The sequence below is a fragment of the Duganella sp. CF458 genome, from assembly GCF_900113115.1.
Classification (GTDB): domain Bacteria; phylum Pseudomonadota; class Gammaproteobacteria; order Burkholderiales; family Burkholderiaceae_D; genus Rugamonas.
Window position 1 is genome coordinate 114,175 of sequence record NZ_FOOF01000014.1, and the last position, 54,503, is coordinate 168,677.

Consider the following 54,503-nt stretch of genomic DNA (forward strand, 5'->3'; position numbering starts at 1 on the left):
CTCAATGGGAATGGAGGGCCTGCCATTGGGCGGCCGTCCAGGCTTGGGGAGAAAAGTAATAGCCGCGCGGCGCCAGGCGGCGCAGCCGCGGTTCGTCCGTTGCATAGCCAACCGCCTGGCGGCAATAGGGCTGGGTGAAACCCTGCCAGCGCAGGCGCTGGCGAAGCGCGTGCTGTTGCCGGCCCATGCGAAACGCCATCGGCACCACCTCGTCCGCCACGCCTTCGGCCAGCCAGGCGTCGTCCAGGCACCAGGAGGCCAGCGCCGTCACCGACAGCGCCACTTCGGGCGGCAAGACGCGACGGATGGCGGCGACAGTGCGCGCCAGGAAGGGACGTTGCGAGCGGCGCACTTCGAAATCGAGTTGCACCACCTGCCGGTTGGCGCCCGCGGCAATGCGCAGCAGCTCCTTCACGATGGCTTGCATTTGTACCTGGTTCAGTGCCGGCGGCTCGCGCCATGACAGGTCGACGTGCAGCACCGGCACGCGTGCGGTAGCCGGTTCGAGCAGGAGGCGGGCCGTGCGCGGACGCACCAGCGCTTGCTCGCCTTGCAGCATGATGCTGGACGCCACGAACGCCACCCCGGCATCGCCCGGCAGCCAGCGCAAATCTTCCGGCCGCTCCCAGGCCCAGGCCATTTTCAGCGGCAGCAGGGCCAGCGCCGTATGCGCATGCGGCAGGCGGCTGCTGTCGGCGCGGGCCAGCAGCAAAAGGGCGGCAAATACGAGCAGGCGTTGCATGTCCACCATCATAAGGGATGGATCGCTTACCATCACGTTTTTGCACGCGGCGCTTGACCCTCACCTTACGTCAGGCTCCAGCATGGTGCCAACGTAACGAAAAGAAGGAGCTCGGCATGATGTTGAAAGTAGGTGAACTGGCGCGCCGTTCGGGCCTGACCGTGCGCACCCTGCACCATTACGACAGCATCGGCTTGCTCAAGCCTTCGGGACGTTCCGATGCCGGCTACCGCCTGTATAACCGCGATGACGTGGCCCGCCTGCACCAGGTGCAGGCGCTGCGCCGTTTCGGCATGGCGCTGGCCGATATCGGTCAATTCCTGGCCAAGCCCGGCACTTCCCTGCCCGACCTGATTGCCCGCCAGATCGACTCGCTCGACCGGCAAATCGCCGAAGCGGCCAAGCTGCGCGAGCAGCTCGCCGCACTGCGCGGGCAGCTGCTGGCAGGCGAGGAACCGGAATTGGCTACCTGGCTAACCACATTGGAGCAAATGACCGTGTACGACAAATACTTTAGCAAGGAAGAACTGGCACAACTGCCGATCTACAACGATCCCGCTGCCCCCGAAGAATGGACAGCACTGATCGAAGCGGTGGGGCAGAACATGGCGGCAGGCGTGCCTCCGTCGGACCCATCCGTACAAGCGCTGGCCGAGAAATGGATGGCAACCTTCAGCCGCCAGGCCGGCCACAGTTTCGACATCATGCAACGGCTCGACAACATGTGGTCGCGCGAAGAGGAGTACCGCAAGCAAAGCGGCGTGACGTTCGAGATGCGGAACTACATTGCGGCTGCCAGCGGCCAGGGCAAGCTGGCGCTCTATGCCAAATATATGCGGCCGGAAGAAATGGAGACCATGCACAAGCACTTCCGCACCCGCGCCCACGAATGGCCGGGATTGATCACGGAAATCCGCCAGCAAATGGCCGCCAATCCCTCGCCCTTGGCGCCGGAAGCACGCGTCCTGGCCCAACGCTGGTATGCACTGTTCACCGATATGGTCGGCAACGCGCCGGACGTGCGGGAGCGCTTCCGCAAAGCGCTGGAGAATGAGCCGGCCCTGAATGCCGGCCGCATGATGAGCGATGATGTGCTGAACTTCCTGCGCCAGGCACACGCGGCAGCGTAACAAGGCGAAAAAAAACCGTCATCGCAAGCTGCTGATGACGGTTTTTTTGGAATTCTGGTTGCGGGGACAGGATTTGAACCTGTGACCTTCGGGTTATGAGCCCGACGAGCTGCCAGACTGCTCCACCCCGCGTCTGATGCGAGTATTATAGGGCAGCGCGCCGATTTAGGCAATATTTATCCCACTCCTTCTGACGATAGCTCGAATATATTTCACCGCAGCCCGGCAATGGGCGGTTCGGTGTAAAGTAAACCCCATGAAATTTTGCTCAGAATGCGCCCACCCTGTGGAGTTGATGGTGCCGGCCGGTGACAACCGGCCGCGTTATGTTTGCGTCAACTGTTCCGCAATCCATTATCAAAACCCCAAGATGGTGATCGGTACGGTCCCAGTCTGGGAGCGCGACGGCGAATTGCAGGTTTTGCTCTGCAAGCGCGCGATCGAGCCGCGCCGCGGGTTCTGGACCCTGCCGGCCGGTTTCATGGAAAACAATGAAACCACGGCCGAAGCGGCCCAGCGAGAAACCGAGGAGGAAGCCGGCGCCAATATCGACCTTGGCAAGCTGTATACCCTGCTCAACGTGCCGCGCGTGCACCAGGTGCATATGTTTTATCTGGCCACCCTGCGCGACCTCGACTTTGCACCGGGCGAAGAAAGCCTGGACGTCCAAATGTTCACGGAAGCGGACATCCCTTGGGATGACCTGGCCTTTCCGACTATCCGCACCACGCTGGAGTACTTCTTCGCCGACCGCGCCAAACTGCGCGAAGGCGGCAGCTATGGCTTCCACACGCAGGACATTACCCAGCCAATGCGCCAACCGTCCGACACATGATTCCCTGGCTTGACGTCAACACGCCCTTTCCCGACGTCTCCGAAGCCCTGACCACGGACGCGCCGGGCTTGCTGGCTGCCGGCGCTGACTTATCGCCGCAGCGCCTGCTGGCCGCTTACCAGCGCGGCATCTTCCCCTGGTTTTCGGAGGGCCAGCCGATCCTGTGGTGGAGCACCGATCCGCGCATGGTGTTGCGCACCGCCGACTTCAAGATTTCCGACAGCCTGCGCAAAACGCTGAAGAAGATTGCGCGCGACGGCCAGCGTTGGGAAGTGCGCTTCGACAGTGCCTTTGAACAGGTGATGCGCGCCTGCGCCGCACCACGGCGCGACGGTCCCGGCACCTGGATTTCGGAAGACATCATCGCCGGCTACAGCGGGCTGCATGAGCAGGGCTTCGCCCATTCCGCCGAGCTATGGCTGGACGGCGAGCTGGTGGGCGGCGCCTACGGTGTTTCGATCGGCACCATGTTCTACGGCGAATCGATGTTTGCGCGCGTCACCGATGGTTCCAAGGTGGCGCTGGCTTATCTCGTGCATTTTTTACGACAGCATGGCGTGCAGCTGATCGATTGCCAGCAGGAGACCGGCCATCTGGCGTCGCTCGGTGCGCGCCCGATACCACGCAAGGACTTCATAGCACACTTGCAAAAGTCGATTGTGATGCCACAGATACGCGATTGGTGCCCTATCGCACCGTTCTAAGCCGCGGACGCGTTATGATATGACTCATGACGCAGCTTAACGACCTTCCCTTCGCAACGTTGCAGTTTTATACAACGGCGCCTTATCCGTGCAGCTATCTTGATGCACGACAGGCCCGTTCGCAGGTGGCGACGCCGTCGCACCTGATCAACGCCGATGTGTATTCGGAGCTGGTGAAGAACGGCTTCCGCCGCAGCGGCATCTTTACTTACCGTCCATATTGCGACGGATGCCAAGCCTGCATCCCGGTGCGCGTCGTGGCCGCCGGGTTCGCGCCGACACGCGGCCAACGCCGGGCGTGGGCGCGTCACGGCAACCTGGAAGCAGGCGTGGCCAGCCTGTCGTTCTCGGACGAACATTACGACCTTTACCTGCGCTACCAGAGTACCCGCCACGCGGGCGGCGGCATGGACCAGGATTCACGCGACCAGTATGCGCAGTTCCTGCTGCAAAGCCGGGTCAATACGCGCCTGGTGGAGTTCCGCGAGCCCGATGGCACGCTGCGCATGGTGTCCATCATCGACGTGCTGTCCGATGGCCTGTCCTCGGTCTACACCTTCTTCGACCCGGACGTGCCGGGCGCCTCCTTCGGCACCTATAACGTGATGTGGCAAATCGCGCAGGCGCACGAACTGGGCCTGGAATTCGTCTACCTTGGCTACTGGATCGAAGACAGCCCGAAGATGAATTACAAGATCAAGTTCCAGCCCCTGCAGGCACGCATCAAGGGCGTATGGGGGCCTCTCACTTCTTCATCAGGTCCAGCAGCGCAACCGTAGTCGCCAGCACGCCGGTCTGGATCGACTTCTCCGCATCGGCGCGGAACAGCGGGCTGTGGTTGTAGGCGATCGCGGCTTTGCCGGCGCGCGCTGCCTCGACCTGCGCGGCAGGCGTGCCGCCCACCATGAAATACAGGCTCGGGATGCCCTGGCCGTAGATGAAATGGGCATAGTCTTCGCCCACCATGCTGCCGCGCTGGTAGCCCTTGTCGAAAATGCCCTCACCCAGTTTGCTTGACCATACGGTGCGCAGGCGCTGCAGCATGGCTTTGTCGTTCAGGGTCGGCGGCACCGGACGGTCGGTGTGGCGGATCTGCGGCAGCTTGTCTTCGGACACGCCGGCAGCGCGCGCGGTGTTCTCGGCCACGCGCTTGATCCCATCCAGCAGCCTGGCGCGCGTCTCGTCGCTTTCCGAGCGCACCGTCAGCTCAAGGCGCGCCGTATCGCTGATCACATTGCCCTTGGTGCCGGCGTGGAAGGAGCCCACCGTAATCAAGGCCGCTTCGCGTGGGGCGATATCGCGGGTGACAACGGTTTGCAGTGCCAGCACGATCTGCGACGCGATGACAACCGGGTCCTTGCCGGTGTGCGGGCTGGCGCCGTGGGTGCCAACGCCGTGCACGACGATTTCCATCAGGTCGGCACCGGAGAACGGCGCTTCGCTGGCCTCGATCTTGCCTGCTTCGATGTCGGCGCCCACGTGCAGCGCCAGCGCGAAATCAGGCTTACCGAAGCGCTTGTAGATGCCGTCGGCCATCATGTCGAGCGCACCGCCGGTGCGCTCTTCGGCCGGCTGGCCAACCAGCATCAGGGTGCCATTCCAATCGCTCTTGTGCGCTGCCATCTGGTGGGCGGTGCCGACCAGGCTGGTCATGTGGACGTCGTGGCCGCAGGCGTGCATCACCGGCACCAGGCTGCCGCTCGCATCCTTCATCTTCACCTTGGAGGCGTTCGGCGCATCCGACTTTTCCTCCACCGGCAGCGCATCCATGTCGGCGCGCACCATCACCATCGGGCCTTTGCCGTTGCGCAGTACGGCCACCAGGCCGGTCTTGCCGACGCCTTCCGTAACTTCAAAGCCCGCCGCACGCAGTTCCTTGGCCATGCGCGCCGCCGTCTGCACTTCCATATAAGACAGCTCTGGATTGGCGTGCAGGTGGTTGAACAGCGATTCCAGGCTGGCTTTGTAGTCGCGCGCAATGGCGGCGGAAAGCTGGTTTTCGGCGGCGACGGCGGAGAAGGAAAGGCAGGCCAGCAAGGCAAGTCCAGGCTTGATCACGGAAGGTCCTCCAGGGGGCGCAGTGTAAAATGCTACAAAAATACACCAAAGCTGCCCACCATGTCCGATAAATTCCTGTACTCCCTCGCCCGCCCTATCCTGTTCTCGATGGACGCGGAATCCGCCCACCATTTCACCCTTCCGGCACTGAAGCGCCTGTCCGCACTGGGCCTGACGCGCGCCATGGTGCGCCGCCCGAAAGACGACCCGCGCACCGTCATGGGCTTGACCTTCCGCAATCCGGTCGGCCTGGCCGCTGGACTGGACAAGGATGGCGCCTTCATCGATGCGCTGGCCGACCTGGGCTTCGGCTCCATCGAAGTGGGCACCGTGACCCCGCGCGCCCAGCCGGGCAACCCGAAGCCGCGCATGTTCCGCCTTCCTGCGGCGCACGGCATCATCAACCGCATGGGCTTCAACAACGGCGGCGTCGACGCCTTCGTGGCCAACGTGCAATCCTCGCGTTTCTACCAGAACCGCGAAGGCGTGCTGGGCCTGAACATCGGCAAGAACGCCGACACCCCGATCGAGCGCGCGGTCGACGATTACCTGCACTGCCTGGGCAAGGTTTACCCATACGCCAGCTACGTGACCGTCAACATCTCCTCGCCGAACACCAAGAACCTGCGCCAGCTCCAGGGCGCTTCGGAGCTCGATGGCCTGCTGTCGCAATTGAAGGAAGCGCAGCTGCGCCTGGCCGACCAGCATAAGCGCTACGTGCCGATGACGCTGAAGATCGCGCCGGACATGGATGGCGACCAGGTGAAGAACATCGCCGACGCCCTGCTGCGCCACAAGATCGACGGCGTGATCGCCACCAACACCACCCTGAGCCGCACCGCGGTGGAAGGCATGCAGCACGGCGCGGAAGCCGGGGGCCTGTCCGGCGCGCCGGTGTTTGAACTGTCCAACAATGTGATCCGCCTGCTGAAAGCGGAACTGGGCGATGCGCTGCCAATCATCGGCGTTGGCGGCATCATGCAGGGCAAGGGTGCCAAAGCCAAGCTGGAAGCAGGCGCACAACTGGTGCAGCTCTACTCCGGCCTGATTTACGCCGGCCCGGCGCTGGTGCGCGATTGCGCCGACGCGCTGCGGGGCTGAGCATGCAGAAAATCACCCTCGGCCGCAGCGACCTGAAGGTCAGCAAGATCTGCCTCGGCACGATGACCTTCGGCCAGCAGAATACCGAAGCGGATGCACACACCCAGCTCGATTACGCACTGGAACGCGGCATCAATTTCATCGACACCGCCGAGCTGTATCCGGTGATGCCGTCCGCTGCGACCCAGGGTGATACCGAGCGCTTTATCGGCAGCTGGCTGAAAAAATCCGGCCGCCGCGCCGACGTGGTGCTGGCGACCAAGGTCGCGGGACCCAACCCGTACATGCACTGGATCCGCAAAGGCAAAAGCAACCACAATGCGGCCAATATCCGTGCCGCGGTGGAAGCCAGCCTGCAGCGCCTGCAAACGGACTACATCGACCTGTACCAATTGCATTGGCCAAGCCGCAACGTGCCGATCTTCGGCGCCAGCCAGTTCGATCCGGAAAAGGAACGTCATGCCATCGCCGTCGAAGAAACGCTGGCCGTGCTGGGCCGGTTGATCGAGGAAGGCAAGATCCGCCACATCGGCGTATCGAACGAAAGCAGCTGGGGCGTATCCGAATTCGTCAAGCAGGCCGAGATGAAAGGCTTGCCGCGCATTGCCACCATCCAGAATCTGTACAACCTGGCGGCGCGCCATTTCGAAACCAGCTTCCTGGACGAGACCTGCTTCCGCGAGCAAGTAAGCCTGATGGCGTATAGCCCGCTGGCATTCGGCCAGCTTACGGCGAAGTATCACGACGATCCTAAGGCACATGGCCGCCTGACGATCTTCCCGCCGACCTGGAGCCCGCGCTACCTGCGCCCTGGCGTGCTCGAAGCGGTGGCGCAGTACGCCAAACTGGCGCGCGAGAACGGCATGACGCCGGCCCAGCTTGCGCTGGCCTGGTGCTATTCGCGCTGGTTCGTCGCCTCCACCATCATCGGCGCCACCACGCTGGCGCAGTTGCGCGAAAACATCGATGCCTTCGATGTTCGTTTGTCATCGGACGTCGCGGCTGCCGTCGACGCGATCCATGCGTGCCTGCCCAATCCCGGCCAGTAAGGCGCCAAATCGGGGCCAATTCGGGGCCAATCAGGGACCAATAAGCGACATTCTCACGAAATCCCACTTGCTTCGCTGGAGCCTTGTTGCTAGCATCGAGGTTCCAGGGCGTCCGCCTCGCCGGTCCCAGCCTGCCCTGATCCGCCGCCCCACCCTCGCGGCATGAAAACTCCCCCCTATCAAACTTCCTGCGCTCGCGCGCGGGCCGGAGCCGTACATGCTGAATAACGTAACAATCAAAACCCGCCTGGTGGCAGTCCTGGCGATCCTTTCACTGACGATGATGGTGATCGGTGTAGCGGGCATTGCCAGCCTGTCCAATTCCAACGCCTCGCTGAAGACCGTGTACGAGGATCGCCTCGTGGCACTGGGCCAGCTGCAGGACGTCATCCGCACCATCAACCGCAACCAGCTGAACATCGCCAAGGCCGTCAGCGACGATCCGGCCAAGCTGCCCGACATGGTGAAGACGGTGGAAGAAGGCCGCGCCAAGGCCACCAAGGTCTGGAAAGAATATGCCGCGACTTACCTGACCGATGAAGAAAAAGTACTGGTGGAACGGTTCGCCGCCGCACGCACCGCATTCCTGGATGACGGCTTGAATCCCGCGCTCGATGCAGCGCGCGCAGGCGATGTCCAGAGAGTCAGCACCCTGCTGCACGGCCGCCTGAACGAGCGCTACGTGGCCATGCGTGAAATCATGAATCAGTTGATCCAGCTTCAGATGGATGTCGGAAAGAACGAATATGAGAGTTCGCAGGCGAGCTATGCAAAATTCCGCCTGGCCGTCATCGGCCTGCTGCTTGGCGGCCTGGCGCTGGCGGTTGTTGCCGGCTGGTGGCTGGTACGCAGCATCACGCAACCGCTGAACCGTGCGGTGCGTATCGCCGAGGGCGTCGCGGCGGGCGACCTGACGCAACAGATCGAAGTTCAATCGCAGGACGAAACCGGCAAGCTGCTGGCAGCGCTGCGTGAAATGAACAACAGCCTGGTCGGCATCGTCGGCGATGTACGCCACGCCACCGATTCAATCGCCACGGCTTCGTCGGAAATCGCCAGCGGCAACCTGGACCTGTCGTCGCGCACCGAGGAACAAGCGAGCTCGCTGGAGGAAACCGCTTCGTCGATGGAGGAGCTGACGTCCACCGTCCGACAGAATGCCGACAATGCCAAGCAGGCCAACCAGCTGGCGGGCAATGCGTCGGAAGTTGCGCGGCGCGGCGGCGCCGTCGTGTCGCAGGTAGTCGACAAGATGAGCGCGATCAACGAGTCGGCTTACAAAATCGTGGAAATCATCGCCGTCATCGACGGCATCGCTTTCCAGACCAATATCCTGGCTTTGAATGCCGCGGTGGAAGCCGCACGCGCCGGTGAACAAGGGCGCGGCTTCGCCGTGGTGGCATCCGAAGTGCGCAACCTGGCGCAGCGCTCGGCCAGCGCTGCCAAGGAAATCAAGCAGTTGATCGACAACTCGGTGGCGCAAGTGGAAGAAGGCAGCCGCCTGGTCGACCAGGCCGGCGCAACCATGCAGGAAGTCGTCGACAGCGTGCAGCAGGTGACCGACATCATTGGCGAAATCTCGGCGGCCAGCGGCGAACAAAGCGCCGGCATCGAGCAAATCAATGAAGCCGTGGTGCAAATGGATAACGTCACGCAGCAGAACGCCGCCCTGGTGGAACAAGCTGCAGCGGCGGCAGGCTCGCTGCAAGAGCAGGCCGCATCGCTGTCACAGGCTGTCAGTGTGTTCCGCCTGGCCGCATCGGCGCACGCTCCTGCGCCCGGGCCGGGCAAGCCGCGTGCGCAAGTTGCTGCGCCGCTGCGTAGCCCGGCTTCCGTCACCCGTCTTCAGCCACGCAGCGCTGCCAAGCCGGCCGCCCCGGTAACGAAACGGCCGGCCGCTGCCGCCGGCAACGACGGCTGGGAAGAGTTCTAGGCGGCCTCGCCGCCTTGCAGGGCAAGGTCGATGTCGCTGCGCTTCAGGTCCGGGGCGAACTGCGCGATGAATTCATACGCATACGAACGCAGGTAAGCGCCCCTGCGCAGCGCCAGGCGGGTTGTGTTCGCGGCAAACAGGTGGGACGCTTCGATGGCGCGCAGGCCCTTGTCGCGGCCGTGGTCGAAGGCCATCGACGCCACCAGGCCAACGCCCAGGCCCAGCGTCACGTACTGCTTGATCACGTCCGAATCCATGGCGGTGAGCACGATGTCGGGGCGCACGCCGGCCTTGTCGAAGGCGGCATCGATATGGCCGCGGCCGGTAAAGCCGACGTCGTAGGTGATCAACGGGTATTCGGCCAGGTCTTCCAGGCGGATCGGGGAACGCGTCAGCAGCGGATGGCCATCCGGCACCACCACCAGGTGGCTCCAGCGGTAGCAAGGGAAAGACACCAGGTCCGGGAATTGCGACAGGCCTTCGGTGGCGATGCCGATATCGGCCTTGCCCGACAGCACCCATTCAGCGATATGGTCGGGCGCGCTTTGCTGCAGGGCGATGCGCACGTCCGGGAACTCATTGCGGAAATGCGACACCGCTTTGGGCAGCGCATAGCGCGCCTGGGTGTGGGTGGCGGCGATGGTCAGCGTGCCGCTTTTCTGGCCGGTGAACTCCAGGCTGGCCTGCTGCAGGTTTTCCGCTTCCACCAGCAAGCGGTCGACGATCTTCAGGATGCCCTTGCCAGGCTCGGTCAGGCCGGTCAGGCGCTTGCCGTTGCGTTCGAAGATGATGACGCCCAGTTCGTCTTCCAGTTCGCGGATCTGGCGGCTTACCCCCGGCTGCGAGGTGAACAGCGCATTCGCCACTTCGGTCAGGTTGTAGTTGCGGCGCGCCGCTTCGCGCACGGAGCGCAATTGCTGGAAGTTCATGCGTGTGCCCCTTCATCGACGAAGACGCGCAGGCGCTTGGGACGCACCACCAGGGTTTCGCCGTCTTGCAGGTTAAGTTGGATGTAGCGATCGTTGGACATGGTGGCCTCGATAATCTGGGCGTTGTCGGTGCGTTCCAGGTCGAGCTGGGCCAGCGGGCCGATCGCATGCGCGCGGCGCAGCTTGACCACGATGCCTTCCGCTCCCGGTACGTAACGCTCGACTTCCAGGTCGTGCGGGCGGATGTAGGCCGTGCCCTTGCCGCTGCCATGCCCTGCCACATCGAACTCCACGCCGTCGCTGGCCAGCACGCCTTCATGCACGCGGCCATGGAACACGTTGACGTTGCCGAGGAAGCCATACACGAACGGCGAGGCAGGATGGTTGTACACCTCGTCCGGAGAACCCAGCTGCTCGACATGGCCTTTGTTCATCAGCACCACGCGGTCGGCCACTTCCAGCGCCTCTTCCTGGTCATGGGTCACGAAAATCGAGGTGACGTGCAGCTCGTCGTGCAGCCGGCGCAGCCAGCGGCGCAGTTCCTTGCGCACCTTGGCGTCCAGCGCACCGAACGGTTCGTCCAGCAGCAGCACGCGTGGTTCAACGGCCAAGGCGCGCGCCAGGGCGATACGCTGGCGCTGGCCGCCGGAGAGCTGGGGCGGATAGCGGTCGGCCAGCCAGTCCAATTGCACCAGCTCCAGCAGTTCCTTCACCTTGCGGCGGATCTGGTCTTCCGACGGACGCTCCTTGCGCGGCTTGACGCGCAGGCCGAAGGCTACGTTCTCGAACACGGTCATGTGCTTGAACAGCGCATAGTGCTGGAATACGAAACCCACCTGGCGCTCGCGCACGTGGCGGTCCGAAGCATCCTGCCCGTCCAGCAGCACCTGGCCCGAATCGGGATGTTCCAGGCCGGCGATGCAGCGCAGCAGCGTGGTCTTGCCGCAGCCCGATGGGCCCAGCAGCGCGGTCAGCTCGCCTTGCGGGAAATCGAGCGATACATTGTCCAGGGCGACGAAGTCGCCGAAACGCTTGTTGATGTTCTTGACTGCGATCGTCATATCAATGCTCCTTGGCGTCGTCGCCGTAGTTTTCGTGCAGGCGCCATTCGATGAAGGTTTTCACTGCCAGGGTCACCAGCGCCAGCAGGGCCAGCAGCGAGGCCACGGCAAAGGCGGCGGCAAAGTTGTATTCGTTGTAGAGGATCTCGACCTGCAGCGGCATGGTGTTGGTCTCGCCACGGATATGGCCGGACACCACCGACACCGCGCCGAACTCGCCCATGGCGCGGGCGTTGCACAGGATCACGCCGTACAGCAGGCCCCACTTGATGTTCGGCAGGGTCACGCGGAAGAAGGTCTGCCAGCCGTTCGCGCCCAGCACCACGGCCGCTTCCTCTTCCTCACTGCCCTGCGCCTGCATCAGCGGGATCAGCTCACGCGCCACGAACGGGAAAGTAATGAACACGGTGGCCAGCACGATGCCCGGCACGGCAAACAGGATCCTGATGTCGTGCTCCGCCAGCCATGGGCCGAACCAGCCCTGGGCACCGAACAGCAGCACGTAGATCAGGCCCGAGATCACCGGCGAGACCGAGAACGGCAGGTCGATCAGCGTCAGCAACAGGCTCTTGCCGCGGAACTCGAACTTGGTGATGGCCCAGGAAGCGGCGACGCCGAACACCAGGTTGAACGGCACTGCGATGGCGGCGGTCAGCAGCGTGAGCTTGATGGCGGCAATCGAGTCGTCTTCCAGGATGGCGTTGGCATACACCTCCCAGCCCTTCTTCAGCGCTTCGACGAACACGGCGACCAGCGGCACGAACAGGAACAGGGTCAGGAAAGTCAGCGCCACCGCGATCAGGGTGTAGCGCACCCAGCGCGGTTCCAGCGCGTCATGGCGTTGCGGCAGTTCGCCGCGGCGGCTTGGATTGGTGGTTGCGCTCATTTGGCGTTCCTCCCGCGCGACCATGCCTGCAGCAGGTTAATCGCCAGCAGCATCAGGAAGGACGCCACCAGCATGACCACCGCGATGGCGGTAGCGCCGGCGTAGTCGTACTGTTCCAGCTTGGTGATGATGAACAGCGGCGTGATCTCGGAAACCAGCGGCATATTGCCGGCGATGAAAATCACCGAGCCGAATTCGCCGGTGGCGCGGGCAAAGGCCAGCGCAAAGCCGGTCAGCAGCGATGGCAAGATGGTCGGGAATACCACGCGGCGGAAGGTCTGGAAGGCCGAAGCGCCCAGGCTGGCAGCGGCTTCTTCCAGTTCGCGCTCGGCGTCTTCCAGCACCGGCTGCACGGTACGCACCACAAAAGGCAGGCCGATGAAGGTCAGCGCCACCACCACGCCCAGCGGGGTGAAAGCGACCTTGATGCCAAGCACGCCTTCAATAAAGCGGCCGAACCAGCCATTGGACGAATACAAGGCGGTCAGGGTGATGCCGGCAACGGCGGTCGGCAGTGCGAACGGCAGGTCGACCAGTGCGTCGACAATGCGCTTGCCGGGGAATTTGTAACGCACCAGCACCCAGGCCACGATGCCGCCGAAGAAGACGTTCAATGCGGCGCCAATGAATGAGGCGCCGAAGGTCAATTTGTAAGAGGCGACCACGCGCTCCGAGGTGACGGCGCTCCAGAAGCCTTCCCAGGTCATGGTGAAAGTCTTGAGGAAGATCGCCGACAGCGGAATCAGGACGATCAGGGTCAGGTACAGGATGGTGAATCCAAGCGACAGGTTAAAGCCGGGCATCACGCGGTATGGCGCTTTGCGGGCCTTCACCTCGCCTCCCGGCGCCGCCGCCGGGGTGGTCACTGATGCAGCAACTGCAGACATGCTTGCTCCCTTATTACATTTTCGACTAATAGGAGCGCATGTTCGCATTCATGCGTTATAAACCAAACTACGCTTTTTTCATTTGCTTAGATGCCAGAACGGCAGTCATGCCACCAGTTTGGCCGCTACCGAGACCAGCACCGTGGCCAATACGCCGCGCAGGAGCCGCTCCGGCATGGAGCGCGCAAACCAGGAGCCGAGGGTAATGCCGGGCACCGACCCCACCAGCAAGGTCAACAGGAGCGACCAGTCGATCGAGCCCAGCCACCAATGTCCGGCAGCGGCAATCGCGGTCAGCGGCACGGCATAGGCGATATCGGTACCGGCCACCTCCGCCGCCGTCAGGCGCGGGTACATCAGCACCAGCAGCGTAGCGCCTACCGCGCCGGCCCCGATCGAGGAAATGGTCACCAGCGTGCCGAGCACGACGCCGGCCACCACGGTCGTGGTGGCCAACGCCCTGCCCTGCAATTGTCGTTCAGGGTGGGCCAGCATCCATGCCAGCATTTTGCCGCGGAACAGGATGGCCACCACGGTAAGCATGACGGAACCGGCGATGCAGATGCGGATCAGGTGGCCAATTTGCTTGTCCAGCGCACCGAAATACTTCAGGCCCAAGGTCGCGACCAAGGCCGCCGGCAAGGCGCCATAGCACAGCAGGCGCACGATGTCCCAGCGCACCGTGCCGCGCAGGCGGTGGGTGAACGTGCCGGCAGTCTTGGTCACCGAGGCAAACGCCAGGTCGGTGCCCACGGCCACCGAGGGCGAAACGCCGAACACCAAGGTCAGGATGGGCGTCATGAGCGAACCGCCGCCCACGCCGGTCAGACCGACCAGCGCGCCTACGACAAAACCAGAAACGATGAACGACCAATCCATGCGAAATCCTTCCAAGATCCGCTAGGGTATCCAGATGAGCATGAATTCCAAACAATGAATTCCTTATTTGCTTATAAAAAAAGCGCCCCGCAGGGCGCTTTCAAAACGGGAGTAACTCGTTAGAACGCGGTATCGAACTTCAGGTACATGGAACGGCCATTCACGCCAAATGGGCAGGTTTCCCAGCAATACTTGAAGCCCAGTTTCGGGAAATCGCCGCCATTGGTCCATTCGGACGGGTAGGTGTCGAACAGGTTGTTGACGCCGAATGCCAGGGTGGTCTTCTTGCTAAAGCTATAACGAATGCTCGAATCCACGATCCATTTCGCGTCCCAGGTCTGCAGCGGGCTGAAGCCTTCGCCCTGTACTTCACCGTAGTAGTTGGCGCGCGCATTCACGTTCCACTGGCCGATGGTGTAGTCAGCTGCAACAACGTGGTGCTTGCGTGGCTGGCCGCGTTCGATCAGGGTGACCTGGGCCTGGTTGAACAGCTGTTCGCCGGTCAGCAGGCTGGATGGCGAGTGGCGCTTGGTGACCTCGGTCTTGTTGAAGCCCAACTGGCCGGACAGCACCAGGGTCGACGAGGTGAACTTGGTGGTATGGTCGGCAACGATGTCCAGGCCACGGGTCTTGGTGTCGACCGCGTTGGTGAAGAACTGCGCCTGGCCCACCTTCAGCGGGTTCAGCACGTCGGCGATCGGGCCACCGCCGGCTTCCGGCGAGATTTCGCTGGAGAACACGATGCGGTCCTTGATCTTGATCTGGTACAGGTCGGCGGTCAGCGACATATTCTTCGCTGGACGCAGCACCATGCCCACCGATGCATTGCGCGAGGTTTCTTCCTTCAGCGGCTTGATGCCCAGCGCGGTGGTGACAGCGCTGCCTTCACGAGCCGTCAACGTTTCGGTCAGCTCGCCGGCCTGGTTCAGGTTGGTGGAAACCGAGCTGTAGAACTTCTGCTGCACGCCCGGTGCGCGGAAGCCGGACGACACGCTGCCGCGCAGGCCGAATTGCTTGGTCGGGTCCCAGCGCGCGCTCAGCTTGCCGGTGGTGGTGTTGCCGAAGTCGGAGTACTTTTCATAGCGAACCGCGGCAGCCAGCAGCAAGTCTTTGACAGGATGGTATTCCGTGTCCAGGAACAGGGCGATATTGTGGCGGCCTTCATCCACCGCCGTGGCCGGGGTATAGCCCGGGAAGCCCTGGGTGCCGGATGCCGCCACGCCGCCGGTCTGGTTGGTAATCGGAATGGCCGGGTTGTTGGTGCGGCCATATTGGTAGGACACCGGGTCTCCAGCGACGATCTGGTAGTTGTCGCGGCGGTACTCGAAACCGGTGGCCACGAACACTTCCTCGCTGCCGAACTTGACCGGGCCTTTCACGTCGGCGTTGAAGGTGGTCTGGTCGAATTTCAGCTTGCCGGTATCGGCTTCGAACGGCGACTCGGCGTAGATCCCGCCGCCCGGTTTCGGCTCGTACCAGTAGGAGACGTTGATGGTCTGCTTCTCGTGGAAATCGAGCTCGCTGCGGCCGTGATTGATGCTGATGTCGGCCTTCCAGTCGTTCGGCAGGTCGCGCCGGTAGCCGAAGGCAAACGAAGCGTCTTTCACGGTGGTGCGGATATTCGGCAGGAAGCCTTCCGGATACACGGCCGGCACATTGCGGCCGTCGCCTTTGGAACGGAAGAAGCCGGACGAATCGCCCCTGCGCTTGGACACGCCGCCGAAGCTGTAGAACTCACCCGCTTTGTCGACCGGCAAGGCCGCGTTCCACCACAAGTAGGCGTCTTTGGCGTCGCTGTCGCCGATGCGTTGGGTCACGCGTGGCGGATCGACGCGCAGCGAGTCCGGACCGGCACGGTTGGTTTCGTCGCGCTTACGCCCTTCCAGCGACAAGTTGATATAGCCGCCGTCCTCGCCCAGCGACCAGCCGCGGTTCACGCTGCCGGAAACCATGTCGCCGTCGCCTTCCTTGGTGGTGCCGACCTGGCCGCTCAGGGCGGTCTCGTTCACGCTCGACTTCAGCACGATGTTGATCACGCCGGCAATCGCGTCCGAGCCGTATTGGGCGGCCGCGCCATCGCGCAGCACTTCGATGTGGTGGATGGCCGACAGCGGAATCGCATTGATATCGGTACCGGCCGAACCGCGGCCAATGGTTTGCTGCACATTGACCAGCGCCTGCTGGTGGCGGCGCTTGCCGTTGACCAGCACCAGCAATTGGTCAGGGCCGAGCGAACGCAGGGTCGCAGGGCGGATGATGTCGGTACCGTCGCTGATGAAGGTAGTGGAGAAGTTGAACGAGGGGTCCAGGGTTTGCAGCAGCTTGCCCAGTTCCAGCGGGCCGGCCGTCTGCAAATCCTTGGAGTTGATCAGGCCAACCGGCGCGGCCGTATCCAGTGCGGTCTTGGCAGTGGCGCGCGAGCCCAGCACGACCACGGTCTGCTGTTCTTCGGCGGCGGGTTGCGCGGCGGTTTGTGCGTAAGCTTGCGATGTGGCCAGTAAAACAGCACTGGCAATAAGGGTGCGTTTCATAGGAATTCCGATCTCTCTAACGATTTTTATTTGGTGCCGCGAAAAAATACTAACCTGCACAATTGAACTCACAAAGGAATAATTCATTTATGACAAGTGAATCAGCTGTCAACGTTGCATGAATGGAACAGACCCAAAGCTATTGGCTTGTCTCCAGCCAAGTGCTACATTGGTTGCAAGCGATTCATGGGAGGAAGTGTGATGACTGATGCTCTGTTGCTGACCGACCGTTTGTGCGACCTGACCGAAATGGCCTTGCAGGCCTATACCAAGTTCGAAAAGGCCACTGTCTACTGCACCGCCAAGCACCTGATGGCCGACTTCGAAGACGCGGGGCTGCCGCTGGCGGCCCTCGACAAGTTGTCGACGATCCAGGCAGCCATCCTGGCGGCTGTCGAATTCGCCCCGCCCGGCGGCAAGAACAATCCCCAGTGCATCGTCGCCGCGCGCAACGAGATCGCCGCGCTGCGCGACATGCTGAAAGAAAAAAAGCGCCCCGAAGGGCGCCTGCAAGAACATCTGCACTAGTCGTTCCGGGGACCTGGTGATCGTCTCCCCTTCCTGACCGGCGACCTTCCAAAACCGTTACTTGTCCGGTTGCGGTGTGATGCGCAGGTAAGGACGCGGGGCCATGAAGCCTGCCGGGTACTTCTGCTTGATCACTTCCGGGTCCTGCACGGTGAGCGGGATGATCACGTCATCGCCATCTTTCCAGTTGCCTGGGGTGGCGACGGTGTGCTTGTCCGTCAGCTGCAGGGCGTCGATCACGCGCAGCACTTCGTCGAAGTTGCGGCCAGTGCTCAGCGGGTAAGTAATCTGCAGGCGCAGCTTCCTGGCCGGATCGATCACGAACAGCGAACGCACGGTCGCCGTGGCCGACTGGTTGGGATGGATCATGTCGTACAGCTCAGCGACCTTGCGGTCGGCGTCGGCGATGATCGGGAAGCCCACTACGGTCTGCTGGGTTTCTTCGATGTCCTTGATCCATTCCCTGTGCTGGTCGGCGGGGTCGACCGACAGGGCGATTGCCTTGACGTTGCGCCTGTCGAATTCAGGTTTCAGCTTGGCGGTCAGGCCCAGTTCCGTGGTGCAGACCGGCGTGAAGTCCGCCGGGTGCGAGAACAGCACGACCCAGGAATCGCCCGCCCACTCATGAAACCTGATGCTGCCAATGCTGGAATCCTGTTCGAAGTCCGGTGCGGTATCGCCAAGGCGTAAACTCATTCTTTCTCTCCAATGTTAAATGTGATGCGCGCTGCGCCAGGACCTGCAGCAGGCGCTGGCCAAAACGCCAGTCGCCCAGTCCCGATTCAGCGTTGATATGTCCCAGCGCTCCCGCATTGACGAAGTCGCTGCCCCAGCGCTGGGCCCAGGTTTCGGCGCTTTGCGCCGTCATCCATGGGTCGTTGGTGCTGGCCACCATGATCGATGGGCAAGGCAGTTCCCCGTGCGGCAGCAAGGTGCTGACCTGGAACTTATCGGGATCGGCAGGCCCCACCAGCAATACCCCCGCCACGTGGGGGGAGGTTGAACGTGACAGGCTTAATGCTGTGGTGAGGCAGCCGAAACTGTGTGCAACGATGAGGGTCGGACGGCGGTCTTCATCCAGTACTTCATCCAGGCGATCGGCCCAGCGCAGCAGGACCGGATCGCTCCAGCGCTTCTGCTCTACCCGTTCGAAGCGCGGGTACAGGCGCTGCCAGCGGGACTGCCAATGATCGGGCCCGCTGTTATGCAGGCCTGGCGCGACCAGGACGCGAAATTGGTTCAGTTGTTGGATCGCCATGCGGCCCTCCGTTGCGTGTATTTCTCGAATTATTGACCGGCGACTTTCGCACCCGGCTGGTAGATCTGGTCGAACACGCCGCCGTCGGCAAAGTGCGTTTTTTGCGCGGTGCTCCAGTCGCCGGCGACGTCGGTGATCTTGAACAGCTTCACGTTGGGGAATTGGGCGGCGTACTTCTTCGCTTCCTTCTCGATGCCCGGGCGGTAGTAGTTCTTGGCAATGATGGCCTGCGCCTGGTCGGTGTACAGGAAGTTCAGGTAAGCCTCGGCCACTTTGCGGGTGCCGCGCTTGTCGACCACTTTGTCGACCACGGCCACCGGAGGCTCGGCCAGGATCGAGACGGAAGGCGCCACGATTTCAACCTTGTCCGGGCCCAGTTCCTTGATCGCCAGCAGGGCTTCGTTTTCCCAGGCGATCAGCACGTCGCCGATGCCGCGTTCCACGAAGGTCGTGGTGGCGCCACGTGCGCCGGAGTCCAGCACCGGCACGTTCTTGTACAGCTTCTTCAGGAATTCGCGCGCGGCGGCATCGCTGCCGCCTGGCTGGCGCAGGGCGTAGCCGTACGCGGCCAGATGGTTCCAGCGTGCGCCGCCGGAAGTTTTCGGGTTAGGGGTAATCACCGCCACGCCTGGCTTGGCCAGGTCGTTCCAGTCCTTGATGCCTTTCGGATTGCCCTTGCGCACCAGGAACACGATGGTGGAGCTGTACGGCGTGGCGTTATGCGCCAGGCGCTTTTGCCAATCCTTGTTCACCAGGCCGCGCTCGGCGATCGCGTCGATATCGTAAGCCAGGCCCAGGGTCACCACGTCGGCTTCCAGGCCGTCGATCACGGCGCGCGCCTGCTTGCCCGAGCCGCCATGCGATTGCTTGATCTTCACATTGTCGCCGGTCTTGGCCTTCCATTCCTTGGCGAAGGCGGCGTTGACATCCTGGTACAGCTCGCGGGTTGGATCGTAAGAGACGTTGAGCAAGCTCACGTCGGCTGCTTGCGCCACGGCGGCGGTGGCGAGCAAGGCCGCGGCAATCAGTTTCTTGGACAACATCTGGCTTCCCCTTAATGTTTGGAGATGCCAGATTAACGTCCTCTTATATAAATACGAACGAATACTTTCGACGTTCGTTATACCGGAAAGTAATTTAAAGGAAGCGATTGACCAGCACGACCACCCAGCTTGCGCCCGACAGCAGGCAAGCCAGCAGCACGGCCGCGCTGCCGAAATCCTTGGCGTTCTTGGACAGCGGGTGGCGCTCCAGGGAGACGCGGTCCACCACGGCTTCAATCGCAGAATTGACCAGCTCGACGATCAGCACGATGACCATGCTGCCGATTAACACAAGTTTCTGGAAGGCAGAGACAGGCAGCAACAGCGCGGCAATGGTGCCCACCACGAAAACCGCCAACTCCTGGCGGAAGGCGTGCTCGGAACGGATGGCGGTCTGCAGGCCTTCAAGGGAGTAGAAAAAGGCTGAAAAAATACGCTTCAGGCCGCTCTTGCTTTTAAATTCACTAGTAGGTTCCATGGACACGGATTATAGCGACAGAATTCCCATTTTTTTCACATCATGGTATAAATAAGTCTGCCTATACTGCACTGCACCAACCACATCATGAAAAGCGAAACCCTGCCCCCGCAGGAGCCGAAAACGACGATCCAGGTTATCGACCGCATGACGGCCCTGCTTGACGCCCTGGCGAAATATCCGGATCCGGTCAGCCTGAAGGAGCTTTCGAAAGTTTCAGGCCTGCATCCTTCCACCGCCCACCGCATCCTGAACGACCTGGTGGTGACCCGCTTTGTCGACCGCGTCGAGCCTGGCACTTACCGGCTCGGCATGCGCCTGCTGGAACTGGGAAACGTGGTGAAGAGCCGCCTGTCCGTACGCGAAGCAGCGCTCGATTCGATGCGCGCCTTGCACAAGAAGACGCAGCAGACCATCAACCTGTCGGTGCGCCAAGGCGATGAGATCGTCTACATTGATCGTGCCTACTCCGAGCGTTCGGGCATGCAGGTGGTGCGTGCCATCGGCGCCCGCGGCCCGCTGCACCTGACGTCGACCGGCAAGCTGTTCCTGTCCGTCGACGAACCGAAGGCGATCCGCGCCTATGCCACCCGTACCGGGCTGGCCGGCCACAACAAGAATTCGATTACCGACCTGGCGCGCCTGGAGCGCGAGCTGAGCTTGGTGCGCGCGCGCGGTTATGCGCGTGACAACGAGGAACTGGAACTTGGTGTGCGCTGCATGGCGGCCGGCATTCGTGACGATTCCGGCAAACTGGTGGCAGGCTTGTCGATTTCCGCGCCGGCGGACCGGCTGCAGGATGATTGGCTGGAAGACCTGGTCAATACTGCCAACCAGATCTCCGCCACCCTGGGTTACATCCCCGAGTAAGACTGGGCGCTGGTGCTGGCGCCGCTGACGTTGTCGCCGAAGGTTGGCTTGAGCGCAGCCAACCACTTCTTCATGCGGGTCGCGTCGGCCACGCGTGCCGCGGTGCCCTTGGCATCGAGCAGCACCATGATGACGGCGCGGCCTTCCACCATGGCCTGCATGATCATGCAACGGCCGGCTTCGTTGATGAAGCCGGTTTTCTGCAGGCCGATTTCCCAGCCGGAGTTCGGCGCCACCAGGCGGTTGGTCGTGCCAAAGGTGACGGAGCGGCCGCTGTTTTCCACCACGGCTTTCGGGTCGGTGGAGAATTCGCGCAGGATCGGGTGCTCATAAGCAGCCTGCACCAGCTTGGCCAGGTCGCGTGCGCTGGCCACATTCATCTTGGACAGGCCGCTGGAATCGACATAGTTGGTGTCGTTCATGCCCAGCGACTGGGCCTTTTCGTTCATCGCCTGCACGAAGGCCGGCAAGCCGCCCGGGTAGTTGCGGCCAAGCGCCGATGCGGCACGGTTTTCCGAGCTCATGAGGGCGATGTGCAGCATATTGCGGCGGCTCAGGCGGTCGCCTACTTTCAGGCGCGAAGAACTGAATTTCTCGCGGTCGACGTCTTCGTCGGTCACGGTCAGCACTTCATCCAGGTCCTGGTTGGCTTCCACCACCACCAGGCCGGTCATCATCTTGGTGATCGAGGCGATCGGCAAAGCCACGCCGGCGTTCTTTTCGAACAGGACTTCGGAGTTGGCCTGGTCCAGCACCAGGGCCACATTGGATTTCAGGTCCAGCGGATCGCGCACCAGGTTCAGGCCCGCCAGGTCGCCCATGGTCGGACGATTGAAGTCCGCCACCTTGGTCACGCGCTGGTAAACGATCTTGTGACGGCCACGCACACTGATCGTGCGCTTGACCATCTGGGATTTCGCAGCCGGGGCGGCATAGCGGGTACCAGCTTTCTTGACGGCCGCTTGTGCAGATCCCATTGAAGCCGATGCGCAAAGCAAGGACACAAGCACGCTGATAGCAAGTTTGTTCATTCGTCATTCCCCGGTGTGAAACAGCAGAATCGCTAGTTGCAGTGTAGCAAAACCAGATTCCTGCGCAAGCTAAATCAAACTTTTCTTCACCAATGTTTGCAGCCCCACAATACACATTTTCCAGAGTGACGCGCGACTGCAACGGAAGCTTGTTCACTCCATAAATTTAACAAATTTGGCAATCGGCTCGCGCTCCGTTACCAGCGTGTTTTCAATTTTGCCACTATCCGCGAAACCAAGCGACATCCCGCATACAACAGTTTCGCTGGCAGGCAGGCCCAGCACCTCGCTGATAATGCGGTGGTACTGGGTGAACGCCGCCTGCGGGCAGGTATCGAGGCCACGGCCGCGTGCCGCCACCATGATATTTTGCAAAAACATTCCGTAGTCGAGCCAGGAGCCCTGCTCCATGATGCGGTCGATGGTGAAGATCAGGCCAACCGGCGCATCGAAGAATTCAAAGTTGCGGCCATGCTGGGCGGCCATGCCGGCCTTGTTCTCCCGCGTCAGGCCAAGCAGCGCGTACAAATCCCAGCCCACTTTGCGGCGGCGGTCAATATAGGGCGACACCCATTCGCGCGGGTAGTAAGCGTATTCCTCGCTGTGCAACTTGTTCAATTCCGGGTCTGCATAGGCAGCCAGGATCTTGGCGGACAAGACTTCTTTCATGGCACCAGTCAGCACGTAGACATTCCAGGGCTGCGTGTTGGTGCCGGAAGGCGCGCGCGACGCCACTTCCAGAATCGCTGCGATATCTTCACGCGGTACCGGTGTGGGCAGGAAGGCGCGAATCGAGCGGCGCGAAGTGATGGCCGCGTCGACGGCCTGCTGGGCTGGGGAACTGATCATGATTGTCGCCTATTTGGGTTGCTTAACCACAAATATTACTCCAATCACCGCCAGCGCCATACCGGCAATGCCCATCCAGTTCAGGACTTCGCCGAACATGGCCCAGGCCATGATTGCCGTGGTCGGCGGCGTCAAATAAAGAAGGCTTGTGACCTGCGTCGCATCGCTGCGACGAATCAGAGCGAACAGAAGGAAGATCGCACCGATGGACAGTGCGAGCACCGACCAAGCCCAGGCGCCAAGGAATTGCGGCGTCCACTGGATCGAACCCATGTCTTCCCACAGCCAGGCAAACGGCAACACCGCCGCCAATGAGGCGCCGAACTGGATCACGGTGCCGGTACGCAAGTCGAACTGCGGACAGAAATGCTTCTGGTACAAGGTGCCGGCCGTAATGGATATCAGCGCGAAGAGCGCCAGCGCGATCGCCTGCCAAGCAAGGCCAATCAGCGTGATCTTCGCATAAACAACCAGTGCCACACCACCCAAGCCAAAGGCCAGGCCAAGCCATTGGCGCGGACGTACCCGTTCCCCAATCAAGGGCGCAGCGAAGGCGGTCAGGATAGGCTGCATGCCGACGATCAAGGCCGACAAGCCGGCCGGCATGCCCAATTTGATGGCGCACCAGACGCCACTAAGATAGCCTGCCTGCAACAGCAAGCCGGCAAGAGCTACATGCGCCACCTTCCCTTTCGGCCATGGAGCACGCAATAGCCATACGAGCGGCGCCAGGATCGCCAGCACGCCCAGGAAACGCAACAGCAGGAAGGTCAGCGGAGGCGCATAGGGCAAGCCATAGCGCGCCACAATAAAGCCGGTACTCCAAAGGAAGACGAAGAATAGCGGGACAGGCGAAAAGAGGGAGCGCATTCAACGATTCTAGCACCGCGCGGCAACACCCTGCTCGGCAGCAATACCTATGATTTTTCTAGCCAGAAACCCTTTACCAACAATAAGTTAGTTACTTTGTGCAATGCACAAAAACTGCTTGACTTTGATTCCTGAAACCGGATAATTGCCTTTGTTGCGTTGCACAATGCGTTGTTTCCCGTTGTAGAAACATCAAGTTTCAACGACTAATTCACTTATTTGGAGAGTCCAATGTTTGCGATTCCTGAGCAGTTTTCCAATGCCACCAAGGCAAACTTCGAAAGCCAATTCGCACTGTTTTCTTCGCTGACCAACAAAGCCTTCGAAGGCGTTGAGAAGTTCGTAGACCTGAACATCACCGCTGCCAAGGCATCGCTGGAAGAATCGTCGGCCGCAACCCGTCAGCTGCTGTCGGCCAAGGACCCGCAAGAGTTCTTCACCCTGTCCGCCGCCCAGGCCCAGCCAGTGGCTGAAAAAGCCATCGCTTACAGCCGTCACCTGGCTTCGATCGCTACCGGCACCGGCGCTGAATTCAGCAAGGCCGCCGAGTCGCAGATCGCCGAGACCAACCGCAAGGTGATCTCCCTGGTTGACGAAGTGAGCAAGAATGCCCCAGCCGGCAGCGAAAGCGCCGTGGCCCTGTTCAAGTCCGCCCTGAACAACGCCAACGCCGGTTACGAGCAGTTCAGCAAAAGCGCCAAGGCCGCTGCCGAAACCTTTGAAGCGAATGTGAATGCCGCTGTGAACCAGTTCACCACGGTCGCCACCACCGCCGCCAAGAAACAGTAATCAATACCCGGCCGGCCCTTCTGGCCGGCCATGCAGCAACGCTGTACGCAGGTCTCCTCGGCATCCGTGGTTTCCTCTCAGCGGGTGTCCTTCCCGAGCCCCGGCATTGTCCGGGGCTTTTTTTCATCAGCAAGTTTACATTTCATCTAAAACGAGATAATCTGTCTTGATGACGAAACGAACTTCCGAGCAGCAGCACCTGCTGGACCAGATGAAGCACGTGGCCGAAGGGCTTGGCCGCACCTTGGCGCCCTTTACCGAAGTCGTGCTGCATGACCTGCTGGATCCGGGACATGCCGTGCTGGCGATCCATAACAACCTCTCCGGCCGCGCGGTCGGCGAAGCGGCAACGGAACTGGGGTTGGCTCGGATTGCGGATCCGGCCTTCCCGCAAGTGCTGGCCAATTACCCGAACACCCTTCCCGACGGCCGGCCGGCGAAAAGCACCTCGATCGGCATCAAGGACAGCGCAGGCCAATACATCGCCGCGCTCTGCATGAACGTTGACCTGAACCTGTTCCGCAGCCTGCAAGCGATGCTGGGCCAGTTCGGCAATGTCGATCCGGCCGCCGCAGTGATCGAGTCGCTCGCCCCGGCGGCAGGCGCCGACGCCATCCGCGCCCATATCGAACAATTCGCCGCACGCCTCTCCAGCACGCCACGCGCGCTCAAGGCGGATGACCGCCGCGCCCTGCTGCGCGAACTGGGCGACGCTGGTTTGCTGGAGATGCGACGCGCGATGGAAATCATCGCGGCCCACCTGGGCGTATCCCGCGCCACGGTCTACAACTATGCGAAATAACGATGCCCGCCTGCTGATACTGGATCGCGAGGCCGTCGCCACGCTGCTGCAGCCGGAGGACGTGCGCGCCGCCGTGCGCGAAGCCTTTGCCCTGCACGCCGCACGGGCTGCACGTGTCTTCCCGCTGGTACGCGAAGAGCTTCCCGGCAGCGCGGTCTTCGGCATCAAGTCGGGCGATGTACCGTCGCAGGAACTGCTTGGTTTCAAGGCCGCGGGTTTCTGGCCAGCCAATCGCGAAGCCGGCGGCGATGCGCACCAGGCCACCATCATGCTGATCGATCCGCGCACCGGCCGCCCGCTGTGCATCGCCGACGGCAACGCGGTCACCACGGCGCGCACCGCAGCTGCAGGCGCGCTCGGTCTTCAACTATTGGCACGCGCCGATAGCGAACAATTGTGCGTGTTCGGCACCGGCGTGCAGGCACGCGGCCACGTGGACTATGCGCTGCACGCCATGCCCTCCCTCAAGCGAATTCGCTATGTGACTTCGGACGGCCGCCAGGCGCCTGCATTCGAAACATTGTTCTGCGGACGCTGCGACATAGCGCTGGCGGGCGGCGCGCGCACGATAGCCGCTGATGCGGCAGTCGCGGCATCCGATGTGGTCATCACTGCGACCCCGGGCCACCACATGCTGTTCAGCGCCGGTGCAGTGCGCGCGGGAACCCACATCAATGCCGTAGGCACGGATACGCAAGGCAAGCGCGAGCTGCCGGCCGGCCTGCTGGAACGCGCCCGCCTATGGACCGACGACCTGCCGCAGGCACGGCAGATTGGCGAACTGCAGTGGGCCAAGGAACTACCCGCCGCAGAGCTTGACGAGCTGCTTGCCGCGCCCCCGGCTGCAGTGCCACGCGCGGCCGGCGACATCACGATTTTTGATATGACGGGCATTGCCCTGCAGGACCTCACCACGGTGCGTATGCTGTACCAACGCGCCCTCGCCAACAACACCGGCCAGAACATCCCCTGGCCCTGGTAAGGAAGGAGAACCATGAGCATCACTTATGAAGACATCGTCGCTGCCGCCCGCCGCATTGAAGGCTACGCCCACCGCACGCCAGTGCTGACCTCCCGCACCGCCAACGAGGAACTGGGCGCGGAGATCTTCTTCAAGGCCGAGAACATGCAGCGCATGGGCGCCTTCAAGTTCCGCGGCGGCTTCAACGCCCTGTCGCGTTTCAACGAAGCGCAGCGCAAGGCCGGCGTGGTGGCTTTCTCCTCCGGCAACCACGCGCAAGCGATTGCGCTGTCGGCAAAGCTGCTAGGCATACCGGCCACGATCATCATGCCGGAAGACGCGCCGGCATCGAAGATCGCCGCCACGCGCGGCTACGGCGGCAAGGTAGTCACGTTTGACCGCTACAAGGAAGACCGCGAGGCAATCGGCCGCAAGCTGGCTGAAGAACAAGGCATGACCCTGATCCCTCCTTACGACCATGCGGACGTGATTGCCGGCCAGGGCACCGCAGCCAAGGAGCTGTTCGAGGAAGTGGGCGAACTGGATTACTTGTTCGTCTGCCTGGGCGGCGGCGGGCTGCTGTCAGGTTCCGCGCTGGCGGCGCGCGCGCTGTCGCCGAAGTGCAAGCTGTACGGCGTGGAACCGGAAGCCGGCAACGACGGCCAGCAATCGTTCCGCAGCGGCGCGATCGTGCATATCGATACGCCGAAGACCATCGCCGACGGCGCCCAGACCCAGCACCTTGGGACGCTCACCTTCCCGATCATCCAGCGCGAAGTGGACGACATCCTGACCGCCAGCGATGCGGAACTGGTGGACGCCATGCGCTTCTTCGCCGCGCGCATGAAGATCGTGGTCGAGCCGACCGGCTGCCTGGGCTTCGCCGCAGCGCGCAAGATGAAGGAACAGTTGCGCGGCAGGCGCGTAGGTGTGCTGATCAGCGGCGGCAACGTCGACATCGAGCGTTTCGCCGCCTTGCTCGCTTAACCCTTTATTCGCCCAGGTAGGCAGCCTTGACGCGTGGATCGTGCAGCATGTCTTCCGCAATGCCGGTCATGGTGACCGCGCCCGATTCCATGACGTAGCCGCGATTGGCCGCTTGCAGCGCCAGCTTGGCGTTCTGCTCCACCAGCAGGATGGTGATGCCCTGCTGGTGCACGTCGCGGATCACTTCGAAAATCTTCTCGACCATGATCGGCGACAGGCCCATCGAAGGCTCATCCAGCAACAGCAAGTGCGGATGGCACATCAGCGCGCGCGCCATGGCCAGCATCTGCTGCTCGCCACCGGACAAGGTGCCCGCCAGTTGCGCGGCGCGCTCTTTCAGGCGCGGAAACACGGCGAACCATTTCTCGATATCGGCCGCAATCGCCGCCTTATCGTTCATGGTGTAAGCGCCCATCATCAGGTTTTCGGTGATGGTCATGCGGGTGAACACGCCGCGGCCTTCCGGCACCATGGCCAGTTTCTTCTCCACCAGGTGGAAGGATTGCGAGCCTTTCAGCGACTGGCCCATATAGGATACGGTACCCTCCACCTTGCATGGCGGCAGGGTGCCGGTGATAGCCTTCAGCGTGGTGGTCTTGCCGGCGCCATTGGCGCCGATCAGCGTGACCAGTTCGCCTTGGTTGACTTCCAGGTCGATGCCTTTGACTGCCTTGATGCCGCCGTACGCGACCTTCAAGCCCGAAACTTTCAGAACATTGGCGCCCATCAGTGCGCTCCTCCCAGATAGGCTTCAATCACTGCTTTATTGCTTTGAATCTCGGCCGGCAAGCCTTCTGCAATCAGCTTGCCGTATTCCAGCACGCTGATGCGGTCGCACAGGCCCATCATCAGCTTCACATCGTGCTCGATCAGCAGCACGGTCTTGCCTTCGTTCTTGATCTTGACCAGCAATTCGCGCAGCGCCAGCTTTTCGGTCGCGTTCATGCCGGCAGCCGGTTCGTCCAGCGCCAGCAGTTGCGGGTCGGTCGCCAGCGCACGGGCGATTTCCAGCCGGCGCTGGTCGCCATAGGACAGGTATTTGGAGGTGCGGCCGGCAAACTGGCCGATGCCGACAAAGTCCAGCAGTTCCTGCGCGCGCTTGCGGATTGCAGCTTCTTCTTCGCGTGCTGCCTTGTGGCGGAACACGGCACCGAACACGCCCTGGTGCGAGCGCACATGGCGGCCCACCATCACGTTTTCCAGCGCGGTCATTTCACCGAACAGGCGGATGTTCTGGAAGGTGCGGGCAATGCCGGCCTTGGCCACCGCGTGCGGGGCGGATGGCGAATATGGCTTGCCGGCCAGCTCGAAGGTGCCGGTATCGGGCTGGTACAAGCCGGTGATCACGTTGAAGAAGGTGGTCTTGCCGGCGCCGTTCGGCCCGATCAGTCCGTAGATCTGGCCCTTGTTGATCTTGATGCGCACGTCAGTCAGCGCCTGCAGGCCGCCGAAGCGTTTGTTGACGCCTTCGATATTCAGGATTACTTGTTCGCTCATCTCTACTAACCTCATGCTGCCATTACGCCGGTCGACTGGCCTTTGGAGTCGGCATCCGCATCCGGACGGTCTTCATGCTTGGGCGATGGCCACAGGCCCGCGGGACGGGTCAGCATGATCACCACCATCGCCAGGCCGTACAGCAGCTGGCGCAACACTTCGGATTCGATCAGTACTTTGCCGAACAATTTCATTTGCAGCGGCTCCACCACGTGGCGCAGGATTTCCGGCAGCGCCGCCAACAGCGCACCACCCAGCACCACGCCCGGAATGTGGCCAATACCGCCCAGCACCACCATCGCCAGCACGGCGATCGACTCGGTCAGCGAGAACGACTCCGGCGACACGAAGCCCTGGAAGGAAGCGAACATGGCGCCTGCCACGCCGCCGAAGGTGGCGCCCATGGAGAACGCCAGCAGCTTCACGTTGCGGGTATTGATGCCCATGGCCTTGGCCGCGATTTCGTCTTCGCGGATCGCCACCCAGGCGCGGCCCAGGCGCGAATGCTGCAGGCGCGAGGTGATGAACACGGTTGCGATGGTCAGCACCAGGAACAGGAAGTAGTAGGCGTTCACGGAAGGCATCGAGAAGCTGCCGATGAAAACCGTGGCGCGCGAACCCTGCTCGCCCGCCAGGTTGACGCCGAATACGCGGATCGGGTCGATCAGGTTGATGCCCTGCGGGCCGTTGGTGATGTTGACCGGATCGTTCAGGTTATTCATGAAGATGCGGATGATTTCACCGAAGCCCAGGGTCACGATCGCCAGGTAGTCGCCGCGCAGCTTCAGGGTCGGGGCGCCGAGCAGCGCGCCGAACAGGCCCGCCAGCGCAGCGGCCAGCGGCACGATCAGCCATACCGACAAATGGATGCCGTTGGTGCGGATGTCCTCGCCCATGATCGCCGCCAGCCCCTCGCCGAACGCCGGATGCATATTGATCAGCGATTCCAGCACGGTGGCAAATTGCGGCGATGCCAGCAGGCCGGTCATGTAAGCGCCGACCGCATAGAAGGCAATGTAGCCCAGGTCCAGCAGGCCGGCAAAGCCCACCACGATATTCAGGCCCACGGCCAGCATGATGTACAGCAGCGCCAGGTCGGCGATACGCACCCATGAATTGCCGAATGGCGCAGCCGCGAACGGGAAAATGATCAGCGCGGCCAGCAACAGCGCCATGCTGATGTAAGCCTGCTTGGGATTTTTTTGAATGTCGAAAGTCAGCATATGCACATCCCCATCAGGCGCGGTCAGCCACGCGTTCGCCCATGATGCCGGACGGACGCACCGTCAGCACCAGGATCAACACGATAAAGGCGAAAATGTCCTGGTAGTGCGAGCCCAGGAAACCACCGGTCAGTTCGCCGATATAGCCGGCGCCCAGCGCTTCGATAATGCCCAGCACAATACCGCCGATCATGGCGCCGTAGATATTGCCGATACCGCCCAGCACCGCCGCGCAGAAGGCTTTCAGGCCCGGCATGAAGCCCATCGCAAACTGGATCGAGGCATAGTTCGCGCCCCACATCACGCCAGCCACGGCAGCCAATGCCGCCCCGATCGCGAAGGTGGCGACGATGATCTTGTTCGAGTCCACGCCCATCAGGCCGGCGACGCGCGGGTTCTCGGCCACGGCGCGCATGGCGCGGCCCATGCGGGTGCGCTCAACCAGCATGACCAGGCCGAACATCGAGACCGCGGCCAGCACCAGCAGCAGCACCTGGGTCACCGTGATCACCGCGCCGCCCACCATGATCGGCTCGGTCGGCAGCAGTTGCGGGAACGGCAGCGGGTTGCGGCCCCAGATCATCATGGCGAAGGTTTGCAGCAGGTAGGAAACGCCGATGGCAGTAATCAAGGGGGCCAGGCGGGGAGCGTTGCGCAGGCGGCGGTAGGCGATGCGCTCGATCAGGATGTTCACCAGCATGCAGGCCGGGATGGCGCCAATGATGGCGATGCCGAGCTGCATATATCCCGGCAGGTCCGGCGCATACACGCCCAGCAAATTCAGGATGGAGAGACCGATCATCGCACCGATCATCAGCACGTCGCCGTGGGCGAAGTTAATCAGGTTCAGCACGCCGTACACCATCGTATAACCGAGGGCGACCAGCGCATACATACTGCCCAGCACCAGGCCGTTGAGAATTTGTTGGATAAAAGTATCCATCGAGTATGCCCTTAAGAACTATAAAAAACGGCACCCAAGGTTGCCCTCGTGGTGCCGCCGTTTGGAAGCGTTCGCCATGATAGCGAGGTTTCCGGAAAACTAATCGTGGAAAATCCACGTTATACCAAATTATTACTGGATGCCGTGGCTTTTTCCGCCCTCCAGGCCTTTGGGCAGCGGGAAAGTGACCGCCTCTTCCACGCCATCCAGGGTCCGCACGCTCTTCGCGCCCAGCTCTTTCAGGCGGCTGATGACCGCGTCGACCAGCACTTCCGGCGCCGACGCGCCGGCCGTGACGCCCACGCGCAGCTTGCCTTCCAGCCAGGCTGGATCGATCTGGGAAGCATTGTCCACCATATAGGCCGGGGTGCCCTTCTTCTCCGCCACTTCGCGCAGGCGGTTCGAATTGGAACTGTTCGGCGAACCGACCACGATCACCACTTCCACCTGCGGCGCCATGAATTTCACGGCTTCCTGGCGGTTGGTGGTGGCGTAGCAGATGTCGCCTTTTTTCGGCTCAATAATATTCGGGTATTTTGCCTTAAGGGCTTCGATGATTTGTGCCGTATCATCCACGGAAAGTGTCGTTTGCGACACATAGGCCACCTGGTCGGGATTCCGGACCTGCAGGCCCGCCACGTCGTCCACCGTTTCGACCAGGTACATGCCCTCGTCGGTCTGGCCCATGGTGCCTTCGACTTCCGGGTGTCCATCGTGGCCGATCATGATGATCTCGCAGCCCTGCTTGCGCATCTTGGCCACTTCCACGTGCACCTTGGTCACCAGCGGGCAAGTCGCGTCGAAGATCGACAGGCCGCGCGCTTCCGCTTCGGCCCGCACCGCTTTCGACACGCCATGGGCGGAGAACACCAGGGTATTGCCGGCCGGGACATCGTCCAGCTCTTCGATGAAGATGGCGCCCTTGGCGCGCAAGTCTTCCACCACATAGGCGTTGTGCACGATTTCGTGGCGCACGTAGATCGGCGCACCGAACTGCTGCAGCGCGCGTTCCACGATCTCGATGGCGCGGTCAACGCCGGCGCAGAAGCCGCGCGGCTGGGCGAGGAGGATTTCTTTGTCCATGTTCTTTTACAGCACAGAGATAAGGTTCACTTCAAACTTCACCGGCTGGCCAGCCAACGGGTGGTTGAAGTCGAAGATGGCAACGTCGTCGCGCAGCTCGCGCAGCACGCCGGCAAAGCGGCCGCCTTTGGGCGCGTTGAAGTCGACCAGGTCGCCGATCTTGTATTCATTGTCCGGATCGGAGTTTTCCTCCAGCGTAGCACGGGACACGGCTTGCACCAGGTCAGGGTTGCGCGGGCCGAAGCCTTCGCCCGGCGCCAGCTCGAATACCTGGTGGGTGCCCTCCGGCAGGCCGATCAGCAGCGCTTCCAGGTTCGGCGCCAACTGGCCCTGGCCCAGCATCAACGTGGCAGGGTTGCCTTCGAAGGTGGAAACGATATTGGTGCCATCCAGCGAGGCGAGGCGGTAATGCAGGGTGAGGTAAGCCGAAGCAGTGACAACGTTAGACATGGAAACAACTCTGGTGACAGGCAAAAACGCTATTGTAAGCCATCGGACGCCGCGCGGCGCGGCAGCCCGCCCCGGCCCCGCACAAATCCTGACCCAGCGCAAATCGCCCTTCCCGCCCGGGCCAGATAATAGGCGACGGAGGTGACCATGGCGATTTCAGACTGGCCGGAACAGCTGCGCCCACGCGAGCGATTGTTAAAAGCGGGGCCGCAAGCCCTGTCCGATGCTGAATTACTGGCAATTTTCCTGCGGGTAGGCATTCGCGGCAAGGATGCGGTGGCGCTGGCCACCGAGCTGCTGGGCCGTTTCGGCTCCCTGCGCGCCCTGATCCACGCCAGCCGCGCCGATTTCACCGCCGTGCCGGGCCTGGGCGCCGCCAAGTACGCTCAATTGCAGGCTGTGATCGAACTGGCACGCCGTGCAATTAGCGAGGAAATGAGCGCCGGCGAAGAGCTGTCCTCGCCGCATGCGGTGAAAGACTTCCTGCGCCTGTCGCTGGCCGGCCAGCCCTATGAATCCTTCCATGTCCTGTTCCTGGACGTCAAAAACCGCCTGATCGAAGCCTGCGAATTGTTTCGCGGCACGCTCACGCATACCAGCGTGTATCCGCGCGAAGTCGTGCGGGAAGCGCTGGCGCGCAACGCCGCTGCCATCATGCTGGCCCATAACCACCCTTCCGGATCACCCGCACCAAGCGAATCGGACGTCCTGCTGACAAGGGCGCTGGTACAGGCGCTGGCCTTGGTGGACATCCGCATCCTGGACCACTTTGTCGTCGCGGGACACCAGGTGCATTCCTTCGCGGAACATGGTCAAATCTAATTGTTAAATTTTGAGTTTATATGTGACACAATTGTTTTTCGCAAGTGCTTGAAAATCTTGGGGAATTTCCATATACTCTTGTTTTTCCAATTTCGGAAGTAATTCAAGGAGTGTGCCATGGCACGTGTTTGCCAAGTAACTGGGAAGAAGCCGATGGTCGGCAACAATGTTTCCCACGCAAACAACAAAACCAAGCGTCGTTTCCTGCCAAACCTGCAGAACCGTCGTATTTTTGTTGAATCTGAAAACCGCTGGGTCTCCCTGCGTCTGTCTAACGCCGGTCTGCGCGTGATCGACAAGGTCGGCATCGACGCCGTCCTGGCCGACATGCGTGCACGTGGCGAGAAAGTTTAATAGGGAGCTGAATCATGGCAAAAACTGGCCGCGACAAGATCAAGCTGGAATCGACCGCTGGTACTGGTCACTTCTACACCACGACCAAGAACAAGCGCACCATGCCTTCCAAAATGGAAATCATGAAGTTCGATCCTAAAGCACGCAAGCACGTGATGTACAAGGAAACCAAGATCAAGTAATCGATCTCGGTTCGAAAAAAAACCGCCCTCGGGGCGGTTTTTTTATTTGCAGCCTTCCAGTGTTTGCAGCTGGAGGCGCTTGCCGGCGTGAATCGCCGTTACCTTCCCGCCCTGCATCATGTAGCGGATGGCCAGTTCACGGTCGCCCGTTTCCACCATCAGCCAGTCGGCATGCTCCGGATGCGGCTTCACCGCGTCGCCATACACACGCTGCAGCTTGGATGCCGGATCGCCGATACGCACGCCGCGTTCAGTACCGTAACCGCCGGCCACATCGACCCGCACAACTGTCTTGCGCACAAACGTCACCTCAAGCCTCGGATAGCGCTTGGAGCGCGCCACGCGGCATACCTTGTCGAGGGTGATGTCTTTGTCAGCCTCCAGGCCGCCAAAGGTCTTGCCCAGGTTCTCGTACCGGGCACCAACCTTGTACGGTCCCAGGCCATCCGGTTTAATCACCCAGCTCGCGGCCTGGGCGCTGCCCGCCAAGCTTATCGCCAGCGGAAAAATCCACCATTTCACTGCAATCTCCTCAAATGTTGACTCATGGCAACAGCATACTCCTAAGGGAGTAGTCACGCCAACACGAATTGCGGGCCGTCCCATCCATCGAGGTATTTTGGTAACACATCGTCTACATCAATGACGCGATGGCGGTAAAACAGGTGCATGGATGGCTGCCAGGCCTGCGGCAGGCTGCCGCCGGCGCGCGCCACGATGCTGTTCGGGACGACGCGCATGCCGAGGCGGTTGGTGCCAAACAGGGTCTCGCCGCAACGCGCGCAGAAGGTGCGCGACATTTGCCGCACCGGATGCGTAAAGCCCGCGGTCTCGCCACGTGTGATCTGCACTGCTCCGGCATTCCAGGCCGTGGCGGACAGGATGGCGCTGCCATAAAAGTCGCGGCAGGCATTGCAGTGGCAATGCGCGCGCGCCGCCGGCTCGCCATGCAGTTCGAATGCAGCCTGGCCGCACATGCATTGAACCGTCAATATTCCAGTCATTCATTCTCCTCAAAAACAAAACGGCCCCGAAGGGCCGTGTTATTGCAAGTTCGATCAGGCTTACGCGTAGCTGCGCAGGCGCATCGAGAACTCTTGCAGCGACTTGATGCCGGACGCTTCCGCGCGCTCGCACCAGTCTTGCAGCTTCTGCACCAGTTCGTCGCGGCTGAAGTGCGAACGCTCCCACAGCATGCCCAGCTCCACACGCATATTGTGCATGGTTTCCAGGGCTTTCGAATGCTGGAACAGTTCCACCAGTTGCTGCTTCTGCGGGGCTTCCAGCTTGGCTGGTTCGCGCTGCAGCAGCTTGCGGGCGGATTTCGGGAAGCGCGATTCGAGCTGCGACTTGTCCTTCAGCTGCGCCAGCTCTTCTTTCCATGCGTGCTTGACGGACTTGGCGTACTTGGCCATCACGTCGTAGCGGTTGGCGATCACCGATTGCAGGGTTTCGAAGTCGGCCTTCACCTTGGCCGGATCGAACTTGGGCTTCGGCGGCATTTTCTTCACTTTGGCCAAGCCGATCATTTCCATGGCGCGGATGTAGCCCCAGCCGATGTCGAACTCATACCACTTGGACGACAACTTGGCCGACGTCGCATAGGTATGGTGGTTGTTGTGCAGTTCTTCGCCGCCGATGATGATGCCCCAAGGGATGATGTTGGTCGCCGCATCGGAGCAGTCGTAATTGCGGTAGCCCCACCAGTGGCCGATGCCGTTGATGATGCCGGCGGCGGTCACAGGGATCCACAGCATCTGCACGGCCCACACGGTAATGCCCTTGGCGCCGAACAGGATGAAGTCGAGGATCAGCATCAGCGCCACGCCTTGCCAGCTGAAGCGCGAGTACAGGTTCTTTTCGATCCAGTCGTCAGGCGTGCCATGGCCGTACTTCTCCATGGTTTCCTTGTTCTTGGATTCAGCGCGGTACAGTTCGGCGCCTTCCCAGAACACTTTCTTGATGCCCTTGGTGACCGGGCTGTGCGGATCTTCTTCGGTATCGCACTTGGCGTGGTGCTTGCGGTGGATGGCAGCCCATTCCTTGGTCACCTGGCCGGTGGTCAGCCACAGCCAGAAGCGGAAGAAGTGCGAAGGAATCGCGTGCAGTTCCAAGGCACGGTGCGCCTGGTGGCGATGCAGGAAGATCGTCACGCTGGCGATGGTGATGTGGGTCAGGATCAGCGTCACGCCAACCGTCGCCCAGCCACCCAGGCCGGTCACGCCATTGCTGATGAAATCGAGAACTGCGCTTAAATCCATTACAACTCCAAATGAGGACTCCGAATAGGCGCAATTGTACGCGCATTCGTAGGTGATTAGCGGAAGGTTTTCCCGCAGGCACTGATTATTTTTTAGGCAGACGGCTCCGGCACGGGGCCGATCAAGCGAATCTCGCGTTGCGGGAACGGTACAGAAATCCCGTTTTCTTTCAAAGACTTCCAGATTGCCCGATTGACATCCGAGGTCACGCCGCCGCGGCCGTTTTCAGGGTCGGCGATCCAGAAAGCCAGCGCCAGCTCCAGGCCATCGGCACCAAACGCTTGCAGCATGCCCGATGGCGGCTTGTCTTTCATGACACGCTCAATAGAGAGGGCGGCGTCTTCCATCAGCTTGAGCACGAAGTCGACATCGCTCTCATAGCCAACGGTCACGCGGGTGACGATCACCACGGCCGGATTGGACAGCGAAGAGTTCTGCACCGCGCCCGACACCAGCATCTCGTTTGGCACGATGGCTTCCACCCCGTCCGTGCCCTGCAGCACGGTATACCGGGTATTGATTTGCGTCACCTGGCCGCTGTATTTGTCGACCGTGATGACATTGCCGATGGTCAGGCTGCGATCGAGCAGGATGATGAAGCCCGACACGTAATTGCTGGCGATTTTCTGCAAACCCAAGCCGAGACCGACACCCAGCGCGCCGCCGAATACCGACAGCACGGTCAGGTCGATTCCCACCAGCGACAGGCTGACCAGCACCGCCACCAGGATCAGCACCGCACGGCCCATGCGCGCGATCACCACGCGCAGGTTGGAATGCATGGTGTGCAGGTTCATCAAGCGCTCTTCCAGCGCCGCACCGGCCCACATCGCCAGCAACAGCAGCACCACGACCGAGACGGCCGCCTGCAAGATGGTGGCGATCGACACCTTGTGCTTGCCGAGCGGGATCAGCGTATCGTCGAGGAAAGCGAAGACATCCTGGTAGAAACCGGTGATGTACAGCACAAAGGCCAGCCACACCAGCAACTGGAAGGCCTTCTCGAAATTCTGCATGCCCTCGCCCACCACGCCACCGCGCGCGAACACGCGGCGCAGCAGATAGAAGCCGAAGCGGATCACCGCGAGCGAGCTGAAGATCGGCAGCGCCAGGTTGAACAGGTTGGTGTGCAGGTGGAAGCGGCCCAGCATCTTCTGCGAAGCCCACAGCAGCACCACGATGGCCAGCGGGCCGACCACGCGGCCGAAGCTTTCCACGCCAAAGCGCGCCACATCGTTGTTTGCAGTACGCGCCTTCACGCCGCGCCAAAGGAAACGCGACAAGGTCCAGCCCAGCAAGACGGACAGAACGATCGCGCCCGCCTGCCACATCAAGCCCGGATCGCGCAGATCCCCCAGAAGATCATTCAGCAAATTCGCCAACGGCATCGTCCCACCTACTCCTTATGGTTCAGCCCGTGTCCCACCATGGGGTCACACCCGTTTCGGGACACGAGCCCAGCTATGTCACTGCCGCGCCCGTGTCCCATTTCGGGTGTGACCCCACGGTGGGACACGGGCTGGGCTGTTACTCTTCGTCGGCCTTGGCCGGCTTGGCCATTGGCTTGCGTTCGAACACGGCGGCGAAGAAGCCGTCGGTCTGGTGCTTGTGCGGCAGCAGCTTGAGGTAGTCGCCCATGTCGAGGTTGGCGATCTTCTGCTCGGCCAGCACTTGGGACATCGGCACCAGTTCGAAATCCGGATGGGTTTCGATGAACTGCTTGGCGACGGCGTCGTTCTCTTCTTCCAGCAGCGAGCAGGTGGCGTACACCAGGCGGCCGCCGCCTTTGACCAGGCGCGCCGCGCCGTCCAGGATCGAGACCTGCTTCTCGTGCATCTCGCCGATCGCGCTTTCGTCCTGGCGCCATTTCACGTCCGGGTTGCGGCGCAGCGTGCCCATGCCGGAGCATGGCGCATCCACCAGCACGCGGTCGATCTTACCTGCCAGGCGCTTGACCTTGGCGTCCCTTTCGTGCGCGATGGCAACCGGGTGCACGTTCGACAAGCCGGAGCGCGCCAGGCGCGGCTTCAGCTTCGCCAAGCGTTTTTCGGAAACGTCAAACGCGTACAGGCGGCCGGTGTTGCGCATCTGGGCGCCCAGCGCCAGCGTCTTGCCGCCGGCACCGGCGCAGAAGTCGACCACCATCTCGCCGCGCTTGGCGCCGAGGATCTGGGCCAGCAACTGGCTGCCTTCATCCTGCACTTCGATCGCGCCGGATTTGAACAGCGGCAGGTTCTGCAGCGCCGGTTTTTTCTTCAGGCGCAGGCCCAGCGGAGAATACGGCGTCGGCTCGGCCACGATCGGCGCGGTGGCCAGTTCGGCCACCACGGCATCGCGGTCGGTCTTCATGGCGTTGACGCGCAGGTCCAACGGCGCTGGAGTGTTCAGCGCATCGGCCAGGACCAGGGTTTCCTCTTCGCCGTATTGGGCGACCAGCTTGTCGAACAGCCACTTCGGCATATTCGCGCGCATCGACTTATGCAGCAGCGAGCGGTCGATTTCGAACTGGCGCTTGAGCCATTCCGATTCGTCTTCGCTGAGGCCTGGCAGCGCATCGATGCCGACTGCATCGGCCATGCCCAGCAGCACCAGGCGGCGCATGGTGGCGCCGCCGGAACCGGCCTCGGCGCGGTCGGTGAAGAAGGCCTTGTTACGCAACACGGCATACACCGCTTCGGCGATGGCGCCGCGCTCGCGGCCGCCCAGCTTCGGGTGCGCTTTGAAGAAGAACGACAACGTGGTGTCGGCAGGCGCGGTAAAGCGCATGATTTCACGCAGCACGTTCTCGGCGCTGGTGAGGATGTATGGAGGCAAACGCATGATGTTCTTTCTTAATTAGTTGCGGTCAATAGTGACCTTGCCATCCTCGACCCGCAAACGGCCTTCGACGAACCAGCGGATGGCACGCGGGTACATGACCCATTCCTGTTCCAGCACGCGCGCCGCCAGCACATCGGCGGTATCGCCCGGCAGGATCGGCACGGACACCTGGTCCACCAACGGGCCATGGTCCAGCTGCGCGGTGACGAAGTGCACGGTGGCGCCATGGGTGGCTGCACCGGATGCCAGTGCCTGCTCGTGCGTGTGCAGTCCCGGGAACAGCGGCAGCAGCGATGGGTGGATATTCAGCATGCGGTTTTCGTAGTGGCTGACGAAGCCCGGCGTCAGGATGCGCATAAAACCGGCCAGCACCACGAGATCGGGCTTGAAGCCGTCAATGACTTCCTGCAGCGCAGCATCGAATGCTTCGCGGCTAGGGTAATCCTTGTTGCTGACGACGGCGGTCGGGATACCGTGCCGGGCCGCAAATTCGAGGCCTTTGGCGTCCGCCTTATTGCTGATGACGGCGGCAATGCGCGCTGGCCATTGTTCGGCCTGGGCTGCACGGACCACCGCTTCCATATTGCTTCCGCGTCCGGAAATGAGGATGACGATGTTTTTCATGGCCGCCATTGTACCTGCTCAGGCGAGCCAACGCGACATTATGCTGCCCTGCAGCAAACTATGCAAGCGGGGAAGGAAGGCTACTCGAAGGAGTAAAAGACGCGGAACGGCACTTTCTTTTCGGCCCAGAAATCAGCCGCATCGCGGAACACATCGAGCAGGCACTCGCGCGCTTCACGATCAAATTTTTGCGTGTTGGGCAACTGTTCAAGCACGATCAGGAAGCCGGCCTGCTCGCCTGCCTTGGCCATGGTGTCAGTCAGGGTTTCGCGCAGGGCGTCGAAATTCTTGGCGTGCGGTTTGGGGATATGGAAAGACTCGGCAATAATGCCCAGGACTTGCTGCTTGGTCAGGCCGGCATGGCAATGCGCATACAAGAAATGCTGCCCCAGGCGCGCTGCCTCGTCCTGCAGCTCTGCCACGCGGAAGGCGCGAATAGACTGGACTAAATTAGGCGGCACAGTTATCAACAAACTCATCTTTCCCTCAAATCGACCTATCAAATACAAGCCGTAGGCGGGTCAATGCGCCGGGGCTGGAGCTTTCGTTTCTCCCTGTCAATCTGATCCACGCCATAAGGGTAACGTGTTGTACTCTATGAATCAACCCGAAAGTGAGTCCTAACGCAAGTTTTGTTAAAAACTTACCATATTAACCCAAAAGCATGGGGTTACATTTTGTTGCCTTACTTCCCCCAAGGATACAAGCCTTGGCGTTACTATTTAAGCGTGCAATTCCCATTCAACCAAAGCGAACTGCCAAAAGACTGAAACGAGGTAAACAAAATGAACGCCAAAACTAAATTGTTTTTCGCAGCACTGAGCCTCGGCACCCTGCCGCTGGCACAGGCACAAGCAATTGATTTCGAGGACTATGGCCGTGTCACCCGCGTCACGCCGGTGACCGAGCAAATCAACCGTCCGCGCCAGGAATGCCGCACCGAATACGTCCAGGTGCAGCAGCCGCAGGAGCGCGGCGTCGGCGGCAGCATCCTGGGCGGCATCCTGGGCGCAGCGGTGGGTAGCCAGGTCGGCGGCGGGCACGGCAAGACCGCCGCCACCGCGGCCGGCGCAATTGCCGGCGCCGTGATCGGCGACCGCACCCAGAATGCCAATGCGCAGCCAGGCGCCGTGCAGGAGCAGGCCGTGAAACAATGCCGCATGGTCGATGCGTTTGAAACCCGCACCACCGGCTATAACGTGGAGTACGATTACCGCGGCCGCACTTACACCAATTTCATGAGCCACGACCCGGGCCAGCGTATCCGCCTGCGCGTGAATGTCGAACCGATGAATAATTAAGTTCCGGATCGATTCTCTTCCGGACTGCCGGCCAGCGATGGCCGGCAGTTTTCATTTGTACGCTTGCTTGTGAGCAAGATAACGCGGGATAATGCCGGCATGCTGATCAAACGTAAATCCATCGAAAAAGAAGAGTCTTCGCGTCCGGCGACGCGCAAGCCCAAATTTGCACCGGTCACGCTCTCCGAACTGGATGGCGTGCGCTACCTGCATTTCGGCACCGAGTGGGTGCAAGGCGCCATGCGCATCCGCAAGCCGGACTGGCCGGAACTGGAATACGCCCAGCAGATGATGGCCTGGATGCTGTGGAACGAGGCACCCGCCCACGTCGCCCAACTGGGCCTGGGCACCGGCGCGCTGACCAAGTTCTGCTACAAGCACTTTCCGCAAGCGCAAGTGACCGCGGTCGAGCTGAACCCTTCGGTGATCAGCATCTGTTATTCCATGTTCAAGCTGCCCGACAATGACGGCCGCCTCAACGTGGTCGAGATGGATGCGATGGATTACGTCACCAACCCGGATAACCACGGCACGCTCGATGCGCTGCAGGTCGACCTGTATGACGCCACCGCACGCGGTCCGGTGCTCGACACCCCGGAGTTCTACCGGGCTTGCGCGGCCTGCCTGAATGACGATGGCATCATGACCATCAACCTGTTCGGCGACCATCCGAGCTACGCCAAGAACCTGAAAGCGATGAAATTCGCTTTCGCGCAAGTGGTCTCGCTGCCGGAGGTCCATGATGGGAACGTGGTGGCGATCGCCTTCAAAACCCGCCGCACTATCGACGTGGCGGCGCTGGCCGATCGGGCCGCGCACATCGTCGCAGAAACTAAACTGCCCGCAAAGTCCTGGCTCAAAGGACTGAAAGCCGCACTCGCATAAGGTCACACATGGCAAAAGCACTCGATCTTCAAATTATCTTCACCTGGCTGCTGGCTGATGGAATGGTCGAGAAAGCCGAAGTCAAAGGGCTTTACGCGCAGGCGCAGGGCATCCTGCGCAACACGCCCGGCGCCATGCATCCCCTGAGCGCCGTGGCGCACTGCAAGCTGGTATCGGCCAAGAGCGGCAAGCTGCTGACGTTGGACGTGCTGACCGAATGGCTGGCGCAACGCGCCAAGCTGCCCTTCTACCGTATCGACCCGCTGAAGATCGACTTCACCAAGGTGGCAGACGTGATGTCGGCCAGCTATGCTGCGCGCTTCAATATCCTGCCGGTGGAGATCACGCCCGACACCCTCACCGTGGCCACCGCCGATCCTTTCGCACTGGAGTGGGAAGGGGAAATCGCCAAGGTCTCGCGCCGCATCATCAAGCGGGTGATCTCGAACCCACTCGACATTTCGCAGTACACCTCGCAGTTCTTCTCGCTGGCCAAGTCGATCAAGCACGCCAACAAGAACACCGGCCAGGACGTCGCGCTGCGCAATAACTTCGAGCAGCTGGTCGAACTTGGCAAGATGAACAAGACGGTCGACGCCAACGACCAGCACGTGATCAATATCGTCGACTGGCTGTGGCAGTACGCCTTCGAACAGCGCGCCTCGGATATCCACCTGGAGCCAAAGCGCGACCTCGGCACCATCCGCTTCCGCATCGACGGCGTGCTGCACCAGGTCTACCAGGTGCCGGCCGTGGTGATGATCGCGATGACCGCGCGTATCAAGCTGCTCGGCCGCATGGACGTGATCGAAAAGCGCCGCCCGCAGGACGGCCGCATCAAGACCCGCACCGCCGGCGGCCAGGAAATCGAATTGCGCCTGTCAACCCTGCCGACCGCCTTCGGCGAGAAACTGGTAATGCGTATCTTCGACCCGGAAGTGGTGGTGAAGACCTTGCCGGAACTCGGTTTCCCGATCGACGATGCGAAACGCTGGGATGCGCTGACCAATCGCCCGCACGGCATCATCCTCGTCACCGGCCCTACCGGTTCGGGCAAGACCACCACGCTGTACACCACACTGAAAACCCTGGCGACGCCGGAGGTCAATGTCTGTACCGTGGAAGACCCGATAGAGATGGTGGAAGCGTCCTTCAACCAGATGCAGGTGCAGCCCGGCATCGACCTCACCTTCGCCGACGGCGTGCGCGCCCTGATGCGCCAGGACCCGGACATCATCATGGTCGGCGAGATCCGCGACCTGGAGACTGCGGAAATGGCGATCCAGGCCGCACTGACCGGCCACCTCGTGCTGTCCACGCTGCACACCAACGACGCGCCATCCGCCGTGATGCGCTTGCTGGAACTGGGTGTGCCCTACTACATGCTGGAAGCGACCCTGATCGGCATCATGGCGCAGCGCCTGGTGCGCACGCTGTGCGTGGACTGCAAGGAAGAAGGCGGCGAACTGGCCGACGATATCTGGCAAGGCCTGAGCGGCGGCTGGGAAATGAGCAAGCCGGAGAAAGTGTATCGCCCGGTCGGCTGCCCCGAATGCCGCCAGACCGGCTTCCGCGGCCGTACCGGCATCTACGAGCTGCTGACCACCAGCGAGTCCTTCAACTCCATGCTGGAAGAAGAAACCGACATCACCGCCCTGCGCAAACAAGCGGTGGCCGAAGGCATGATCCCGCTGCGCATCGCCGGCGCCTTCAAGGTGCTCGAAGGCGTGACCACCGCGGAGGAAGTGCTCAAAGTTACCGCCATGGCGTAACGGCAGAAAAAAGGGGCTTTGCAAACGCCAAAATCCTCGTATATAATACGGCCTCTTCGGGTCGTTAGCTCAGTTGGTAGAGCAGCGGACTTTTAATCCGTTGGTCGCAGGTTCGAGCCCCGCACGGCCTACCAGAATGAACAGGAAAGCCTCGTCTTCGGACGGGGCTTTTTTGTTTCCGCAGCCGACTGTAGCAGTCGTTCGACTGATACAGCATGACTTCCGCCTGTCCCTCTTGTATCTTGATCGCCCCTGGCAGCGAACCTAGACTTGTGCCATTCCTTCGCTGCGGATTGCACTCCATGACTGACCTCCTGCCATTGGCGAGCTATTGCCTCGTCATGTCGGCCACGCCCGGCCCCAACAACTTCATGCTTGCCATCACGGGCGCCAATTTCGGCGGGCGCGGCGCCCTGCCCGTCATCCTCGGCATCCAGGCCGGCCTGTTCGTGCAAACCATGCTGATGTGTGTAGGGTTGGGAAGCCTCTTTGTGGCCTACCCGTTGGCGCAACAAGTGCTGCGCGTCACAGGCTCGCTGTATCTGATCTACCTGGCTTGGAGGCTCAGTGGCGCGTCGGTGGATGGTGTACACGCATCCAAGGCTGTGACTTTTATCCAGGCTACCGTATTCCAGGCGCTTAATCCCAAGAGCTGGCTGAAGGCGATCACAGTGGCGTCGGTCTTCATGCCCGCAGAAGGCAACGCTTTCACCAATGCTCTGCAAGTGTCGCTCATTGGCGTCCTGGTAGGTGCTCCCTGCAATTTCATGTGGGCCCTGTTTGGCATGTCGATTCGCCGCCTGCTGAAAGACCCGCGCATGCAGCGTGCATTCAACCTGGCCATGGGTGCAGCCCTGCTTGTGCTGGCACTGATGTTTTTACGCTAGACTCTCGCCATGATCGCCATCGACCGCAGCTCCCCCATTGCACTGTCTCAGCAGATTGAGACGCAGTTACGGCACATGGTCGAGAGCCGTGCGCTTCCCGGCGGCAGCAAACTGAGGTCGATACGCCAGCTGGCAACCCAGCTGGCAGTGAGTACGAACACTGTCGTTGTAGCTTACGACCGGCTGGTAGCGGCGGGCATCATCGATTCGCACGGTACGGCGGGATTTTATGTCTGCGCCAGGAACGGCGACGGGAAGTCGATTCCGGACGAAGCTGCACTGGAGGCGGGTGAGGAACAGGAACCCGTCTGGCTGGCGCAGCAGGCAAACGATCAGCGCGCAGGGGTCCTGTTGGCCAGCAGCGGAGCATTGCCGCCAACCTGGCTGCAAGATGCGGTTCCGGCGGTGGCGGTGCAAAGGGCTTTGGCCCGCAGCGCCGCCGGCATGGCATCGCGCTGCCCGCCCCAGGGACTACCCGAACTACGCGAGCACATAGCACTGCTGCTACGCGGCATCGGCATCGGGGGCGATGCCGGCAACATACTGACCGCCTTCGGCGGCACTCACGCGATCGACCTGATTTGCCGCAGTTTCCTGCAACCAGGCGACACGGTACTGGTCGAGGATCCCGGCTTCTTCCTGATGTTCGGCAGGCTACGGCAGGAGGGCATACGCCTGGTTCCCATCAAACGCCGCCCCGATGGCCTGGACCTGGACGAACTGGAGGCGGCCTGCCGCGAACATCGGCCGCGCATCCTGTTCGTACAGACCGCCTTGCATAACCCGACCGGCTGGAGCAGCAGCGCTGCCAATCTGCATAAGGTCTTGATGCTGGCGCAGCAAAACGGCGTACTGATTGCCGAGGACGATGTGCATGGATATTTCCAGCAATCGCCAAGCACACGGCTGGCAGCACTGTCCGGGCTCGATGGCGTGATTTACTACTCCAGCTTCTGCAAGGCCTTGAGCCCTGCACTGCGCATGGGCTACCTGGCCGCGGCTCCGGCCCTGCTGAAGGTACTGATGCGGACCAAGATCCACTCCATTTTGACCACGCCCGCCTTGAACGAATATGTGCTGCTGGAAGTACTGCGGGCGGGCAATCTGCGCAAACACCTGGAGCGTTTGCAGCGCAAGATCATGGCTGCGCGTAATGCCAGTACGCGCCAGCTATGCGCAGCTGGCGTGCAATTCGAGCAGCCAGGCGATGCGGGCATTTTCCTTTGGGGAACGATGCCCGAGGGCCTGGACGTGGACCTGCTGGTGCAGGATGCTTACCGCAACAAGATCCTGCTCATGCGCGGCGCCGCCTTCTCTCCCAACGACATACCTGACCGGCACATTCGTTTCAATGTGGCCTTCAGCCAGCATCCGCTTCTTGGCAATTACCTGCAAGAGCGGCTGGAAGCGGTAGCTGGCGCACGTTCGAGCCTCAGCCGGATGCACGCTTCAAAGCCGGCCTAGCGGAAGAACAGGATCCGCCCGTCGGCGGTAGCTGCGATCAACTGCCCTTCATGCCAGACGGGCGTCGACATGAAGGCCCCCAGCTTCTTCACATGTTCGAGCGAAGCCAACATGGATTGCGGGCCCTCGAACAGGCGCTGGCCGTTGAATTTACCGGTGCTAGCGTCCAGCAGCCCGAAATCATCGGCCAGGCTTTCCGGCGTGCGCCACGACCATTGCAGCTTGCCTGTGGTGGCATCCAGTGCGAACAGCTCGCCGCGCATGCTGGCTCCGTACACGATGCGGCCCGCCAACAGCGGCGTGGCGTAGGTCCAGACTTTGGTGTCATGCTCGAACAAGGGCTGGCCAGAGCGTTTGTCGAGGCCCACCAGCAAGTTGGTATCGGACGTGCCGAAATAGACGTGCTGCGCGTCGGCCACCGCGCCTGAAATCACCCAGGAGCCTTTGCCGTTATAGCGCCATTTCATTTTTCCACTGGCCAGATCGAGTGCGTAGAAATAAGAGTCGCGCGAGCCGATATACACCGTATCGCCATCAACCAGCGGCTGGGCCTGGACGCCGAGCAAGGTGCTGGTCTTTTGTTCGGTTTCGGTCTGGTAGCGCCAACGCTGCTTGCCGCTGTCGGCGTCCAAGACATACACCGCGCCGTCCCAGCTGCCAAACACAATGCACTTGCCGGCCAGCGCAGGAGCGGCGTGGATCATGCCGCCGCTTTTGAAGGCCCAATGCACGGCGCCGGTCTTGGCGTCCAGCGCGTACAGCCTTTCGTCGGAGCTGCCGAAATACACGCGGCCATCCGCAACGACCGGTGACGACAGCCAGAAATCCCATGGGTCGCGAGTGGGCGTGGCCTTCTTCTCGCTACCATACAGGCCATAAGCCGCAAAGTGCGCTTCACCCTGGGTCGAGAATTCCCAGCGGAGAACACCGGTCTGCGCGTCCACTGCGTGCAGGCGGCCGTCGCGCGCCAGCACATATACGGCGCCATCGGCCACGGCTGGCGTGGATCCGATGCCCGCACCGGCATGGTATAGCCAGGCAAGCTTGCGGCTGGCCAGATCGTAGGCGTAAAGGTTGCCATCCTCCGCACCGATATACAGCTTGCCCTGCGCAATAACGGGGGTCGATACGGTCTGTGCCCGCAGTTCGATAGCGTGCTCCAGTTTCAGGGGCGCCGCTGCGCCGGCAAGCGGCGCGGCAAACATCAGCGCTAGCGCCAGCGCCAGCGCAAACATGGTATTGAAAATTCGCATAAGGCCTCCTTGGTGAACGCAGTGATTCTAGCGGCATGGGCAGCGTCAAACCTTCAGGCTTCCTAAAGGTCATGCAGCACGTGTACTGCTACACTCTTTAGCCATGAAAATCCTGCTCGTAGAAGATGACCTGGAACTGGGCCGCGCGCTGCAAGCGGTGCTGCTCGACGATGGCTTTGACGCTGTCTGGGTGCGCATGGCTGCCGACGCGCGCCGACTTTTGGTGCCAGGCGGCTTTGCTGCCGCCGTGCTGGACCTCGGCCTGCCGGACGGCGACGGCATGTCGCTGTTGCAGGAACTGCGCGGCAGCGGCGACCAGCTGCCGGTGGTATTGATTACGGCGCGCGATGCGCTGGAAGACCGGCTTTCCGGCTTCGCAACGGGCGCCGACGACTATCTCGTCAAGCCATTCGATGTGGCGGAGCTGCTGGCGCGCCTGCGCGCGGTGCTGCGCCGCACGCACGGCGCTTCCGCAGGAACCAGGCTTTGGACTTCCGGCGCGCTCGCGCTTGACGAACGACGCAAGGCTACCACCTGCGATGGCGAACCAGTTGCGTTGTCGCCCACCGAATATTCCCTTTTGCTGGCGTTGATGCAAGCACCTGACCGCGTCGTCACGCGTACCGAGCTGGAGGATCGCGCTCTGGCCGGCAACGACAGCCAGTCGCTGGACGTCCACATGTCCAACCTGCGCAAGAAGATCGGCGAACAGCGCGTGCGCACTGTGCGCGGTGTCGGCTACATGATTGCCCCATGAGGACGCAGCGCTCCCTGTTCCGTCGCCTGCTGGGCGGTTTCCTGCTGGTGATGCTGGCGATCTGGCTGGGCGTGGTCGGCCTGGCGGTGTATGAAGCCAAAGTGCTGCATGCACGGCATACAACTGCGGAAAACCGTGGCTGGGCGCGCCAGATCCTGCTCAACCTGCGTTCGGTCGCGCATGATCCGGCCGAGGTGGCACGCGTGGCAACCCAGATCGAAAAGCTGCGCTACGACATGCTGCGCGAAGTCGATTACTGGCCCAGGCCGGTGGTGCTACAGGTATGGCTGCATGGTCAGCGCATGTATCACTCCGAAGGCGGCCTGCCCGGCAGCCTCGCCCTCCCCGGTCCGGACAGTCCCCGGCTCGGCGTCGAGTGGTCGGCAGACACGGAGCGCGATGCGGCTGCCGGTCTTGTCGTGCGGCGCGACGCCATGCACGATACCAGTTGGCTGCTGACCGGTTCCGGCGCAGCCTACTACCTCGCGCCCTTGCTCTACAGCCTGCCCTTCCTGCTGCTGCCGGCATGGCTGATCGTGCGGCGCGGCCTGCAGCCGCTGCAAGCAATGGTAACGGCAATCGAACAGCGTTCCGGCAGCGACTTGCAGCCACTGCCGCCTTCCGGCTACCGCGAACTGGCACCCCTGGCAACCTCCGTGAACCGGCTGATGCAGCGCCTGACCGAGCGCGTCGAGCGCGACAAGGAATTCCTGACCGACGCCGCGCACGAGCTCAAGACGCCGTTGTCCGTGATCCAGGCCAATGCCCACCTGCTACTGAACCATCGCGACAACCTCGCGCGCATGCAGGATGCCGACCACGGACTGCGGCAAGGCGTGGCGCGTGCCACGCATACCGTGCATCAGCTGCTGGCGCTGGAACGGGCACGCCATGACGCCGAAGCCGGCGCCGCGCAAGCGGTTGACCTGGTGCCGCTGTTGCGCGAGCGGCTGGCGCACGCCGCGCCATTGGCCATGCAACGCAATGTCGAACTGGAACTGGACTCGCCCGGCGCATGCCGGCTTTCACTGCATCGCGAGAGCATTGCCGCATTGCTCGATAACCTCGTCGGCAATGCCATCAAATACTCGCCGGACGGCGGCCGCGTGCGCGTCTCGCTTTCGGCGGAGCCGGCGCCGGTGCTGGCGATCCGCGACGAAGGGCCCGGGATCGCCCCCGAACTGCGCGCTAAAGTGTTTGAGCGCTTCTATCGCATTCCCGGCCAGACCCAGGCCGGCAGCGGACTTGGCCTGGCCATCGCACAACACGCCGCCCTGCGCAACGGCGCCAGCGTCGCACTGCTTGACGGCGAGGGAGGGCGCGGGCTGCAGGTGCAAGTGCGCTTCGCACAAATCTAACGGAAGCGCTTCGGCTGGCGACGGCGGTTAACGGCGTTCTGGTCCTGCAGGATGCCGTCCACCCGTTCCGAGGCGGCGCGCGATAGCTCCAGCGCTTGCGCCACGTCGGGGAAGAACGCCGGCAAGCGGTAGCCCAGCCAGGCATAGGCCGAATACAGGCGGCAGGCGTCCTCCGCCTCCTGCAGGTTCATCCACTGCAGCGGATTCTGCTCCGGGTGCAGGTGCGTCACGCGCTGGCGCGACAGCGACACGCACCAGTGCTCCCAGGCTTTCTGCAGCGTCACCACGTTGGAAGAAATCGGCACCAGCGACAAGGTGAACTTGTCGGCCACCGCCAGCGGCAGGGTGTCGAGCCATTCCGCGCGTTCGAACTGCTCTTCCGTGATGCGCGGGAAGAAGAAGCCATCCGGCACGTCGATATTGTGGACGAAGCGCTTCAGCAGCCGCGCCAGCGAACCTTCGCCGGTGACGGATGCGATGCGGTGCAGGTGCTCCAGCGTCGGCGCCACGGCAAAGCCGGTGGCTTTCAGCGGGGGCAGCTTTTCCTTCAGCAGCGAACGCATGACACCGTGCGTCTCGTCGTCATAACCGGCCACATGGCCTTCCTCGTGCACGCCGTAACGCCCTGCCCTGCCGGCGATCTGGCGCGCCAGGGCAGCCGGGATTTCCTCTTCCTCGTAACCGTTGTACTTGACGGTGGTGGTCATCACCACGCGCTGGATCGGCAGGTTCAGGCCCATGGCAATGGCGTCCGTGCCCACCACCACGTCGGCGTGGCCGTCGCGAAAACGTTGGGCCTGCGCGCGTCGCACTTCCGGCGACAGGTTGCCGTACACGGTGGCGACCGACAGGCCGGCCTCGGTCACCATGTCGCGCCACATCAGTACCTCACGACGTGAAAAGGCGATCACGGCGTCGCCCTTGCGCAGCCCTTTGAGCTTGCGCACGGCGGAAGGCTCCATCGACAGCGGCGCCTTGCGCTTCAGGATATGGACCTCGATCGGGCATTCCAGGCGCTCGGCCAGGGCTTCCACAGCGCGCCGTGCCTCGGCCGCACCCACCAGGTAGACGGTGCGCGCGGGCGCGCCGCAGACGGCCGCCGTCCAGGCTGCGCCGCGGTCGCGGTCGGACAGCATCTGGATCTCGTCGATCACCGCCACTTCGACCGGGGTGCGCGTGTCGAGCATTTCCACCGTGCTGGCGACGTGGGTCGCGCCTTCTTCGATACGGCGCTCTTCGCCGGTCACCAGGCTGACCTTCAAGTCGGGATCGGAAGCTTGCAGGCGTTCGTAGTTTTCCAGCGCCAGCAGGCGCAGCGGCGCAAGATAAACGCCGCTGCGTGCTTTTGCCAGGGCTTCCATGGCCTTGTGGGTCTTGCCGGAGTTGGTCGGTCCAAGCACGGCGATGAATTTGCGCGGCAGGCGGCGCGCCACCTCGAAGGTATCCGGATATTCGGCCAGGTTGATGCTTTGCCGCGTGCGTTCGGCATGGCGCTCTTCGCGATGACGTTCCACCGCATGCTCCAGGCGCTGGCGGATACGATCGAACACGATGCCGGCCGGCTCGGATGTCTGCATGTCTTCCAGCGCATGCAAAAAATCCATCGGCCGCATGCCGTAATCATCGCACTCTTCGCGCAGTTCGGCGGCGAAGGCGACGACGTCGGCGTGCAGCGCGGCCTGGGCCGCTTCGTTGCCGCGTTCGAGCAACAAGGATGCGCGCCCTTCGCGCTCCAGCTTGCGCCATTTGGATGGCTTGGCAAGCACGCCTTGCTGCGGCACCAGGTCGTAGGGTATGTGCAGGCCGTCCAGCTCCACAGAACCCGTGAAGCGCAGGAATACGCGGCCTTCCTGCTTTGCCAGTTCGATGCCGCGGGCTGCAAGGCCCAGCTCAGTCACCAACTGTTCGTCGTCGTCAAAATCTGTCATGGCCAGACGATTATAGCGAATGGCGCAGCGCGGCTAGTTCCAGATGCGGTAGACCCAGTAGGTTTCGTCTTCCAGGCCGCGGCGCAGGATCTCCGACGGGCTAAGCCCGCTGATCTCGCGCGCTTCGCGGCTCATGTGCGACTGGTCGGAATAGCCGCCCAGTTGCGCCATGTCGCCCAGCGAAACCTTGCCTTTCAATGCGGCGTCGCGCGCTGCAATGAAAGTCTGCTCGGCGCGATAGGAACGGCGCAGGCGGCGCAGCGGCTGGCCCGCCCATGCGCGGATGCGGCGTTCGGCCATGCGTACGCTGCGGCCGATACCTGCGGCGGCCGCCTGTCCTTCCAGGCGGCGCACCCAGTCGCCCACTGCGCCGTCGACGCTGCTGTCGGCGCGCACGGAACGCCAGCGCGGCTCAAGAAACTCCTCAAGCAAGGCAACGCGCGCTTCGTCGTCGGCTGCGGCGAGCATCTGCGCCGCCAGTTGCTGCCAATCGCTGTCGAGCAATGCGTCCAGCGGCTGGAATTGGTCGACAATAGTGCTCATATCAATGCCCGTCAGGCGGTGCAGCGCTTCGGGGAAGAACAGCACCGTCATGAAATGCGTGGGCCCGGGATTGGCGGAAACCGTCGGGCCTGTCCACGCGCCGGACAGGAGAACGCCACCTTCAGGACAGGCCAGGTCCGGCATGGGCGGCTCGACCATCACGGACGCGCCCACCAGTTGCAGGAACAGGACGGGAAACCCGGTCGCCGGATAGCGGTTCAGGCGCTGCGCAGCGGGCAGTTCGCAGCCGACCGTGTTGCGCACGACGATCGCTCGCAGGCAGGAGGCCAGCGAACGGCGCGGCGCGATGAATTTACTGATTGGCAACATGCTCAGCATTGTAGCGCGATGTCGCAAATGTTCAAGACCGCGCCGCACACCCGGCGCATACTGGCCACCATGGATACCACGACCGCCCCAACGACCGGCGCGCTGCGCCAACTTTCCGACCTGCTCGGCCCCAAGGGGCTGCCCTTCCTCGGCAATGTCTTGCAGCTCCGGCCGCGCAAGGTGCATGCCGACGTCGAGGCATTGGCGCAGCAATACGGTTCGCTGTTCCGCATGAGCATAGGCCGCGCGCAGGCGCTGGTCGTTGCCGATGCTACGCTGGTCAGCGGCATATTGCGCGACCGGCCCGACGGCTTCAGGCGGCCCGACGTCACGGCCCAGGTATCGGATGAAATGGGCGGCGAGCGCGGTGTCTTCCTGGCCGAGGGCGCGCTCTGGCGCAACCAGCGCAAGATGGTGATGCAGGCCTTTGCGCCGCATGCCATCAAGGCTTATTTCCCTTTGCTGGCACGCGTCGGCGCCCGGCTGCAGGCGCGCTGGGCGCAGGCGGCGCAGGCAGGCCGGCCGATCGCGCTGAATGCGGACCTGAAGCGCTACACGGTGGATGTGATCGCAGGCCTGGCTTTCGGCGAGGAGGTCAACACCATCGAGCATGGCGACGACGTGGTGCAGCAGCAGCTTGAACTGATCATGGAAGGCACGGCGCGCCGATCGCTGCTGCCGGTTCCTTACTGGCGCTACATCAAGCTGCCTTACGACCGCAAGCTGGAGGCCGCGGTGCTGGCCATGCGCGAGGCAACCAACGGCTTCATCGCCAAGGCGCGCCAGCGCATGCGCGACGATCCTTCACGCGCCGAGCGGCCGCAGAATATGCTGGAAGCGATGCTGGCTGCGGCCGACCAGGAAGGCAGCGGCATCGACCATGCCGCAGTGGTCGGCAATGTCAGCACCATGCTGCTGGCGGGCGAAGACACCACCTCGAGCGCCTTGTCCTGGCTGATCTGGCTGCTGTCGCGCCACCCCGCGGCACTGCAGCGTGCGCTGGAGGAAGTACGGCGCGTGGCACCCGATCCTTCAGGCTTCACCATCGAGCAGATGGACCAACTGGAATACATCGACGCCTGTGCCCACGAAGCGATGCGCCTCAAGCCGCCGGCGCCGTTCATTCCGCTGCAGGCCAATCGCGACTGCGTAGTGGGCGATGTGCATGTGCCGAAAGACAGCGTGGTGTGGTGCGTACTGCGCCATGACAGCGTGGCCGAAGCGAAGCTGCGCAATGCCGCGGACTTCGACCCGCAACGCTGGCTGGATGGCAGCAGCGCGCGCCAGTTGGCGATGCCGTTCGGCTCCGGGCCGCGCCTTTGTCCGGGTCGCTACCTGTCGCTGCTGGAAATCAAGGTGGCCATGGCCTGCCTGCTAGGATGCTTCGAGCTGGTGTCCGTCGAAGGCGACAGCGAGGAATACCACGGCTTTGTCATGTCGCCTGGCGCCTTGACGATGCGGCTTTCGCCAGCAGCTGGATAGTCAGCGCGAACACAAAAGCGCAGAAAAACGATACCGCCACCGGCTGCGCGCGCAGCAGCAGCGAAATCGCCACGCAGAAGGCCGCGAAGGCAAAGTAGCCCAGCATCGTGCCGCGCAGCAGTTGCACGGCGCTGTCGCGGCCGGCCTGCACGTGGGTGAACCCCACCAATACCGTGCCCATCACCGGGAACATGGCGAAGAAGCCGCTCAGGCGCGGGCCCAGCCCGGCCGCCGCTGCGCTGACGGACATCACCAGCACCGCGCCAGCGAGCATGCGCCATGGCAGGTCGCCAGCGCGGCGAACAGGCTGCGTGGTGCGCATTGTGCCCGTCGTGCCCGGGCCTGACGGGGCTGCGCAGCCGGAACGCGCGGGAAACAAGCGCGGTGCGAGCAGCAACGCTGCGACAACCGCGAGCGCGGCGAACGGCAACGGCAGCCGAAACGATTGCAAGCCTGCCACCGCCAGCGCCCAGGCGCCCAGCGCGACCGGCATCGCTCCCGCAACGCCCATCCGGCCCGATGCCCACGCATACGCCAGGCTAAAGACGATCATTGCCAACACCGCCATCAAGGTTCCTTCCGCCGCAGTGGCGGCAAACCCCGCGCCCTGCTCCAGCGAAATCGCCAACAAGATCGGCCCCGCCACGATCGGGAAGGCCGAAAGCCAGCCCGCCACCGCGGGCCCCCAGCGCCGGCCGGCCAGCGTAACGGCATAGATCAGGGAAGGAACCAGGAACAGTTTCAATGCGAGGATGGAATTCATGGGCCGCGAGTCTACCACGCGCGGCCTTTGTATCAGCCAAGTAACAGCCGGTTGACATGGAGCGGTCGATTCCCCACTATCTTCGCTCCATTGAATCAACCAATCCCGTGCAATGATTGCAACTAAACTCCTCCCCCAGCTCACTTCCCTGCTGATCCTCGGCGCCGGCCTGGCCCAGGCGGCTGCGGTTGAACCGACCAGGCACGCCATCACCCACGAAGACGTGTGGCTGATGAAGCGCGTCGGCGCGCCGCAGCCCAGCCCGGACGGCAAATGGGCCGTCTTTTCGGTCACCGATCCCGCCTACGACAGCAAGGAGCAATGGTCCGA

The 54,503-nt window shown here is 62.1% G+C and carries 57 protein-coding genes and 2 tRNA genes (1 of these 59 running past the window's edge); 26 read left to right on the forward strand and 33 right to left on the reverse strand.

Annotated elements, in window-relative coordinates:
• Window position 1: 1 nt before the first annotated feature.
• On the reverse strand, window positions 2–742 hold the full coding sequence (locus tag BM269_RS21245) for a hypothetical protein (RefSeq protein WP_139232819.1): 741 nt from the start codon (window positions 740–742) through the stop codon (window positions 2–4).
• Between the two features lie 116 nt (window positions 743–858).
• Between BM269_RS21245 and BM269_RS21250 the strand changes: the two genes are divergently transcribed.
• Entirely contained in the window at window positions 859–1,872 is a 1,014-nt protein-coding gene (locus BM269_RS21250) for a MerR family transcriptional regulator (RefSeq protein WP_090441695.1), read from the forward strand.
• Window positions 1,873–1,927: 55 nt separating this feature from the next.
• Here BM269_RS21250 and BM269_RS21255 read toward each other — a convergent pair.
• Window positions 1,928–2,004, reverse strand: a tRNA-Met gene (locus tag BM269_RS21255).
• 124 nt (window positions 2,005–2,128) lie between these two features.
• On the opposite strand from BM269_RS21255, the gene BM269_RS21260 reads away from it, so the two are divergent.
• Genes BM269_RS21260 through BM269_RS21270 form a run of 3 tightly spaced genes read left to right on the forward strand, consistent with a single transcriptional unit; the run spans window position 2,129 to window position 4,190 of the window.
• The gene (locus BM269_RS21260; protein ID WP_090441698.1) at window positions 2,129–2,707 is read left to right on the forward strand and encodes an NUDIX hydrolase; all 579 of its coding nucleotides are present in this window, start codon (window positions 2,129–2,131) and stop codon (window positions 2,705–2,707) included.
• Window positions 2,704–3,411, forward strand: coding sequence for a leucyl/phenylalanyl-tRNA--protein transferase (gene aat, locus BM269_RS21265; RefSeq protein WP_090441701.1), 708 nt, complete (start codon window positions 2,704–2,706; stop codon window positions 3,409–3,411). Before BM269_RS21260 ends, aat begins: the two co-directional genes overlap by 4 nt.
• 26 nt (window positions 3,412–3,437) lie before the next feature.
• Complete coding sequence (locus BM269_RS21270) at window positions 3,438–4,190, forward strand: arginyltransferase (RefSeq protein ID WP_090441704.1); 753 nt, start codon at window positions 3,438–3,440, stop codon at window positions 4,188–4,190.
• On the opposite strand, the gene BM269_RS21275 is transcribed toward BM269_RS21270, so the two are convergent.
• Entirely contained in the window at window positions 4,156–5,469 is a 1,314-nt protein-coding gene (locus BM269_RS21275) for an amidohydrolase (RefSeq protein ID WP_229204731.1), read from the reverse strand. The genes BM269_RS21270 and BM269_RS21275 overlap by 35 nt on opposite strands.
• Before the next feature lie 60 nt (window positions 5,470–5,529).
• On the opposite strand from BM269_RS21275, the gene BM269_RS21280 reads away from it, so the two are divergent.
• The 3 genes from BM269_RS21280 (at window position 5,530) to BM269_RS21290 (ending at window position 9,552) form a co-directional block, all read left to right on the forward strand.
• Window positions 5,530–6,570, forward strand: coding sequence for a quinone-dependent dihydroorotate dehydrogenase (locus tag BM269_RS21280; protein ID WP_090441710.1), 1,041 nt, complete (start codon window positions 5,530–5,532; stop codon window positions 6,568–6,570).
• A 2-nt stretch (window positions 6,571–6,572) separates the two neighbouring features.
• Window positions 6,573–7,619, forward strand: coding sequence for an aldo/keto reductase (locus BM269_RS21285; RefSeq protein ID WP_090441714.1), 1,047 nt, complete (start codon window positions 6,573–6,575; stop codon window positions 7,617–7,619).
• A gap of 217 nt (window positions 7,620–7,836) precedes the next feature.
• Window positions 7,837–9,552: a methyl-accepting chemotaxis protein gene (locus BM269_RS21290; RefSeq protein ID WP_090441717.1), complete on the forward strand. Its 1,716-nt coding sequence runs from the start codon at window positions 7,837–7,839 to the stop codon at window positions 9,550–9,552.
• On the opposite strand, the gene BM269_RS21295 is transcribed toward BM269_RS21290, so the two are convergent.
• The 6 genes from BM269_RS21295 to BM269_RS21320 all read right to left on the reverse strand — a co-directional run bounded on the left by BM269_RS21295 (window position 9,549) and on the right by BM269_RS21320 (window position 16,725).
• The gene (locus BM269_RS21295) at window positions 9,549–10,481 is read right to left on the reverse strand and encodes a CysB family HTH-type transcriptional regulator (RefSeq protein WP_090441721.1); all 933 of its coding nucleotides are present in this window, start codon (window positions 10,479–10,481) and stop codon (window positions 9,549–9,551) included. The genes BM269_RS21290 and BM269_RS21295 overlap by 4 nt on opposite strands.
• On the reverse strand, window positions 10,478–11,542 hold the full coding sequence (locus tag BM269_RS21300; protein ID WP_090441725.1) for a sulfate/molybdate ABC transporter ATP-binding protein: 1,065 nt from the start codon (window positions 11,540–11,542) through the stop codon (window positions 10,478–10,480). Before BM269_RS21300 ends, BM269_RS21295 begins: the two co-directional genes overlap by 4 nt.
• A 1-nt stretch (window position 11,543) precedes the next feature.
• Complete coding sequence (gene cysW / locus BM269_RS21305) at window positions 11,544–12,428, reverse strand: sulfate ABC transporter permease subunit CysW (RefSeq protein WP_090441727.1); 885 nt, start codon at window positions 12,426–12,428, stop codon at window positions 11,544–11,546.
• Window positions 12,425–13,315, reverse strand: a complete 891-nt coding sequence (cysT, locus tag BM269_RS21310) for a sulfate ABC transporter permease subunit CysT (protein ID WP_090441730.1) — start codon at window positions 13,313–13,315, stop codon at window positions 12,425–12,427. The genes cysW and cysT overlap by 4 nt, the downstream gene beginning before the upstream one ends.
• Window positions 13,316–13,420: 105 nt before the next feature.
• The gene (locus BM269_RS21315; protein ID WP_090441734.1) at window positions 13,421–14,194 is read right to left on the reverse strand and encodes a sulfite exporter TauE/SafE family protein; all 774 of its coding nucleotides are present in this window, start codon (window positions 14,192–14,194) and stop codon (window positions 13,421–13,423) included.
• A 119-nt stretch (window positions 14,195–14,313) separates the two neighbouring features.
• Entirely contained in the window at window positions 14,314–16,725 is a 2,412-nt protein-coding gene (locus BM269_RS21320) for a TonB-dependent receptor plug domain-containing protein (RefSeq protein WP_090441737.1), read from the reverse strand.
• A gap of 201 nt (window positions 16,726–16,926) precedes the next feature.
• On the opposite strand from BM269_RS21320, the gene BM269_RS21325 reads away from it, so the two are divergent.
• Window positions 16,927–17,253 carry a hypothetical protein gene (locus tag BM269_RS21325; RefSeq protein WP_090441740.1) on the forward strand — a complete coding sequence of 109 codons (327 nt, stop codon included), beginning with the start codon at window positions 16,927–16,929 and terminating at the stop codon, window positions 17,251–17,253.
• A gap of 57 nt (window positions 17,254–17,310) precedes the next feature.
• Here the strand turns inward: BM269_RS21325 and BM269_RS21330 are convergent, their stop codons facing one another.
• The 4 genes from BM269_RS21330 to BM269_RS21345 all read right to left on the reverse strand — a co-directional run bounded on the left by BM269_RS21330 (window position 17,311) and on the right by BM269_RS21345 (window position 20,032).
• Window positions 17,311–17,949, reverse strand: a complete 639-nt coding sequence (locus BM269_RS21330) for a peroxiredoxin (protein ID WP_090441743.1) — start codon at window positions 17,947–17,949, stop codon at window positions 17,311–17,313.
• Entirely contained in the window at window positions 17,876–18,511 is a 636-nt protein-coding gene (locus BM269_RS21335; RefSeq protein WP_090441746.1) for an RBBP9/YdeN family alpha/beta hydrolase, read from the reverse strand. Before BM269_RS21335 ends, BM269_RS21330 begins: the two co-directional genes overlap by 74 nt.
• Before the next feature lie 29 nt (window positions 18,512–18,540).
• On the reverse strand, window positions 18,541–19,554 hold the full coding sequence (locus BM269_RS21340; protein WP_090441749.1) for a sulfate ABC transporter substrate-binding protein: 1,014 nt from the start codon (window positions 19,552–19,554) through the stop codon (window positions 18,541–18,543).
• Between the two features lie 94 nt (window positions 19,555–19,648).
• Window positions 19,649–20,032 (reverse strand): diacylglycerol kinase, encoded by a 384-nt coding sequence (locus tag BM269_RS21345; RefSeq protein WP_090441752.1) that lies wholly within the window; start codon window positions 20,030–20,032, stop codon window positions 19,649–19,651.
• Between the two features lie 87 nt (window positions 20,033–20,119).
• On the opposite strand from BM269_RS21345, the gene BM269_RS21350 reads away from it, so the two are divergent.
• Complete coding sequence (locus BM269_RS21350; RefSeq protein WP_090441755.1) at window positions 20,120–20,902, forward strand: IclR family transcriptional regulator; 783 nt, start codon at window positions 20,120–20,122, stop codon at window positions 20,900–20,902.
• Here BM269_RS21350 and BM269_RS21355 read toward each other — a convergent pair.
• The 3 genes from BM269_RS21355 to BM269_RS21365 all read right to left on the reverse strand — a co-directional run bounded on the left by BM269_RS21355 (window position 20,887) and on the right by BM269_RS21365 (window position 23,652).
• Window positions 20,887–21,933 (reverse strand): serine hydrolase, encoded by a 1,047-nt coding sequence (locus tag BM269_RS21355; protein ID WP_090441758.1) that lies wholly within the window; start codon window positions 21,931–21,933, stop codon window positions 20,887–20,889. The genes BM269_RS21350 and BM269_RS21355 overlap by 16 nt on opposite strands.
• Before the next feature lie 153 nt (window positions 21,934–22,086).
• On the reverse strand, window positions 22,087–22,782 hold the full coding sequence (locus BM269_RS21360) for a nitroreductase (protein ID WP_090441762.1): 696 nt from the start codon (window positions 22,780–22,782) through the stop codon (window positions 22,087–22,089).
• 9 nt (window positions 22,783–22,791) lie between these two features.
• Window positions 22,792–23,652, reverse strand: a complete 861-nt coding sequence (locus BM269_RS21365; protein ID WP_090441764.1) for a DMT family transporter — start codon at window positions 23,650–23,652, stop codon at window positions 22,792–22,794.
• Between the two features lie 231 nt (window positions 23,653–23,883).
• On the opposite strand from BM269_RS21365, the gene phaP reads away from it, so the two are divergent.
• From phaP to BM269_RS21385, 4 genes are all read left to right on the forward strand, one after another.
• Window positions 23,884–24,441, forward strand: coding sequence for a TIGR01841 family phasin (phaP, locus tag BM269_RS21370; protein WP_090441767.1), 558 nt, complete (start codon window positions 23,884–23,886; stop codon window positions 24,439–24,441).
• Window positions 24,442–24,610: 169 nt separating this feature from the next.
• On the forward strand, window positions 24,611–25,243 hold the full coding sequence (locus BM269_RS21375; RefSeq protein WP_090441973.1) for a helix-turn-helix transcriptional regulator: 633 nt from the start codon (window positions 24,611–24,613) through the stop codon (window positions 25,241–25,243).
• A complete protein-coding gene (locus BM269_RS21380; protein WP_090441770.1) occupies window positions 25,233–26,225 on the forward strand; it encodes an ornithine cyclodeaminase family protein in 993 nt (330 codons plus the stop codon). Before BM269_RS21375 ends, BM269_RS21380 begins: the two co-directional genes overlap by 11 nt.
• A 12-nt stretch (window positions 26,226–26,237) precedes the next feature.
• Entirely contained in the window at window positions 26,238–27,191 is a 954-nt protein-coding gene (locus BM269_RS21385; RefSeq protein WP_090441773.1) for a threo-3-hydroxy-L-aspartate ammonia-lyase, read from the forward strand.
• 4 nt (window positions 27,192–27,195) lie between these two features.
• Here BM269_RS21385 and BM269_RS21390 read toward each other — a convergent pair whose 3' ends face one another.
• The 6 genes from BM269_RS21390 to BM269_RS21415 form a co-directional block, all read right to left on the reverse strand.
• Complete coding sequence (locus BM269_RS21390) at window positions 27,196–27,918, reverse strand: ABC transporter ATP-binding protein (protein ID WP_090441776.1); 723 nt, start codon at window positions 27,916–27,918, stop codon at window positions 27,196–27,198.
• Window positions 27,918–28,688, reverse strand: coding sequence for an ABC transporter ATP-binding protein (locus tag BM269_RS21395; protein ID WP_090441779.1), 771 nt, complete (start codon window positions 28,686–28,688; stop codon window positions 27,918–27,920). The genes BM269_RS21390 and BM269_RS21395 overlap by 1 nt, the downstream gene beginning before the upstream one ends.
• An 11-nt stretch (window positions 28,689–28,699) precedes the next feature.
• Entirely contained in the window at window positions 28,700–29,911 is a 1,212-nt protein-coding gene (locus tag BM269_RS21400) for an ABC transporter permease subunit (protein WP_090441782.1), read from the reverse strand.
• Between the two features lie 13 nt (window positions 29,912–29,924).
• Window positions 29,925–30,854 (reverse strand): branched-chain amino acid ABC transporter permease, encoded by a 930-nt coding sequence (locus tag BM269_RS21405; RefSeq protein WP_090441785.1) that lies wholly within the window; start codon window positions 30,852–30,854, stop codon window positions 29,925–29,927.
• Window positions 30,855–30,986: 132 nt separating this feature from the next.
• Window positions 30,987–31,937, reverse strand: a complete 951-nt coding sequence (gene ispH / locus BM269_RS21410; RefSeq protein WP_090441788.1) for a 4-hydroxy-3-methylbut-2-enyl diphosphate reductase — start codon at window positions 31,935–31,937, stop codon at window positions 30,987–30,989.
• Window positions 31,938–31,943: 6 nt separating this feature from the next.
• A complete protein-coding gene (locus BM269_RS21415) occupies window positions 31,944–32,387 on the reverse strand; it encodes an FKBP-type peptidyl-prolyl cis-trans isomerase (RefSeq protein ID WP_090441791.1) in 444 nt (147 codons plus the stop codon).
• Window positions 32,388–32,534: 147 nt separating this feature from the next.
• On the opposite strand from BM269_RS21415, the gene radC reads away from it, so the two are divergent.
• The 3 genes from radC to rpmG all read left to right on the forward strand — a co-directional run bounded on the left by radC (window position 32,535) and on the right by rpmG (window position 33,745).
• Window positions 32,535–33,209 carry a RadC family protein gene (radC, locus tag BM269_RS21420; RefSeq protein WP_090441975.1) on the forward strand — a complete coding sequence of 225 codons (675 nt, stop codon included), beginning with the start codon at window positions 32,535–32,537 and terminating at the stop codon, window positions 33,207–33,209.
• A gap of 117 nt (window positions 33,210–33,326) precedes the next feature.
• A complete protein-coding gene (rpmB, locus tag BM269_RS21425) occupies window positions 33,327–33,563 on the forward strand; it encodes a 50S ribosomal protein L28 (protein WP_008451488.1) in 237 nt (78 codons plus the stop codon).
• Between the two features lie 11 nt (window positions 33,564–33,574).
• Complete coding sequence (gene rpmG / locus BM269_RS21430; protein ID WP_028101815.1) at window positions 33,575–33,745, forward strand: 50S ribosomal protein L33; 171 nt, start codon at window positions 33,575–33,577, stop codon at window positions 33,743–33,745.
• Window positions 33,746–33,787: 42 nt separating this feature from the next.
• On the opposite strand, the gene BM269_RS21435 is transcribed toward rpmG, so the two are convergent.
• From BM269_RS21435 to BM269_RS21465, 7 genes are all read right to left on the reverse strand, one after another.
• On the reverse strand, window positions 33,788–34,267 hold the full coding sequence (locus BM269_RS21435) for a hypothetical protein (protein ID WP_090441794.1): 480 nt from the start codon (window positions 34,265–34,267) through the stop codon (window positions 33,788–33,790).
• 53 nt (window positions 34,268–34,320) lie between these two features.
• A complete protein-coding gene (locus BM269_RS21440) occupies window positions 34,321–34,749 on the reverse strand; it encodes a GFA family protein (protein WP_090441797.1) in 429 nt (142 codons plus the stop codon).
• Window positions 34,750–34,809: 60 nt separating this feature from the next.
• Window positions 34,810–36,006, reverse strand: coding sequence for a DesA family fatty acid desaturase (locus BM269_RS21445; RefSeq protein WP_090441800.1), 1,197 nt, complete (start codon window positions 36,004–36,006; stop codon window positions 34,810–34,812).
• Between the two features lie 92 nt (window positions 36,007–36,098).
• On the reverse strand, window positions 36,099–37,394 hold the full coding sequence (locus BM269_RS21450) for a mechanosensitive ion channel family protein (protein WP_229204733.1): 1,296 nt from the start codon (window positions 37,392–37,394) through the stop codon (window positions 36,099–36,101).
• A gap of 139 nt (window positions 37,395–37,533) precedes the next feature.
• A complete protein-coding gene (locus tag BM269_RS21455) occupies window positions 37,534–38,826 on the reverse strand; it encodes an RsmB/NOP family class I SAM-dependent RNA methyltransferase (protein WP_090441803.1) in 1,293 nt (430 codons plus the stop codon).
• 15 nt (window positions 38,827–38,841) lie between these two features.
• Window positions 38,842–39,450, reverse strand: a complete 609-nt coding sequence (gene purN / locus BM269_RS21460) for a phosphoribosylglycinamide formyltransferase (RefSeq protein ID WP_090441979.1) — start codon at window positions 39,448–39,450, stop codon at window positions 38,842–38,844.
• An 80-nt stretch (window positions 39,451–39,530) separates the two neighbouring features.
• Window positions 39,531–39,929, reverse strand: a complete 399-nt coding sequence (locus tag BM269_RS21465; protein ID WP_090441806.1) for a barstar family protein — start codon at window positions 39,927–39,929, stop codon at window positions 39,531–39,533.
• A gap of 306 nt (window positions 39,930–40,235) precedes the next feature.
• On the opposite strand from BM269_RS21465, the gene BM269_RS21470 reads away from it, so the two are divergent.
• The 6 genes from BM269_RS21470 (at window position 40,236) to BM269_RS21495 (ending at window position 45,759) form a co-directional block, all read left to right on the forward strand.
• Window positions 40,236–40,751, forward strand: coding sequence for a glycine zipper 2TM domain-containing protein (locus BM269_RS21470; protein WP_090441809.1), 516 nt, complete (start codon window positions 40,236–40,238; stop codon window positions 40,749–40,751).
• 99 nt (window positions 40,752–40,850) lie between these two features.
• A complete protein-coding gene (locus tag BM269_RS21475) occupies window positions 40,851–41,636 on the forward strand; it encodes a spermine/spermidine synthase domain-containing protein (protein WP_090441812.1) in 786 nt (261 codons plus the stop codon).
• 8 nt (window positions 41,637–41,644) lie between these two features.
• Window positions 41,645–43,408 (forward strand): type IV pilus assembly ATPase TfpB, encoded by a 1,764-nt coding sequence (locus BM269_RS21480; RefSeq protein ID WP_090441815.1) that lies wholly within the window; start codon window positions 41,645–41,647, stop codon window positions 43,406–43,408.
• A 58-nt stretch (window positions 43,409–43,466) separates the two neighbouring features.
• Window positions 43,467–43,542: transfer RNA gene (locus BM269_RS21485), tRNA-Lys, on the forward strand.
• A gap of 168 nt (window positions 43,543–43,710) precedes the next feature.
• Window positions 43,711–44,295, forward strand: a complete 585-nt coding sequence (locus BM269_RS21490; RefSeq protein ID WP_090441818.1) for a LysE family translocator — start codon at window positions 43,711–43,713, stop codon at window positions 44,293–44,295.
• Between the two features lie 9 nt (window positions 44,296–44,304).
• On the forward strand, window positions 44,305–45,759 hold the full coding sequence (locus BM269_RS21495) for an aminotransferase-like domain-containing protein (protein ID WP_090441820.1): 1,455 nt from the start codon (window positions 44,305–44,307) through the stop codon (window positions 45,757–45,759).
• Here the strand turns inward: BM269_RS21495 and BM269_RS21500 are convergent.
• Window positions 45,756–47,012 carry an outer membrane protein assembly factor BamB gene (locus tag BM269_RS21500; protein ID WP_090441823.1) on the reverse strand — a complete coding sequence of 419 codons (1,257 nt, stop codon included), beginning with the start codon at window positions 47,010–47,012 and terminating at the stop codon, window positions 45,756–45,758. The genes BM269_RS21495 and BM269_RS21500 overlap by 4 nt on opposite strands.
• A gap of 103 nt (window positions 47,013–47,115) precedes the next feature.
• Here BM269_RS21500 and BM269_RS21505 point away from each other — a divergent pair, with 103 nt between their 5' ends.
• Together BM269_RS21505 and BM269_RS21510 are read left to right on the forward strand one after the other, a co-directional pair.
• Window positions 47,116–47,769 carry a response regulator gene (locus tag BM269_RS21505; protein WP_090441825.1) on the forward strand — a complete coding sequence of 218 codons (654 nt, stop codon included), beginning with the start codon at window positions 47,116–47,118 and terminating at the stop codon, window positions 47,767–47,769.
• Window positions 47,766–49,127: a sensor histidine kinase gene (locus BM269_RS21510; RefSeq protein WP_090441827.1), complete on the forward strand. Its 1,362-nt coding sequence runs from the start codon at window positions 47,766–47,768 to the stop codon at window positions 49,125–49,127. Before BM269_RS21505 ends, BM269_RS21510 begins: the two co-directional genes overlap by 4 nt.
• On the opposite strand, the gene BM269_RS21515 is transcribed toward BM269_RS21510, so the two are convergent.
• Window positions 49,124–51,055 carry a helicase-related protein gene (locus tag BM269_RS21515; protein WP_090441830.1) on the reverse strand — a complete coding sequence of 644 codons (1,932 nt, stop codon included), beginning with the start codon at window positions 51,053–51,055 and terminating at the stop codon, window positions 49,124–49,126. The two genes, BM269_RS21510 and BM269_RS21515, sit on opposite strands and share 4 nt — an antisense overlap.
• A gap of 33 nt (window positions 51,056–51,088) precedes the next feature.
• A complete protein-coding gene (locus BM269_RS21520; protein WP_229204734.1) occupies window positions 51,089–51,928 on the reverse strand; it encodes a helix-turn-helix domain-containing protein in 840 nt (279 codons plus the stop codon).
• A gap of 18 nt (window positions 51,929–51,946) precedes the next feature.
• Between BM269_RS21520 and BM269_RS21525 the strand changes: the two genes are divergently transcribed.
• Window positions 51,947–53,410: a cytochrome P450 gene (locus BM269_RS21525; protein WP_229204735.1), complete on the forward strand. Its 1,464-nt coding sequence runs from the start codon at window positions 51,947–51,949 to the stop codon at window positions 53,408–53,410.
• On the opposite strand, the gene BM269_RS21530 is transcribed toward BM269_RS21525, so the two are convergent.
• Entirely contained in the window at window positions 53,361–54,173 is an 813-nt protein-coding gene (locus BM269_RS21530; RefSeq protein WP_090441834.1) for a hypothetical protein, read from the reverse strand. The two genes, BM269_RS21525 and BM269_RS21530, sit on opposite strands and share 50 nt — an antisense overlap.
• Window positions 54,174–54,285: 112 nt before the next feature.
• Between BM269_RS21530 and BM269_RS21535 the strand changes: the two genes are divergently transcribed.
• Window positions 54,286–54,503, forward strand: partial view of a dipeptidyl-peptidase 5 gene (locus BM269_RS21535; protein ID WP_090441837.1) — the 5' portion only. Its footprint extends 1,891 nt past the window's final position; the window shows 218 of its 2,109 coding nt (coding positions 1–218); the start codon lies at window positions 54,286–54,288; its stop codon lies off the right edge, out of view.

What these genes read in the sequence shown, in the direction of transcription:
- BM269_RS21260 (WP_090441698.1), top strand. Translation starts at nt 2,129, where the DNA reads ATGAAATTTTGCTCAGAATGCGCCCACCCTGTGGAGTTGATGGTGCCG.
- BM269_RS21320 (WP_090441737.1), bottom strand. Translation starts at nt 16,725, where the DNA reads ATGAAACGCACCCTTATTGCCAGTGCTGTTTTACTGGCCACATCGCAA.
- BM269_RS21380 (WP_090441770.1), top strand. Translation starts at nt 25,233, where the DNA reads ATGCGAAATAACGATGCCCGCCTGCTGATACTGGATCGCGAGGCCGTC.
- BM269_RS21475 (WP_090441812.1), top strand. Translation starts at nt 40,851, where the DNA reads ATGCTGATCAAACGTAAATCCATCGAAAAAGAAGAGTCTTCGCGTCCG.
- BM269_RS21515 (WP_090441830.1), bottom strand. Translation starts at nt 51,055, where the DNA reads ATGACAGATTTTGACGACGACGAACAGTTGGTGACTGAGCTGGGCCTT.
- BM269_RS21360 (WP_090441762.1), bottom strand. Translation starts at nt 22,782, where the DNA reads ATGATCAGTTCCCCAGCCCAGCAGGCCGTCGACGCGGCCATCACTTCG.
- BM269_RS21400 (WP_090441782.1), bottom strand. Translation starts at nt 29,911, where the DNA reads ATGCTGACTTTCGACATTCAAAAAAATCCCAAGCAGGCTTACATCAGC.
- BM269_RS21395 (WP_090441779.1), bottom strand. Translation starts at nt 28,688, where the DNA reads ATGAGCGAACAAGTAATCCTGAATATCGAAGGCGTCAACAAACGCTTC.
- BM269_RS21455 (WP_090441803.1), bottom strand. Translation starts at nt 38,826, where the DNA reads ATGCGTTTGCCTCCATACATCCTCACCAGCGCCGAGAACGTGCTGCGT.
- cysW (WP_090441727.1), bottom strand. Translation starts at nt 12,428, where the DNA reads ATGAGCGCAACCACCAATCCAAGCCGCCGCGGCGAACTGCCGCAACGC.
- BM269_RS21465 (WP_090441806.1), bottom strand. Translation starts at nt 39,929, where the DNA reads ATGAGTTTGTTGATAACTGTGCCGCCTAATTTAGTCCAGTCTATTCGC.
- BM269_RS21355 (WP_090441758.1), bottom strand. Translation starts at nt 21,933, where the DNA reads ATGAACAAACTTGCTATCAGCGTGCTTGTGTCCTTGCTTTGCGCATCG.
- BM269_RS21495 (WP_090441820.1), top strand. Translation starts at nt 44,305, where the DNA reads ATGATCGCCATCGACCGCAGCTCCCCCATTGCACTGTCTCAGCAGATT.
- BM269_RS21525 (WP_229204735.1), top strand. Translation starts at nt 51,947, where the DNA reads ATGTCGCAAATGTTCAAGACCGCGCCGCACACCCGGCGCATACTGGCC.
- BM269_RS21440 (WP_090441797.1), bottom strand. Translation starts at nt 34,749, where the DNA reads ATGACTGGAATATTGACGGTTCAATGCATGTGCGGCCAGGCTGCATTC.
- BM269_RS21270 (WP_090441704.1), top strand. Translation starts at nt 3,438, where the DNA reads ATGACGCAGCTTAACGACCTTCCCTTCGCAACGTTGCAGTTTTATACA.
- ispH (WP_090441788.1), bottom strand. Translation starts at nt 31,937, where the DNA reads ATGGACAAAGAAATCCTCCTCGCCCAGCCGCGCGGCTTCTGCGCCGGC.
- BM269_RS21295 (WP_090441721.1), bottom strand. Translation starts at nt 10,481, where the DNA reads ATGAACTTCCAGCAATTGCGCTCCGTGCGCGAAGCGGCGCGCCGCAAC.
- BM269_RS21280 (WP_090441710.1), top strand. Translation starts at nt 5,530, where the DNA reads ATGTCCGATAAATTCCTGTACTCCCTCGCCCGCCCTATCCTGTTCTCG.
- BM269_RS21480 (WP_090441815.1), top strand. Translation starts at nt 41,645, where the DNA reads ATGGCAAAAGCACTCGATCTTCAAATTATCTTCACCTGGCTGCTGGCT.
- aat (WP_090441701.1), top strand. Translation starts at nt 2,704, where the DNA reads ATGATTCCCTGGCTTGACGTCAACACGCCCTTTCCCGACGTCTCCGAA.
- BM269_RS21325 (WP_090441740.1), top strand. Translation starts at nt 16,927, where the DNA reads ATGACTGATGCTCTGTTGCTGACCGACCGTTTGTGCGACCTGACCGAA.
- BM269_RS21375 (WP_090441973.1), top strand. Translation starts at nt 24,611, where the DNA reads ATGACGAAACGAACTTCCGAGCAGCAGCACCTGCTGGACCAGATGAAG.
- BM269_RS21530 (WP_090441834.1), bottom strand. Translation starts at nt 54,173, where the DNA reads ATGAATTCCATCCTCGCATTGAAACTGTTCCTGGTTCCTTCCCTGATC.
- phaP (WP_090441767.1), top strand. Translation starts at nt 23,884, where the DNA reads ATGTTTGCGATTCCTGAGCAGTTTTCCAATGCCACCAAGGCAAACTTC.
- BM269_RS21450 (WP_229204733.1), bottom strand. Translation starts at nt 37,394, where the DNA reads ATGCCGTTGGCGAATTTGCTGAATGATCTTCTGGGGGATCTGCGCGAT.
- BM269_RS21340 (WP_090441749.1), bottom strand. Translation starts at nt 19,554, where the DNA reads ATGTTGTCCAAGAAACTGATTGCCGCGGCCTTGCTCGCCACCGCCGCC.
- BM269_RS21345 (WP_090441752.1), bottom strand. Translation starts at nt 20,032, where the DNA reads ATGGAACCTACTAGTGAATTTAAAAGCAAGAGCGGCCTGAAGCGTATT.
- BM269_RS21445 (WP_090441800.1), bottom strand. Translation starts at nt 36,006, where the DNA reads ATGGATTTAAGCGCAGTTCTCGATTTCATCAGCAATGGCGTGACCGGC.
- BM269_RS21470 (WP_090441809.1), top strand. Translation starts at nt 40,236, where the DNA reads ATGAACGCCAAAACTAAATTGTTTTTCGCAGCACTGAGCCTCGGCACC.
- BM269_RS21390 (WP_090441776.1), bottom strand. Translation starts at nt 27,918, where the DNA reads ATGGGCGCCAATGTTCTGAAAGTTTCGGGCTTGAAGGTCGCGTACGGC.
- BM269_RS21300 (WP_090441725.1), bottom strand. Translation starts at nt 11,542, where the DNA reads ATGACGATCGCAGTCAAGAACATCAACAAGCGTTTCGGCGACTTCGTC.
- BM269_RS21490 (WP_090441818.1), top strand. Translation starts at nt 43,711, where the DNA reads ATGACTGACCTCCTGCCATTGGCGAGCTATTGCCTCGTCATGTCGGCC.
- BM269_RS21415 (WP_090441791.1), bottom strand. Translation starts at nt 32,387, where the DNA reads ATGTCTAACGTTGTCACTGCTTCGGCTTACCTCACCCTGCATTACCGC.
- radC (WP_090441975.1), top strand. Translation starts at nt 32,535, where the DNA reads ATGGCGATTTCAGACTGGCCGGAACAGCTGCGCCCACGCGAGCGATTG.
- BM269_RS21315 (WP_090441734.1), bottom strand. Translation starts at nt 14,194, where the DNA reads ATGGATTGGTCGTTCATCGTTTCTGGTTTTGTCGTAGGCGCGCTGGTC.
- cysT (WP_090441730.1), bottom strand. Translation starts at nt 13,315, where the DNA reads ATGTCTGCAGTTGCTGCATCAGTGACCACCCCGGCGGCGGCGCCGGGA.
- BM269_RS21405 (WP_090441785.1), bottom strand. Translation starts at nt 30,854, where the DNA reads ATGGATACTTTTATCCAACAAATTCTCAACGGCCTGGTGCTGGGCAGT.
- BM269_RS21385 (WP_090441773.1), top strand. Translation starts at nt 26,238, where the DNA reads ATGAGCATCACTTATGAAGACATCGTCGCTGCCGCCCGCCGCATTGAA.
- rpmB (WP_008451488.1), top strand. Translation starts at nt 33,327, where the DNA reads ATGGCACGTGTTTGCCAAGTAACTGGGAAGAAGCCGATGGTCGGCAAC.
- purN (WP_090441979.1), bottom strand. Translation starts at nt 39,450, where the DNA reads ATGAAAAACATCGTCATCCTCATTTCCGGACGCGGAAGCAATATGGAA.
- BM269_RS21250 (WP_090441695.1), top strand. Translation starts at nt 859, where the DNA reads ATGATGTTGAAAGTAGGTGAACTGGCGCGCCGTTCGGGCCTGACCGTG.
- BM269_RS21330 (WP_090441743.1), bottom strand. Translation starts at nt 17,949, where the DNA reads ATGAGTTTACGCCTTGGCGATACCGCACCGGACTTCGAACAGGATTCC.
- BM269_RS21335 (WP_090441746.1), bottom strand. Translation starts at nt 18,511, where the DNA reads ATGGCGATCCAACAACTGAACCAATTTCGCGTCCTGGTCGCGCCAGGC.
- BM269_RS21505 (WP_090441825.1), top strand. Translation starts at nt 47,116, where the DNA reads ATGAAAATCCTGCTCGTAGAAGATGACCTGGAACTGGGCCGCGCGCTG.
- BM269_RS21500 (WP_090441823.1), bottom strand. Translation starts at nt 47,012, where the DNA reads ATGCGAATTTTCAATACCATGTTTGCGCTGGCGCTGGCGCTAGCGCTG.
- BM269_RS21290 (WP_090441717.1), top strand. Translation starts at nt 7,837, where the DNA reads ATGCTGAATAACGTAACAATCAAAACCCGCCTGGTGGCAGTCCTGGCG.
- BM269_RS21510 (WP_090441827.1), top strand. Translation starts at nt 47,766, where the DNA reads ATGAGGACGCAGCGCTCCCTGTTCCGTCGCCTGCTGGGCGGTTTCCTG.
- BM269_RS21365 (WP_090441764.1), bottom strand. Translation starts at nt 23,652, where the DNA reads ATGCGCTCCCTCTTTTCGCCTGTCCCGCTATTCTTCGTCTTCCTTTGG.
- BM269_RS21520 (WP_229204734.1), bottom strand. Translation starts at nt 51,928, where the DNA reads ATGTTGCCAATCAGTAAATTCATCGCGCCGCGCCGTTCGCTGGCCTCC.
- BM269_RS21245 (WP_139232819.1), bottom strand. Translation starts at nt 742, where the DNA reads ATGCAACGCCTGCTCGTATTTGCCGCCCTTTTGCTGCTGGCCCGCGCC.
- BM269_RS21350 (WP_090441755.1), top strand. Translation starts at nt 20,120, where the DNA reads ATGAAAAGCGAAACCCTGCCCCCGCAGGAGCCGAAAACGACGATCCAG.
- BM269_RS21285 (WP_090441714.1), top strand. Translation starts at nt 6,573, where the DNA reads ATGCAGAAAATCACCCTCGGCCGCAGCGACCTGAAGGTCAGCAAGATC.